Source organism: Bifidobacterium sp. 7101, from assembly GCF_000499285.1.
Classification (GTDB): Bacteria; Actinomycetota; Actinomycetes; order Actinomycetales; family Bifidobacteriaceae; genus Bombiscardovia; species Bombiscardovia apis_A.
This window is the reverse complement of the sequence record NZ_AWUN01000001.1, coordinates 115,344-173,014: the sequence shown is the minus strand read 5'-3', so window position 1 is coordinate 173,014 and position 57,671 is coordinate 115,344. Positions and strand designations below refer to the sequence as shown.

Annotated in this window: 39 protein-coding genes (2 of these 39 cut by a window edge); 30 read left to right on the top strand and 9 right to left on the bottom strand. The window is 57.4% G+C overall.

What is annotated here, in order from left to right:
* The 5 genes from P272_RS0100635 to P272_RS0100610 form a co-directional block, all read left to right on the top strand.
* Positions 1–27, top strand: partial view of a tyrosine-type recombinase/integrase gene (locus P272_RS0100635; RefSeq protein WP_172636678.1) — the end only. 1,428 nt of this gene lie to the left of the window's left edge; 27 of the gene's 1,455 nt are visible here — the last part of the coding sequence; the start codon falls outside the window, past its left edge; it ends in the stop codon at positions 25–27.
* Between the two features lie 2 nt (positions 28–29).
* Complete coding sequence (locus P272_RS0100630; RefSeq protein WP_044097618.1) at positions 30–539, top strand: hypothetical protein; 510 nt, start codon at positions 30–32, stop codon at positions 537–539.
* Positions 540–848: 309 nt separating this feature from the next.
* Positions 849–1,064, top strand: a complete 216-nt coding sequence (locus P272_RS0100625) for an excisionase family DNA-binding protein (RefSeq protein WP_029677641.1) — start codon at positions 849–851, stop codon at positions 1,062–1,064.
* A 569-nt stretch (positions 1,065–1,633) separates the two neighbouring features.
* Positions 1,634–3,175 carry an AAA family ATPase gene (locus P272_RS0100615; RefSeq protein WP_172636677.1) on the top strand — a complete coding sequence of 514 codons (1,542 nt, stop codon included), beginning with the start codon at positions 1,634–1,636 and terminating at the stop codon, positions 3,173–3,175.
* A 686-nt stretch (positions 3,176–3,861) separates the two neighbouring features.
* Positions 3,862–4,632 carry a hypothetical protein gene (locus tag P272_RS0100610; protein ID WP_029677638.1) on the top strand — a complete coding sequence of 257 codons (771 nt, stop codon included), beginning with the start codon at positions 3,862–3,864 and terminating at the stop codon, positions 4,630–4,632.
* A gap of 875 nt (positions 4,633–5,507) precedes the next feature.
* Here P272_RS0100610 and P272_RS0100605 read toward each other — a convergent pair.
* Both P272_RS0100605 and P272_RS0100600 read right to left on the bottom strand, forming a co-directional pair.
* Positions 5,508–6,404 carry a hypothetical protein gene (locus tag P272_RS0100605; protein ID WP_029677637.1) on the bottom strand — a complete coding sequence of 299 codons (897 nt, stop codon included), beginning with the start codon at positions 6,402–6,404 and terminating at the stop codon, positions 5,508–5,510.
* Between the two features lie 723 nt (positions 6,405–7,127).
* Entirely contained in the window at positions 7,128–9,554 is a 2,427-nt protein-coding gene (locus P272_RS0100600) for a hypothetical protein (RefSeq protein WP_044097617.1), read from the bottom strand.
* A gap of 185 nt (positions 9,555–9,739) precedes the next feature.
* Between P272_RS0100600 and P272_RS09200 the strand changes: the two genes are divergently transcribed.
* From P272_RS09200 to P272_RS0100585, 4 genes are all read left to right on the top strand, one after another.
* Positions 9,740–10,243: a hypothetical protein gene (locus P272_RS09200; protein WP_172636676.1), complete on the top strand. Its 504-nt coding sequence runs from the start codon at positions 9,740–9,742 to the stop codon at positions 10,241–10,243.
* A gap of 28 nt (positions 10,244–10,271) precedes the next feature.
* Entirely contained in the window at positions 10,272–10,586 is a 315-nt protein-coding gene (locus tag P272_RS0100595) for an HNH endonuclease (protein WP_029677635.1), read from the top strand.
* A 403-nt stretch (positions 10,587–10,989) separates the two neighbouring features.
* Positions 10,990–11,385: a MarR family winged helix-turn-helix transcriptional regulator gene (locus P272_RS0100590; RefSeq protein WP_029677634.1), complete on the top strand. Its 396-nt coding sequence runs from the start codon at positions 10,990–10,992 to the stop codon at positions 11,383–11,385.
* Positions 11,385–13,658 carry an ATP-binding cassette domain-containing protein gene (locus P272_RS0100585; RefSeq protein WP_029677633.1) on the top strand — a complete coding sequence of 758 codons (2,274 nt, stop codon included), beginning with the start codon at positions 11,385–11,387 and terminating at the stop codon, positions 13,656–13,658. The genes P272_RS0100590 and P272_RS0100585 overlap by 1 nt, the downstream gene beginning before the upstream one ends.
* Positions 13,659–13,684: 26 nt before the next feature.
* On the opposite strand, the gene P272_RS0100580 is transcribed toward P272_RS0100585, so the two are convergent.
* The gene (locus tag P272_RS0100580) at positions 13,685–14,455 is read right to left on the bottom strand and encodes a GNAT family N-acetyltransferase (protein WP_029677632.1); all 771 of its coding nucleotides are present in this window, start codon (positions 14,453–14,455) and stop codon (positions 13,685–13,687) included.
* A gap of 353 nt (positions 14,456–14,808) precedes the next feature.
* Here P272_RS0100580 and P272_RS0100575 point away from each other — a divergent pair, with 353 nt between their 5' ends.
* Complete coding sequence (locus tag P272_RS0100575) at positions 14,809–15,429, top strand: isochorismatase family protein (RefSeq protein WP_029677631.1); 621 nt, start codon at positions 14,809–14,811, stop codon at positions 15,427–15,429.
* Between the two features lie 18 nt (positions 15,430–15,447).
* On the opposite strand, the gene P272_RS0100570 is transcribed toward P272_RS0100575, so the two are convergent.
* Positions 15,448–16,194, bottom strand: a complete 747-nt coding sequence (locus P272_RS0100570; RefSeq protein WP_029677630.1) for an SDR family oxidoreductase — start codon at positions 16,192–16,194, stop codon at positions 15,448–15,450.
* 219 nt (positions 16,195–16,413) lie between these two features.
* Between P272_RS0100570 and P272_RS0100565 the strand changes: the two genes are divergently transcribed.
* A complete protein-coding gene (locus tag P272_RS0100565) occupies positions 16,414–17,337 on the top strand; it encodes a glycosyltransferase (protein ID WP_029677629.1) in 924 nt (307 codons plus the stop codon).
* Between the two features lie 3 nt (positions 17,338–17,340).
* The gene (locus P272_RS0100560; protein WP_029677628.1) at positions 17,341–19,401 is read left to right on the top strand and encodes a DUF6541 family protein; all 2,061 of its coding nucleotides are present in this window, start codon (positions 17,341–17,343) and stop codon (positions 19,399–19,401) included.
* Here the strand turns inward: P272_RS0100560 and P272_RS0100555 are convergent.
* Positions 19,374–20,360, bottom strand: a complete 987-nt coding sequence (locus tag P272_RS0100555; RefSeq protein ID WP_044097615.1) for a glycosyltransferase — start codon at positions 20,358–20,360, stop codon at positions 19,374–19,376. The genes P272_RS0100560 and P272_RS0100555 overlap by 28 nt on opposite strands.
* 162 nt (positions 20,361–20,522) lie before the next feature.
* Here P272_RS0100555 and P272_RS0100550 point away from each other — a divergent pair, with 162 nt between their 5' ends.
* The 10 genes from P272_RS0100550 (at position 20,523) to P272_RS0100505 (ending at position 37,632) form a co-directional block, all read left to right on the top strand.
* Positions 20,523–21,848 carry an MFS transporter gene (locus P272_RS0100550; protein WP_029677626.1) on the top strand — a complete coding sequence of 442 codons (1,326 nt, stop codon included), beginning with the start codon at positions 20,523–20,525 and terminating at the stop codon, positions 21,846–21,848.
* 563 nt (positions 21,849–22,411) lie between these two features.
* Positions 22,412–27,898, top strand: coding sequence for an endo-alpha-N-acetylgalactosaminidase family protein (locus P272_RS0100545; protein ID WP_052323060.1), 5,487 nt, complete (start codon positions 22,412–22,414; stop codon positions 27,896–27,898).
* A gap of 294 nt (positions 27,899–28,192) precedes the next feature.
* Positions 28,193–29,518 carry an ABC transporter substrate-binding protein gene (locus tag P272_RS0100540; protein ID WP_029677623.1) on the top strand — a complete coding sequence of 442 codons (1,326 nt, stop codon included), beginning with the start codon at positions 28,193–28,195 and terminating at the stop codon, positions 29,516–29,518.
* Positions 29,519–29,649: 131 nt separating this feature from the next.
* Positions 29,650–30,606 carry a carbohydrate ABC transporter permease gene (locus tag P272_RS0100535; RefSeq protein ID WP_029677622.1) on the top strand — a complete coding sequence of 319 codons (957 nt, stop codon included), beginning with the start codon at positions 29,650–29,652 and terminating at the stop codon, positions 30,604–30,606.
* Positions 30,606–31,511 (top strand): carbohydrate ABC transporter permease, encoded by a 906-nt coding sequence (locus P272_RS0100530; RefSeq protein ID WP_029677621.1) that lies wholly within the window; start codon positions 30,606–30,608, stop codon positions 31,509–31,511. Before P272_RS0100535 ends, P272_RS0100530 begins: the two co-directional genes overlap by 1 nt.
* Before the next feature lie 49 nt (positions 31,512–31,560).
* Positions 31,561–33,753, top strand: a complete 2,193-nt coding sequence (gnpA, locus tag P272_RS0100525) for a 1,3-beta-galactosyl-N-acetylhexosamine phosphorylase (RefSeq protein WP_029677620.1) — start codon at positions 31,561–31,563, stop codon at positions 33,751–33,753.
* A complete protein-coding gene (locus P272_RS0100520) occupies positions 33,743–34,822 on the top strand; it encodes a phosphotransferase enzyme family protein (RefSeq protein ID WP_029677619.1) in 1,080 nt (359 codons plus the stop codon). Before gnpA ends, P272_RS0100520 begins: the two co-directional genes overlap by 11 nt.
* Entirely contained in the window at positions 34,819–36,351 is a 1,533-nt protein-coding gene (locus P272_RS0100515) for a galactose-1-phosphate uridylyltransferase (RefSeq protein WP_029677618.1), read from the top strand. The genes P272_RS0100520 and P272_RS0100515 overlap by 4 nt, the downstream gene beginning before the upstream one ends.
* A 59-nt stretch (positions 36,352–36,410) precedes the next feature.
* A complete protein-coding gene (locus P272_RS0100510; RefSeq protein WP_029677617.1) occupies positions 36,411–37,151 on the top strand; it encodes an SDR family oxidoreductase in 741 nt (246 codons plus the stop codon).
* Positions 37,152–37,266: 115 nt separating this feature from the next.
* Positions 37,267–37,632, top strand: coding sequence for a TIGR02328 family protein (locus P272_RS0100505; RefSeq protein ID WP_029677616.1), 366 nt, complete (start codon positions 37,267–37,269; stop codon positions 37,630–37,632).
* 157 nt (positions 37,633–37,789) lie between these two features.
* On the opposite strand, the gene P272_RS0100500 is transcribed toward P272_RS0100505, so the two are convergent.
* On the bottom strand, positions 37,790–39,040 hold the full coding sequence (locus P272_RS0100500; RefSeq protein ID WP_081708965.1) for an MFS transporter: 1,251 nt from the start codon (positions 39,038–39,040) through the stop codon (positions 37,790–37,792).
* A gap of 204 nt (positions 39,041–39,244) precedes the next feature.
* Here P272_RS0100500 and P272_RS0100495 point away from each other — a divergent pair, with 204 nt between their 5' ends.
* Together P272_RS0100495 and P272_RS0100490 are read left to right on the top strand one after the other, a co-directional pair.
* Positions 39,245–44,623, top strand: coding sequence for a Spy0128 family protein (locus tag P272_RS0100495; protein ID WP_155804879.1), 5,379 nt, complete (start codon positions 39,245–39,247; stop codon positions 44,621–44,623).
* Between the two features lie 238 nt (positions 44,624–44,861).
* Positions 44,862–45,278, top strand: coding sequence for a hypothetical protein (locus P272_RS0100490; RefSeq protein WP_015021278.1), 417 nt, complete (start codon positions 44,862–44,864; stop codon positions 45,276–45,278).
* A gap of 82 nt (positions 45,279–45,360) precedes the next feature.
* Here P272_RS0100490 and P272_RS0100485 read toward each other — a convergent pair whose 3' ends face one another.
* Positions 45,361–46,131: an MIP/aquaporin family protein gene (locus P272_RS0100485; RefSeq protein ID WP_029677613.1), complete on the bottom strand. Its 771-nt coding sequence runs from the start codon at positions 46,129–46,131 to the stop codon at positions 45,361–45,363.
* Between the two features lie 252 nt (positions 46,132–46,383).
* A complete protein-coding gene (locus P272_RS0100480; RefSeq protein WP_029677612.1) occupies positions 46,384–49,878 on the bottom strand; it encodes a DEAD/DEAH box helicase in 3,495 nt (1,164 codons plus the stop codon).
* A 160-nt stretch (positions 49,879–50,038) separates the two neighbouring features.
* Here P272_RS0100480 and P272_RS0100475 point away from each other — a divergent pair, with 160 nt between their 5' ends.
* From P272_RS0100475 to P272_RS0100460, 4 genes are all read left to right on the top strand, one after another.
* Positions 50,039–51,511 (top strand): DHA2 family efflux MFS transporter permease subunit, encoded by a 1,473-nt coding sequence (locus P272_RS0100475; RefSeq protein WP_029677611.1) that lies wholly within the window; start codon positions 50,039–50,041, stop codon positions 51,509–51,511.
* A gap of 101 nt (positions 51,512–51,612) precedes the next feature.
* Positions 51,613–52,848, top strand: a complete 1,236-nt coding sequence (locus P272_RS0100470) for an FtsX-like permease family protein (RefSeq protein WP_029677610.1) — start codon at positions 51,613–51,615, stop codon at positions 52,846–52,848.
* Entirely contained in the window at positions 52,845–53,840 is a 996-nt protein-coding gene (locus tag P272_RS08765; RefSeq protein ID WP_052323057.1) for an ATP-binding cassette domain-containing protein, read from the top strand. The genes P272_RS0100470 and P272_RS08765 overlap by 4 nt, the downstream gene beginning before the upstream one ends.
* 82 nt (positions 53,841–53,922) lie before the next feature.
* Positions 53,923–54,804 carry a hypothetical protein gene (locus P272_RS0100460; protein ID WP_029677608.1) on the top strand — a complete coding sequence of 294 codons (882 nt, stop codon included), beginning with the start codon at positions 53,923–53,925 and terminating at the stop codon, positions 54,802–54,804.
* On the opposite strand, the gene P272_RS0100455 is transcribed toward P272_RS0100460, so the two are convergent.
* Positions 54,783–55,448: an HD domain-containing protein gene (locus P272_RS0100455; protein ID WP_029677607.1), complete on the bottom strand. Its 666-nt coding sequence runs from the start codon at positions 55,446–55,448 to the stop codon at positions 54,783–54,785. The genes P272_RS0100460 and P272_RS0100455 overlap by 22 nt on opposite strands.
* Positions 55,449–55,681: 233 nt before the next feature.
* Between P272_RS0100455 and zwf the strand changes: the two genes are divergently transcribed.
* Both zwf and P272_RS0100445 read left to right on the top strand, forming a co-directional pair.
* Positions 55,682–57,163: a glucose-6-phosphate dehydrogenase gene (gene zwf / locus P272_RS0100450; RefSeq protein ID WP_253269647.1), complete on the top strand. Its 1,482-nt coding sequence runs from the start codon at positions 55,682–55,684 to the stop codon at positions 57,161–57,163.
* Positions 57,160–57,671, top strand: the 5' portion of a protein-coding gene (locus P272_RS0100445; protein WP_029677605.1) for a glucose-6-phosphate dehydrogenase assembly protein OpcA. It continues 496 nt past the right edge of the window; the window shows 512 of its 1,008 coding nt (coding positions 1–512); it begins with the start codon at positions 57,160–57,162; the stop codon falls past the right edge of the window. Before zwf ends, P272_RS0100445 begins: the two co-directional genes overlap by 4 nt.

Genomic DNA, 57,671 nt, shown 5'->3' with positions numbered 1-57,671 from the left:
ATGCAGGAACTATTGAAAGGAATATGATTATGCGATTGGACACACGAACGTTGAATACATTGCGGAAAGCGGTTCCGGCAATGTTTCAGGAGGATTATTCAAAAGAGGATGCCAGAAAAGCTTTTAAGTCCATGATGGAGTATTCGTATGAGGAAGGTGTTTTGCGTCTCTTCCCTGAGGAGTTGAAATCCGAGCCAGACGCCCATGTGGATCAGATGGCCACGGCTCTTCTGAAGTATGCGGCCAGTGATGCAATAACATTGCCGCAATATGCTGATGAATTAACGGATTTGGGCGACTTGGTTCCTGTGGCATGGGGTGTCTTTTGCGTAAAAAAGCAGACGCGGATTCTTACACGTCTACATAGGCCATTGAATCATCCTGAAGGCATATATTACCGGGGGCGAGATGTTGTGATTAGGGCTTGTGGCGAGGAGAGTTGTTTTAGTGGTGAGGGTAACTTCAGACAATTCCAATTGATTGCTAAAGCCTTCAAAGGATATGCGCCATGTTCACTGACCGAATTCGATATTGTATGACGTTGAAGCCCTCCATACTCCGTGTTAAGGTGTGAATTACTGGTTTCGAGTAATCGGAGCTAAGTGGGGGTGCCTTCCCCTTCATCCAAGGCCCGTGGAATTACTCTCCACGTAATATTCGGGTCAGTGGCAACGCACTTAAAAACAGGGCAAAGCGTCACCAGCGCTTAACAAACAGGTCAGCGTCGCGCAGCTTTATGTGTCAGCAGATTTAATCGAAGTCTGCCCGCGCCCCTGCTTGGGGTTCAGGCAACGCCCTGTTTTTAGGAAGTGTACATGCCACAGGAAGCACTATCAGCAATTCCGTCCATGAAGGACACCCGGAACCGCTCATACCATCATCAGGACGGCAGCGGCAACCTGACCCCATTATCCGTCTCCGTGTCCGAGGCCACGCGCCTGCTTGGTTTCAAGGACACGAAAAGCACGTACCGGCTCATTCATCAGGGGGAGGTCAAGGCCCGCAAGTCGGGTCGTATTTTCCTGGTCAGCTATGCCAGTCTCAAAGCCTATATCGAGGACTAGCAGAACATGACAGGAGTAAATGTGGACCCCAGTGCCGACGGCACAGGGGTTACTGGAACGTACTTCTCTAGTATATCCGTCGAAGATGACGAAGCCAATCAGGTCAGTTACGTACTTGAGACTGTGAGCGACTACCTGCTGGAAACAGCGTACGGCTTCTACTCGCGCAGCATCAGCCTCCATACCGACCGGGCGGCGAGATGCCTCGCCTTGCTGGTTTTGGCTTCAAATATCCGCCCCATGCCAGTGGCTGTAACCGCTCGCGTTTCTGACCAAGGAGCAAGCGTCATGGTGCAGGCAGCCAGCCTGCTGAGTCCTGACGGATGTCTAGCTTTCACGCCCAGCCTAAGCCAGGCGTACCGCAGAATACTGCTCGTGAGTGTTCCCACAGACCAAGCTACCAGTACTTTACTCAACTCGGGCTTAGTACCTTCCCGCGCTCGCAGAGATGCCGCTTACATGCATGCTCGCCTCGCCACCTGTGCCGGCATACACCAAAAGGAAGTGCTGGAACATGGGAGCAAACCATCCCAAATACTCAAGACTCTGGCGACACTCGCAGGAGACCCATGGCCTCGTATAGCGGCAGATCTCCTAGAGAAGGAGGTGAGGGACGAGTGAACGAGAGGTATAAGGATCTGTCATATGACAGGATTGCGCGGCCTAGGTTCCTGTATGACCAGATACTTGTTGAAGGTGTACTAAACATCGTCGCCGGTGAGAGCGGCATAGGCAAAAGCACCCTGGTGTTAGACTGGGCGGCCAAAGCTACTCAGGGGGCATTACCTGGAGACCACCAAGGACAGCCTATGAACGTATGCATCTATTCTCCGGAAGACAGCCGTTCAATGCTCAAAGCCCGCCTGTTGGCCGCTGGAGCCGACGTGAGCCGTGCAGTGCCTATAGGCGAGCGCTACAACGAACAGGGAGAAGAAGTCCTTTGTGACTACCTGCTACCTGACAATATCGACGCGTTGGAGGAAGCTCTGGAAACAAATAGCAGCCCCTTCCTGATTGTTGACCCCCTGTCCAACCTGGTGGGAGGCGACGGAAACAAGAGGGATGATGTGCGCAAAGCACTTAACCCTTTGGCTGCACTCGCCCGGAGGCTGGACGTGACGATAGTGGGGTTGTTGCACTTTGGTAAGGGCAGCGGTAGGAACGCCAGGCATATGGTCAGCGGATCCCATGCCTACATTGACATTTGCCGTTCCCTGCTGACCATGGCTCAGGATCCTGAGACTGGGGAAGTGACAGTCTCCCAGGACAAGGCCAACTACAGCAACCTGCCCGCCTCCGAGCATAACTGGAGCTTCCGCCTAGAATCCGTGAACATGAAGGACGACAACGGAGAACCCATGAGCGTGGGCCATGTGACCGGTTGGGCCCACTCCGACCGTAGCGTTACCGAGGTAGTCAACACGTCCATCGACCTGGGCGACGATGAGCCCAACGACTGTCAGCAGTTCATCATCGACTACTACCAGCAGAACAAACGAAGCACACCCGACATGCTAGGTTGTGGGTTTCCTGCCAATGAAGTCATTGCCGCAGGCAGCGGCGAATACACGAAACAGCAACTCAAGGACGCTCGCAGAAGATGCAAGGGATACCGGTTCGAGTCCAAAAGGTTCGGCGGTGAGTGGTGGTGGTTCACTACAGGTTCGCGCCACCTTGCCACCTTGCCACCTTCCAATGATTCCAACGGTTCCCGTGGGGGCACAAGGTGGCAAGGTGGCGTACCAGAAGTGCTCGTGCCACCTTCCCCTCAGCCCAACGATTCCAATGCCTCCCAGCCCTTTATACAGTCAAGGTGGCAAGGTGGCACGCATAATGAGGCGAAGACTCCAAACGCGCAAGGCCAGCGGAAGGATAATGACCAACGCGGCTCATCCAAGGAAGAGCCTAACCCTGACATAACCTCTTGGCTGACTACACTCCCCCAGTTCGTGGGTAGCGTCGATTGGGCCACACTTACCAAGCGGCAGCTCATAGCAATAAGGAATCAAAAGCCAGGGCTGTGGATAAACAAGGCCAACGAGGAACTGTATAGGCGAGACCGGAGACAGCAGGACACGACCATGAAACAGGAATGCCAAAAGATCGCTTGACCCTGAAGACATGATAGAAGAGGCAAGAGTGGGACGACCATCTATCCAGAGGAAAGCCGTTCCACTCCTGCATGCCTATCTAGATCCGCATATGCAGGCTTGCGAGAGGATTCCAACGCTCGCGAGTGCCTTCTGGTCTTCCTCGGTGAGCAGACCCATGATGACCAAGGGCTCCGGGGGGGGGGGGCACTCCCGCCAGCCCTAGGCGAAGACCGCCGGATAGCACCACCGGACATGCATGCGCCGTGAGAGTCGTTTTTTATTTGGACCCAGCCAGATGGAGCCATGAGTAATCCAAGACGCTCAGACCCTTCACCATGAGGCCACCAGGACCATCCAACCAAGGACATAGGCGCTCGCCAACCAACCTCATCTATCTTATTTTACCTTCGTCACGATAATGGAGAGAAGCCAATCGATACAGCAGAATAACGACCTTAAATAGCGTTGTCACAATAACTGTGGGTAGCGGTTGGATTCCATACGGAGTAGGGGGGGGGGGGGCGAGAGTAAGGCAATTAACCAACCCGTCCCCGCGCCGCCGAAACTCCTTTTCGTGCGTCTCAAGTTTCCCATTCCGTTTTCTTCCTGTTTTAGCCCGGCACAAGGCTAAGGAACAGTAAAGAGGTGTCAGCAACACCGTTGCTAGACTCACAACAGGCTTTACAAGGCGCTAGCGTAGGAGCATGAACGAAACAAAATCAAACAATGAGAAGAATTGGTGGTACCAGCTGCCGCCAAATAAACCAAAATTTGTCATTGCTATTGCGATTTTTATTATGTTGCCAATACTTTGGCAATGGTTCAAGCATGACTGGAACTTAAACGAGACATTGGTAGATGTCTTTGCCGGAGATATTGACTGGTCTGCATGGTGGGGGTTCGGTACTTTTCTCGTGGCTGTTGGAGCGGCACTTATCGCATTCTATGAACTGTATTCGCAACAGAGTGAATGGAATAAGCAGCGTCAGGAACGTCGCAATGAGCATTGGGATAAAACCAGAGCTCATATCCAGGTTAATCATTTTGTGAAAGGAGGGACGGTATTCGTGAATGTCAGCAATGTCGGGAGTACTTCTGCCACCAACGTGCGAATAAGGCTTAAGGGATACGACGAAACGATGAAACAAACACTGATCTCATTATTAGACGGTGGTGTGGGAACAGACGAAGTGATGACTGGAGGTTTTCGCAAAGATGTGTTGGAAAGAACAATTTTGGCAATTCCCCCGAACTCTACCATGACTTATCTGCTTGGTTTCTACGCTAATATAGATAAATTGAAAGATTATTCTTATGCCCTAGAGGGCACTGTAGAATACAGTGATCTCAATCGGCAAAAATGTCCAAAGGACAATTTTGTTCTGGATTTTGAGTACGGTCGAGGTATGGTTCGACCCAGCAGCGACTTAGAAAAGGTTATAAAATCGCTCCAGGATATAGCTAAAAAATTGTAACTCCAGTAAAGATTAACCATTCGCAAGCACCTAGGGGGGGGGGGCTTACCGGTGGTGACAAGACCGCCGGTGAGCTGGCTTGCAAGTGCGGAGAGTTCAAAATTTTCCAGCCGGATCACAGACTCGATAATGTGGCTCTATCGCTGATCCCAACCCAGAGTTAGGACATAAGTCTGATTTAGACCGCGGAAGATTCCTCTGTCTGCTAGTGTCTTGAAAGGGTCGGTTGGATGGAGCTCAGTACTAGTGAACCCACCTGAATCATGTACGCCACTGAGCTCAACATGGGCATTCGGGAACCATCAGTTACTGACACCAGTGACAGAGAGATCAGTTGTGTCCATCACGGACGCAACCATCCATAGCATTTTATATGACCCCACCCAAGGAACCGCTGGTTCCGGCTTGGACAGCCGTGGATGTGATACCCACAGTTGGAATAGACGGAACCTCAGCCATGTAACTCCGGCCATGTGGCAACTACGTGTGTCATACACGCAACTAGGGTGGCATAAGTCGGACCCATCCCACACGACTAAGCCTCGGACATGGGGGTGGCGAACCACTACCCCCATACAATAGGTATTCAGCTGCGCTTGCCATGAGGTACGGCTCAGCCTCCAAAGCCCCTAGATTCAATCTAGGGCGTCGCTAAGTGCGTCAGCCAGGTTTACCCACATACAGCCTTGCTGATGCTGTACAGCTGAGGCCTTATACAATGGTGTCACCTACCGGATGGTTAGCGAGTTTGATGTGACCACGCAAGCGCTCGGGATTACCGCGCAATACTTGATTGGCTACGCTACACCAAGCCGCACAGGAGCCAACATGACACGGCTGTCAAAGATCCTTTGACAACTAAACGTTAGGTCATCTTAGAAGAGTGCTCCTTGCTCCTCCATGTGCTTGTGGTCGATGACTTTCTCTATAGCGATATACCTAGTCGACAGCTGGTTCTTGGAGTCGAACTTCTTCTCCACCTTCATGATGACCTTATAGGTGTCGTTGGCTCTGAGAGACTCGATGGAATCGAGCACACGCTTTTTGAAAGCGGCATCGTCGATAGACACGTACTGCTTCTTGATGCCATCGGTGATGCGCCATTTCCCGTCTTCCTGGAATGATGGCTGCAATGCCTGAACCACCATCTCCATCTCCGAGACGGTGGTGTCGCTATCGGACACATCGTAGCTATCGATGGCCTCGGCATCCTCCTGAGTGACGGTTTCAGACACATCCGATAGATGAAACTCTATGCGGTCTATGCCGTCGCACAGCGCCGGAGCGGTGGCATCCTTCACCCCTTTGACGAAACCTGGATCGCCTATCATCTCCAAGGATTCCGGGTATGTGCGTTCGATGGTGCCATCTGGGTATTTGACATCAATCTTCGAATCGTCACCTTTGGTATCCTCCACCTTCTTGGGCTTGCCATGATGGAGAATAGCGTTGGATGTCAGTCTGATCCCACCGAAGACGAACGCGCCTATCTCAATCGCGTTCGCAGCTGCACTGGCCTCGTCGCTGGAAAGGAAGGGAACAACATCGTTCGTGATACGTAGGATAAGGTCTATGACGACCGACCCCTCGCTTGTGGCTTTTGCATTGAGTTTGATGCGATAACCAGGATCCACGAGCGCCTGTGCCCTCTCGAAAGACAGTGACAGCCCCACCAAGGCAGGCCCCAACTGCCTCACATCAATCTCGTGATTCCGCAGAGCGTCGCCTTGATAGTGTGCGGTCATCCTGGCGACTGAAACCGGTTCTGACATTGTTTGCACCATATATCCATAATCACATAACATGCGAACAAACTTGCTTTGGTTCCTCAACTAAGAGACCGGTTTTGCAAAGGTTTAAGCGTCACCATTTTTCTTGCTGATGCAACATCGTAACTGTTTAAGATATGTAATCATGCCCTATTCTAGCGAGGCTATCTATATCCGGAGTTGTGTGATTTGGATAGCGGAAGTTGCGTCACAAATGACACGATGCAGTAATTTTCGAATATCCACAGAACAGATTGTTACGAAGGAACATAGTTTCTTATTGTTTCCGAATGCATCCCAATAATCGAGACAGAAGTGACCCAACTGATTCACAACCGTGGCGCTCGCGAGCGCTTCCCTGCCCCCCGTTCGGATGCATAGCCTTCCTGTGGGGTATCATGGTAGTGTCTTTCAAGGCCGTTGGGGTACTCACAATACCTTGACTTAGGTGGTGAATTAGGTGGTTTGCCGGTTTCCTGATTCTCTGTAATCCCGTTAGGCAGCAGTGTTTAGTGGTTGTTTAGGTTGGTATCTCGTATCCTCCGCCAGCAGGGGGTTTTGGGGTTCCAAAACCCCTTTTTGCTACTCACCTCCACGACCTCACTGTGATCGACAATGGTCAAGCTAGCAAAAATTGACGTCGCATCCTCGTTTCCCAAGACAGCAATCCGCGGAATCCGATGCTTGCACATCTCGGCATGATTCCCACCCCAGCGCCGTCATTGATCAGGCCGACCCAACATCACCTTTCGTAACTCTCGCAGTCTCCTTTGAGCGACTTTTCTGATTAATAAGCTTCGCCAATTCCTTTTCGCAGTTACGCATGTATTCCAAGCTCTTCTTAAGACCGGAGAGCTCTTTCTTGGTATCCTTCTTCTCAGCCTTGTCTAGGTCCTTATCTTCAGAACGCATAGAGAGAACCTCCTGCTGAATTTCCGTTCGTTCAATCTGATCGAGCAAGCCTTGTCGGATCCGTTCAATCGTCTCTGGCTTCATATCGGCTTGAGCGAAGTCGGATTGGCACAATGTTAGGAGCTTCGAACATTCGTCGAGGGCAAACGCTCCCTTGGAATCAGTGAGAAGCGAAGCAACAGCAGTTACCCCACTACCACCGACCAAACCCAAGACTGCACCACCACCAGCGATTATGGCTGTGCCGCCTGCCATACCGAAGCCTCCAGCAGCCAATGCACCACCGCCAACCGCTGCAAGGCTCGCACTGGTAAGAGCAGCACCAGATAGGCCGGCAACAGCCGATCCGGCAAACAACGGAGCTATGACTGGCGCTATGACCGGCGCTAATGTAAACGCTGCCCCTCCCGTAGCAACCGCAATCGCGGCAGTCCCCGCAGCACCGACAATTTTTTTGGTTCGGCTACCATTCAATACGCCGGCATTCTTATTCAGCGCCTTGGCGGTCTGCTGCACAGGAGATTTATCCGAATCGCCGCTTACGTCACGCCATAATTCTTCGAGAATTTTTGAATCAAATTTTGGGCGTTTAGTTCTCTTGATCGAGGAGTCCGGCCCTCCCTCAGGATTCTCTGACTCCGTTTCAAAACGATATAGGTCATACGGAGCGAACCGCGCAAGTTCAATCAGAACCAAGGCTTTCCATGTGTCCCCGTCCCGCGCAACAAGTTCTTCAATTCTCCGTTTCACTTGCCCGCGATTAAGGAGATCATAGTCATCAGGCAGGTTTCCAGACCACCTGTCAAACCATTTTTCCTTTTCTCTCCGATCCACTGCTCTACTTCGATCTATATCCTCACAAAGCGCCAACCGCTCTATCGAGAACAATACAGATAGATGCTCCGGCTTCAACGAGAGCATTTCCATTGTCATCCGATCGGCCGAATCGTCGTTTTGCCGCCGCTGCCTGTGGCTTGCTCTTCGTTCCCATACCGTTTTGACATCCACACCTATTGCGAAAACCAGACGAGTCACACCTACATAGTTGATTTTCAGCAGGAAGAGCTTGCCATCGAATCCCCCTACTAGAATCCCGACCAAGGCGGCCCGAATAGCGGCATCCGCTAGATCCACTGCAGTAAAGGTAGCCGAAGCAATGGATACCATGCGGACTACTCTGGAATTATTGAATGGAAGGACCACATCCATATCCAGCTGTGACAGGTCGTCCAAAGAGTCGACTTCATTGTTTTTCATCTCCAGATAAAGATGATGAAGAAAATAGCAGCCCCGTGTCAGGCACTCATTCAGCAACACTGGAAGCGCCTGACGCCCCAGTACATGCACAATTCCGATTTCGGTTCGCAGGTTAAACCTACGAAGGACTTTACGACCTTCATCATCAACTTGAGCGAATAAGGTCCCATTGAACATCTTGGAAAGAAGTTTCCGTAACCCCATGCCGGAATCCATGGCATTTTTAAACACGGGCAAGGCGGACAATTCCTTAATAATAGAAAGAAAAGGCCCAGGTACCCCCGTGCCCTGACCGGGATTCGAACTTGACCCCGGCGCGTCTGACGCCATGTGAAAGAACCATCGCACCGTGCCTAGGAACAGCTTTTCGCAGACGGTATCGCCGATCAAACCTTCCTTAAACCATCGTTCTTCCACCGGGACTGCAATGAAATCTCCGTTTTGATTGGTGCCGTATACCTTTCCTGTAAATTGAGTGAGTATCGAGAACACCAATCCTTCAAGGGAGAAGTGGTGAGAAAAATCTCTGAGATGATGTTGCAAACCGCCGCCGAATTCGGCCGTGTACTTATCGCCAACAAAAGGATATTGATTTTCTAGGAATTGAATGGCATCACGCAGGGACTCTCCTTTAAAACCAGAATGCTGCTTTGCCACCCAAACCACGAATTCATTGACTTTCTCCGAACCCCACTCGTTCGCCTTGTCCAGAGAGAACTTGCCAACAAAAATCGAATCACATAAACCCGCGACCACTCCACAAGCCGCAGCGATCTTGTAATCAAGCTGCGCGTCATCTTGCACATGGCCACTTGCAGGGTCTTCTTCAATGGATTCCACATAGATTCCATCACCAAAATCTTCGGTTGTTTTATCAGCGTGGAATCCAGCCTCTATTCCTTTGTCATCAGCAAGCTCCAGCGAATACTCAACAGAGACCAAATCACCACCGTGCCGTGGCGAAAGCTCCAACTCCCTTGCCATCCGTCCCTCTCCCTCCACAGTGCGCATAGAAACAAAGCAATATAGCCAGAATAAAGCAGCAATTGGAACGTCTGCAAACAGTCAACCAGCACTTCCCTCGCTCGTAATTCTCATTTACCCTTGCAGACTTCAAAATTACGTCAGATACACATCCCAGAAGCTTCATAGCCGCTTATCCTGGGAGTATGGCAATGAACGTCAATGTCGCATCACGCCGTCGCAACTGGTCGCGTGAAGAAACGATGATGGCCTTTGCCCTGTACATCGTGCTTGAGCCCAGAGAGTGTGACGACAATGGACTAGACGTACAGCGTCTGGCGTCATTCCTGCATCGCACTCCCGACTCTGTTGCCTTGAAAAGCTGGAACATCGCAGCCCATGACGTCAATCGGAAGGCCCAAGGCAAAGCGGGCATGAAGCATGGCACAAGCTGGATTCCCAAGTCTGGCAATGGTACGCAGAAAATCCTGATGCCTTCATGGCGGAGTGCCTCGATTTGCTCCAACGTGCACTCCTGCAAGCGAACAAACAACATTTCCACCCAGCACCGTTGGCCTCCGACCGATATTCCCCGCTCGAAACCGCAACAAAGCTCCTGCTTCACAAGCCCAATCCCGAAGGCGGCGAGCGCGAAGCGACCACGATTCAGCGGATCAACCAGTCGTACTTCCGCAATTCACTGCTCTTGAACTACCGGTACACATGCTGCATCACCGCATGCAGATACCTTCGATGCTGATTGCCAGCCATATCAAACCATGGAAAGCATCAACCCCGACCGAAAAAACCGCCGCATCGAACGGCCTGTTGCTCAATGCATTCCACGACCAAGCCTTTGACCAAGGGCTTATCTCCATCGACGACGATTACCGCATCATGGTCAACCACGACAAGGTAAGGCACTCACCGATCAACGATCAATGGCTCTATGCCTTCGAAGACCAGAGAATCACGTTGCCATCGATCAGCCGACCCTCGCATGAATTTATCGAGTATCATCACAAACACATCTTCCTTACCGATGCGGCATAGCCACAGGGACAATCCCCTCCCTTACACGCTTGGCGCTACCCGGAAATATTGGGCAAACCGTTCCCCGCCTTTTTCTTCCAAGGCATTGATTATGTCCACAGGTTGCTCTGCCAGCCTGAAATCCATAATGACCTGTTTCACCGCATCACAACACGCTGTATGAGCGGAGGATTAAGCAGCCAAGTACTTAAGCGATCCATGAAGCGCCCTGTCATATTTCAACGAAACAAGGCCAAATATGAAGCAATGACATCCTCCAGCATGCCTAACTTCATCATCTCAATGCAGCCAGACAAGGCAGAAGCTAGAGCGCGTCAAAGCCTCTCGGGAGATTTATAGTTTCCAATATGATATAGTTTCTATTATGAAATCAAATAAATCCTCTTCTCTTTATAACGCTCTCATGTATCTGCAGTGCGAATTCGTGGCAGAGCGCAACAGAGTCAACCCAGGAAACATCACCTGGCAGCAATTCGACATCCTGACTGTTCTACGCACCGGAGCCTTCATGCCCTCACAGATTGGTCAGCGACTCGGTATAACCCGATCCAAGGTCTCCAAGAACCTGAGCACGCTGCGCGATCTCGGATACATCAAACAGACACACGATACCCGTGACCGGCGAGAGCTGGAGACCAGCCTGACACAGGACGGTCGGGACATGCTCGACATCATCGATCAACAGCATAAGACCCTTGAGGAGGATGCCAGACAGGTCTGGTCCGAGGACGAGCAGGAAGAGTTCACTGCTCTTGCCAACAGGCTCATCGCCAAGCTGCGCCAGGAGCGGATCGCCTGATGAGGACAGAATCCATCCTTATTGATAGGGCCTCCACGCACAATCTCAAGCAAGTCTCGCTGGCCATACCCAAACGGGCCATCACCGTGGTCACCGGCATGTCAGGTTCAGGAAAGTCATCTCTGGTATTTTCCACGCTAGCAGCCGAGTCACAGCGCATGATCAACCGCAGCTATAGCTCCTACATCCAGCAGCTCCTGCCCAAGTATGAGCCCGCGGAAGTCGCCCGCATCGATAACCTGCCCTTCTCCATAGTCGTAACCCAGAAGCAGCTCTCGGGAAATGCCCGCTCGACCGTGGGTACCTACACCGATATCTACACCGCCCTACGCCTGCTGTTCTCCCGTATGGCCCAGCCCTTCATCGGGTACTCCATGACATATTCCTTCAACAATCCTGCGGGGATGTGCCCGACCTGCCAGGGACTGGGAACTGTGCGCACTCTGGTGCTTGATCGCCTGCTCAACATGAATCTCTCGCTGAACCAGGGAGCCATCAACTTTCCCACCTTCCAGCCGGGCGGCTGGAGACTGACCAGGTATACGGATTCAGGCTATTTTGACAACGACCTGCCCCTACAGGAGTGGGACAGAGATGACCTCGACTTCCTGCTCTACGGCAAGAGGCAAAAACCGGCACACCCTGGCCCCAACTGGCACAAGACAGCCATGTATGAGGGATTGGTGCCCAGGATCACCAAGACCTTCATCAACCAGAGCAACGACAAGTACCAGCATGAGCTGGAGGAGGTTACGCGGATCACCCAGTGCCCCGACTGCCAGGGGGCCAGAGTCAACGCCAAGGTGCGCTCAGCCAGGATCGGCGGACTGAACATAGCTGACTGCTCCGCCATGAGCGTGGCAGACCTCCAGGAATGGCTCGAGAAGATTCATGACGATCAAGCTGAGACTATTCTGCAGGACCTAATGCGCAAGATGGCCAACCTGATAACGGTTGGTCTGGGCTACTTGAGTTTGGAACGCGGCACCTCCACACTTTCCGGAGGAGAGGGACAGCGTCTGAAAATTGCCAACTGCCTGAACAGCCCCTTGAATGACGTCCTCTACATCTTCGACGAGCCAAGCGTTGGCTTGCACCCCCATGACCTGACTGGTATCAAGAAAATCTTTGAAGGCTTGCGAGACAAGGGCAATACGGTAGTGATCGTGGATCATGACCCCGAGCTCATCGCCATTGCGGACCATATCGTCGACATGGGGCCAGGGGCAGGCAATGAAGGCGGTCGGATCGTCTTTGAAGGGAACTATCAGTCTCTGCTGAGAAGCGGCACAGCAACCGGCAGATCCCTGGCAGATCCAGGCATGGTAAATGAACCATCGGCGCCTTCGCATAGCTTCTATACAATAGACAAGGTCACGGCCCACAACGTCAGAGAAGCCCACGCCAAGGTACCCCGGCAAATGCTGACTGCGGTGACCGGGGTGGCCGGCTCAGGTAAGAGCACCCTTATTAAGGAAGGCTTCATGGCTCAACACGAGGCCTTACTCCTGGATCAGAAACCAATCAAGACCAGCGGACGCTCCAACCTGTTGACCTACTTGGGTGTCTTCGACCCGCTGCGCAAGGCCTTTGCCGAGGCCACAGGCGAGTCCCCCTCGCTCTTCTCATTCAACGCTGCCGGAGCCTGTCCGGTCTGCAAGGGCAAGGGGGTCGTCACCCTGGATATTGCCTACATGGGCGACACCAGCACTATCTGTGAAAGCTGCCATGGAACCAGATATTCAACGCAAGCCTTGTCTGTCAGATACCGTGGTCTCAGCATCGCCCAGGTGCTAAAACTGACTGCCAGCGAGGCCATGCACCAATATCGTGAAGTGCTGGGGCCAGCTATGAAGGCCCTGGAGGATGTGGGTCTGTCTTACCTATCCATTGGGCAGGCTCTTGATACGCTCTCCGGCGGTGAGCTGCAACGCCTCAAGCTGGCCAGGCTACTCAAGGATGGGATTCGCGAGACCCTGATTTTGGATGAGCCCACCAGCGGCCTGCATGAATCCAATATCCTGGAGCAGATTGTGCTCCTACGCAAACTCATCACCAACAAAGGACTCACTATTATCGCCATAGAACATAACCTGCGCTTCATCGGCCAGGCCGACTGGGTGATCGATATGGGCCCGGGAGCCGGAAGCGCAGGCGGAAAGGTGCTGTTTGAAGGAACTCCGCCTGCGCTGATGCGCCGCAATGACACTCCTACAGCCCGAGCCATGAATGCCTATTTCGGTCTCATCAAGGATGCCGCGGCGCAACCATAAGCGGCTACATTCAGATCAACAATCGTTCAGCAATCTTGCAGACGGCGCTTCTGCCTGCCCTGCTGATCGAAATTGTCATCATCCAGCCAGGTCTCCAACCGCTCTTTTACTCTCGGCCATTCACTGTCCAATATGGAAAACCAATCCGTATCCCGAGTACGGCCCTTGTAGACCATATCGTTCCTGAACCGGCCTTCAGCCTTGAATCCCAGCCTCAGCGCTGCCGCCCGTGAGGGCGCGTTGAGGCTGTCGCACTTCCACTCGTATCGTCGATAGCCCAAGTCCTCGAAGACATGCCTAGCCATCAGATACTGGGCCTCGGTAGCCTGCCTGCTTCTTTGCAACTCATGGGTATAGATAACGTGCCCCATCTCGACGCTTCCCATGTCCGCCCGAATCCGCATCAAGGCATACATACCCAACAGGTCCGACGAATGATCAAGGTCCACCGGCTCACGCAAATCCGAATTCTCTCCGCCCGCAAGCTGGCCAACACCGAGATCAGATGCGGACGGCTTACGCAGAATAGCAAAGAAGAGAGGATCCCGGCTTGCCGTCATGGACGCAAAACCTGAGTCGAACGAGGCCCTATCAAGATAGAGGTCATGGCTGCTGTAGGTCATGATGGACTCGTCGCAATCCGGACCAAAAATCCGCTCGTAGAAGGCATCGCCTTGGTTCGCATCCAAGGGCGCCACCAGAACCGTCCTGCCTGTCAACTCGGCAGGTTCCGGCATCATAGCCCCTGCGAACGAGACCGCATCACCGATGGGCTGTCCGAACTCATTGATCCTCATATCCGCATCTTCTCCTTTGGGATGATGCTTGGCTCCGTCTTCGTAATGAAGAGACGGCGCAAAAGAAGCACCCGTCATAACTGCACATAATCCTGGCACTCAGGATACCAAGCAAACACCCTGGAAATCCGCATGGTTACAACCGCGAACGGCCACATTCAATCCCCTTTGTTACCTTGCTGGTCATTTCGTGCACACGATGCAAATTCTCAGACATAGTTGCCCACATGAGCAGAAGCCGAAGAACTGACGGCTCTGTGAGAATTAAACTGATACGTAAGAGGAAATGATCAAGGAGCTTCAACCGGTATTTCCTCTACCTACCGTCAGCATCGACCAAGGGAGTGATCACCATGTCCAAGGCTTTAATCGTCGTGGATGTTCAACCGACCTTCTGCGAAGGAGGTGAACTCGGAGTCGAGGGAGGCAACGCCACGGCCGGCAAAATCGCCGACTATGTCCACAATCATGCCCAGGACTACGCCTACATGGCCACCACCCAGGATTGGCACATCGAACCCGGGTCTCATTGGTCCGACCACCCGGATTTCGTGGACACCTGGCCCAAGCACGGCGTGGCCGGATCACCTGGGGCGGAGCTTCATTCCAAAATCCGGGAGTTGGGCATCACCCATCACTTCAAAAAGGGCCAGTATTCAGCCGCCTACTCCGGATTCGAAGGCATCGAAGACAACACCGATAAAATCCAGAGCAGGGAGGAATTCGCTGCAGCCAAATCATCTGGAGTCACCTTGGCCGATGCCCTGGCACAAGCTGGCGTCGACCAAGTGGACGTAGTAGGCATCGCCGAATCCCACTGCGTCAAGGAGACAGCCCTTGATGCCGCGAAACTGGGCTACCGGGTCACAGTCTTCGAGGATCTGACCGTACCGGTCAGCGAGGATCAGGGCGTTGAGGCTCGAAAGGCCATGGCCCAAGCAGGCATTCGTCTTCTTTCCTCCAACGGCGACTAAGAGCAGCGACAGAGGAATTTACCAGGGCTGGATGGTAGGGCCTACAGTAAACTCCGATACATTGGTATCCTCAGGCTGATCGATAGCGAAGGCCACCACCTGGGCCACCCGTTCTGGATCAATCTGGTAGCTGTCGTAGGTCTTGTTCATATCGGCCAGGGTCTGCTTGTCCGTGATGGTATCCAGCAACTCGGTTCGAATGGCCGCCGGGTAAATGGTAGAGGTGCGGATATGAGTCCCTTCCTGGGCGGACTCCATCCTGAGTACCTCCATCAGATCACGCAGACCCCACTTGGTTGCCCCATAGACCGCTCCTTCCGGGTAGGCCTTGAGCCCAGCCACCGAAGAGGTAGCGATGAACTGCCCGTGACGCTGCCCGATGAACTCAGGCAGGGCCGCAGCAATGCCGTACAGTGCACCTTTGAGGTTGACGTCAATGGTCCGATCCCACTCGTCCACATGTAGGGCCGACAGGGGCGAGTTAGGCATGAGCCCGGCGTTGAGGAAGACCACGTCCACCCCGCCGAACTGCTTCTTAGCGAAAGCCACGAAGTCCTCATTGGCCTGGCGCTCGGTCACATCCAGAGCCATGGAGGCCGCCTGACCACCCGCCTGAACGATGTCGTCGACAATTTTATCCAGCCGATCCTTGCGGCGAGCGCCCAGCACCACCTTGGCCCCTCGCTGTGCCAACAGCCTCGCCGTGGCCTCCCCTATGCCGGACGAGGCTCCGGTGATCAACACCGTCTTATCAGCAACAGTCATAACAGTCCTACCTTTCTTTAATCTTTAATCGGCCTGATGGTACAACCTCGAGTCGCTGGAAGTGCAAGTCTTGCTACATCCAAGTCCAAACCGATAATCGTGACCAAATGCGTGGCATGGGGCTGAATCTACTGAGAAGGACGGGTCAGTCAGAACTGCTCTGGCTGGGCACATGTAGAATCGACGCAGTAATCCACGAAGAAAGGCGGCTGTACTGCCATGAGCGCAAGGAATCAGAGTCACACTCCGTTTTCCCTCCTGATGGCGGTTTATGCTGGAGACACACCCTCCTTTGTTGTCCGCGCATTGGAATCCGACACCATCGAACAAACCCTCATGCCCGATCAGGTCGTCATTGTGCGCGATGGTCCATTGGGCAAAGAACTGGGCCAACTGGTTGATCGGTATCCGGCTGAGTTGAAGAGACAGTTGCTTCAGGCCGATAGGGCCAAGGAAATGCCCGAGTTTACAATCGTGCGTCTGCCAACCAACAGAGGCCTTGCCCACGCACTGAATTTCGGGTTGAAGTCCTGCAAGTACGAGCTGGTGGCCAGGGCGGACAGCGACGACATCTCCCGGCCATCAAGATTCAGAGTTCTCATCCCCCTACTGGCCTCCTCGGGTTTAGATGCCCTAGGCAGCGCCATCCAGGAGTTTTCGGATGACGAACACACTCCCGGTCGGATCCGCTATCTGCCAAGCGGAGGATCCGAACTTCGGGCATATGCCACTCTGCATTCCCCCCTGCATCACCCCAGTGTGGCCTTTCGCAAGACCAGCGTATGCAAGGTGGGCGGTTATCCGGAAGAATCAGGGCGCTTTGAAGATTACCGTCTTTGGGAAACCATGCTGGTCGCCGGCGAGCATATCGGCAATATCAAAGAACCCCTGGTCCTCTATCGATCCAATACGGCTATGTATCACCGCAGAGGCGGCATGCGCATGTTTCGGGACGAGCTGCGACTGCAAAACGATTTTCTGCATGACCGATTCATCGGCCCCATACAATATGTCAGAAACATCCTCATCCGTGCCTGCTACCGTCTGCTGCCCGACCAAGTACGCAGCTGTTTGTATGCCATCATGACCACCCTGCTCAACCGGTTCCATGGGAAGTCGGTGAATGACAGCCGAAAGAAGTGATTCATGCAATCAACCCTGATGACCTGGCAACAATCCTGGCCACTGCTGCTCTTCATCATCGCAGCCCTGTATCTGCCTGGCTGCCTACTGGTGACAGCACTGGGCAACCGTAAACCCGTCTTCGTGACGGCACTCGGCCCTGTGGCCTCCATCGCGCTGGCCGGCATCGATGGCGTACTCTTCCAGCCGCTCGGCATATCCTGGAACTGGCGTTCCTACGGGCTTTCAGCCATAATACTCATTGCCATCATTCTTCTGGCACGCCAACTTTTCAATCATTTTCGTAATTCAGATGGAGTCGGCCGAGAATCCTGGGCACTGACTACCAATGTCGGAAAAACCAAACCTCGATTGAGGCACTTCCTTCCGGCACTTCCGGCAATCATCGGCACAGCACTGGCTGCTTGCAACATCGGCATCAGACTGATGCACGCCGCGCCTTCGCCTGATCAGGTCACACAAAATTACGACTCGGTCTTCCACTACAACGTAGTGGCACGAATTGTGCTCACCGGTCAGGCTTCATCTCTGCATGCTCTTCCACCCATCAGGGAAATTTACCCCATAGCATTTCAGGAGTTCGCTGCCATGGGAGCGATGGCCTACAGACCTGCCACGGCAGTCAGCGCAGTCACCTGCACCTGGCTGGTCTTTGCAGCTCTTATATGGCCGATCTCCATGCTTTTTCTAATCAGAACCCTGCTAGGCAGACATGCCTGGAGCGATCTGCTCGCACCGGTACTCGCCTCATGCTGCGCTGGATTCCCCTTCCTCTTGCTGGATTGGGGCACCTTGTATTCCATGTTCGCCGGTCAGGTCATACTGCCCGTCTTCGTCGCGCTTATCTGGTCCTGGTGTACAGACGGCTGGCAGAAAGGCCGCAGATCCATAGCCGGCCTCGCCTGGATTCTCCTCAGCGTCGTCGCCGTATCCTTCTGCCATTTCAGGGTCATGATGACCGGCGCTCTTCTTGTGCTGCCGGTGGTCCTGTCTTGGCTGATCAGGGCAGGAAGGCAGCTGGCCCAAACCAACAAGCATCGTTTCCACATAGCCGCTGGGGTGTTGACCACGGGATTCCTGATCCTGCTGGCTATAGGCCTAAAGATCTTCCACAATCTGTACCTGCGTGGTCCTGCTAGGAAAATATCTGATCACCTCAACGGCGGACCGGCACAACCCACGGAAGACCTGCCATCCGCCATAGTTCGCTTCCTGCTGGGACAACCCATCGATTCAGGCAACCGTCGGTTGCCGGTCTACTGGCCCCTGGCGCTGGCCCTGATCCTGGCCCTAATCATGCTCTGTCTGCACCACAGCAGAAAGGACATGCTCCTAGTGTCCTCCTTCCTGCTGCTGGGCCTGGTCTTCGTGGCCTGCGCTGGCACCCATGCTGATTGGGCCAAGATCCTTACAGCCCTGTGGTACAAGGATCAACGCCGTCTGTTCTCCGCTTGGCCTGTAGTAGCCATACCCATCATGGACGTAGCCTTGGAGCATGGCATCGCAGCCTTGAAAAGGTATACACCGCAGGCCGAGAAGATGATATCGATGCCAATTATGATGTTGGCAGCCACGGTAGCCGTGCTGATATGCGCCGTGAACCCTCAGTTGGACTCCATGGAGAAGACTTTGGGCTCAACATATGCCTTCGCAGCCAACAACGCCGATGCCCCGATGCTGTCAACTGACGAATTCCTGCTGATGAAGAGAATGGGCCGCCATGTTTCGTCCAGCGAGCAAGTCCTGGCCGATCCATGGAATGGCAGCGGATACATGCTTGCTGTCGGTGGCGCCACTCCCTTCTATGCCCATCTGAACATGAATTGGGACCATGACCATGCCTACGTGGCCACAAACTTCGAACACATAGACTCAGACCCCCAGGTATGCAAGATCCTGACCGAGCATCACATTGACTGGTACGCGGATCTAGGAGGACCATACGTTGCCAACGATCCCCAGCATCAGATCTTCAATGGGCTCCACCCCGTTCCGCAAGCCCTTCAACTGGTCGACAGCCAAGGCCGGGCGAAGCTCTACCGAATCACCGCCTGCCGTCCCTGATCGGCACGGTCGATCAGTGCCTGGACCTCGGGTTCCTGGGCAAACAAATCATGGTTGCTGCCAGGGCGTGTAGCCATGCCGGCTTTTAATCCTCGAGACAAGCAATGCAAGATCAGACGACGATCGTGCGCCCTGATGAAGGTAAGGAGCCACCGTCTGCCAGTAGCAAGGAGCAGTGCCAGAAATTCAATCGTTGTGAAATTGTCCCTGCTGAATCGGAACATCCATATCTTGTTACGCACCTCGTAAAAGAAGCGAGAACCCGGGTCGGCATCGCTGGAGCCGAAGACCTTGGTCTTATGCCATACCCGACTGGCAGGAACGTAATAGCCGATACCCGTTTTCAGCAGTCTGGAAGTGAATTCGAAGTCGTCATTCCAAAGAAAGAAGGCAGCCCGTGGCAGGGTACCTGCAGCTTGGATGGCCTTGACGTTCACCAGGCAAGAGACGAAGGACAGAGAGCGGACCTGGTAGGCATGGGCGCTGGCCTGCAACTGCGGTCTGCCTCTTCTAATCGACAGACGTCGACGGGGCTTGTTCATCCCATGCACCCTGCCGTCGACCCACACAGCCTCAGAGCCCAAAACGGCCGGCCAGGATCCGTTATCGGCGTAAGCCTCGGAGGCAGCATTAAGCAAACCGGACAGCGCATTAGGCTGCGGCACCACATCGTCATCCATCAACCACAGGTAGGCCTCACGCTGAGGAGGAATCTTCGCCAGGGCCGCCGCCATACCAGCCACAAATCCTCCTGCACCGCCCATATTGTGATGCAAACGAATCAAGTCAGGCTTCAAGGGGTGCGACAGGACCACGTCCACCGGTCCGTCCTCGCTGGCATTGTCTACGACAAGGACTTGATCGGGCTTGCGGGACTGGCCACTTATGCCATCCAGGCACTCCTGAAGGAGTTTGGGGCGGTTGTAGGAGACAACAACAGCGACGACGAAAAACCTCATAGTCTGCATTGTAACGATAGGTGGGGGTCGAATATTGAACTACAATTAGTCCTTAAATTCCCCATAGTGGACATTCATAGTAGACGAGCCACAGATCAATGGGAGCATACAAACCAAGCAGCAGTTGGCCAGTCCCGATTCCACAAGAGGAAGGTCGCAGTCATGTCGACGACACCGACACAGCCCTCATCGCGAAAACAGGCAGTTTATCCCTACCTGATCGTGCTGTCGGGCATCGTCTTCACGGCCATCCCGGTATCGCTGGTCTGCAGTTGTGCAGGCATCTTCTTCACTCCTGTCAGCAGCTACTTCCATGTTCCCAAGGCCACATTCACCGCGTATTTCAGCATATTCAGCATCACCATGGTCATCTTCCTGCCAGTGGCCGGATGGCTGATGCACCGCTACGATCTGCGCGTCGTCCTGACGGCAAGCACTATCCTGGCCGGACTGGGCTGCCTGGGCATGTCCCGATCATCCGCCATGTGGCAGTTCTATCTATGCGGAGTTGTTCTGGGAATCGGCATGCCGGCCATCCTCTATCTGTCAGTGCCGACGCTCATCAACGCCTGGTTCCGCAAACGGGTTGGATTCTTCATCGGTCTGTGCATGGCCTTCACCGGCATAGGCGGGGTGATCTTCAACCAGATAGGCACCATGATCATCAGATCCGCCCCTGATGGATGGCGGCGGGGGTACTTGGTCTTTGCCATTCTCATTCTGGTGGTCACCCTGCCCTTCACCATTTTCGTCATTCGCGGCACGCCCGAACAAATGGGCCTGCATCCCTATGGCGCCACCGAGAATGAGTCTGCTGCAGCTGAGGCGGCCACCAATAGCGCAGGCTTCGGGGGTGAAGACAAAAGGAGACCAGATCCTGCAGCGTCGACCGTGGGTATGACTGCTTCCCAGGCCTTGCGCTCCCCCGCCTTCTGGGCGTTGGCGCTTTTCTGTGGTCTGATCACCATGAATCAGACCATCTACCAGTTCCTGCCCTCCTATGCGGCATCCCTGCCATCCATGGCGGCCTACACGGGACTGATCGCCTCGTCCTGCATGGCCGGCCAGGCTATCGGTAAGATCATCCTGGGCATGGTCAACGACGGCAGCATCGTGGGCGGTCTCTGTCTGGGCGTCAGCGGTGGCATTCTCGGCGTCTGTCTCATGGTCGCCTTCCCTGGATTGCCTGTGCTCCTCCTGCTGGGAGCCTTTGCCTTCGGCTTGGTCTACGCCTGCACTACCGTGCAGACACCCATCCTGGTTACAGCGGTCTTTGGCTCGTATGACTACACCAACATCTATGCACGCATCCAGATGGTGGGGTCCCTGGCCTCGGCTTTCGCCGCTCTCTTCTGGGGCGCCATCGCTGACCAGCCCCACGGCTACATCATCATGTTCGGCCTGAGCATCCTGATCATGGTAGCGGCCTTGTTCCTGGGCATCATTCCTCTGAAGGGTACACGAAAGGCGGCCACTCAAACCGCCTGACCGAGTCCTGCGACTGGCGAACTCCGCAACATTCCGCTTTGCATCATGCGCCGACAGGAGGCAGCAGACCGTCGCTACTACTATCTTGGTCACGTTACCGTTATAGGGCCGTCGCAGGCCGCAGAGGAACCAAGGGAGGACGGCGAGGGCCAGGCGCCTGTCACGATAACCGACCTCAATCTTGACCGACCTGTGGATCATGAACTCTTGAACTCTACCGCCATCTGCTCGACGTCTAAGCGCGTCCGCGGCAATAAATCCATAAGAGAAGAATCGTTCATTCACCTGATCTTCAGCCATATGCATCGACGACCGAAAATCTGCAAATGCAGCTTCGAAGAACCTTTCGGTCACAATATGACAATTACATATACAAATAATCAAGCCTCATTTTTGAACCCATCTCTACTTGTGCAATAACATTATCTTTACTACACTTACATTTGACATTGACGTGACGTTCTGACCAAAACAATGACGTGGTAGATTCCGGGCGGCCTCTTCCTCTGTTCATGGTTCAGTCGTCCGTCATCACATAGACGGCAAGGAGGCTTGTCTAAAATATGAAACGCATCATATCCATGACCCTGGCGACAGTATTCGCCTTGGCCACCGCAGGGGCCGCGGATCCGGCCTTCGCTGCCACGGGGAGTCAGCCCTACCAGGCCAATGCCCCGTCAATCCTGACTACAGGATCGAAAGCAAAAGCCAGAGCTGCTGGTATCAATCCACGGGTCACTCCCGTCAATCCTGCAGACCACGATTGGACCCTGGATTCCGCTACCACCAAAGGCGGCGAGGTGTTGGAAAAGTCCAATGGCTGGCTGCGCTTCAAGGCCTCAGCCGCCAACGGCAATTCCACGACGGTCAGCGAACAATACCCGGCCATCGCTTTGGACGCTACCACTTACGACTTCACCAGCCCAGGAGCTCTGACCTTGACCATGAGCTCGCCCCAGCCTGGCACTGAGAACAGGTTCGGGTTCTACCTCGGGTATGGCAATCCCAACTCCGGACTCTTCATCGGTTATGACTCGGGCGGCTGGTTCTGGCAGCGCTACGGCGGGGACGGCCAGTGGTACACGGGAACCAGACTTCCGGCACCAGCCCAGGATACCCCGACCACGATAGGAATCACTTGGACTGGTCAGCGCGCCGGACTCACCGTGGACGGGCGCGCTGCCTTTGAGGATGTCGACTACGGTCCAATAGCTGGCGCGCTAACCGGAAGATTGGCCATGAAGGCTGGCGTCTACCAGAACCAGATCACTGAAGTCAAGCTCAAGCTCAAGGAAGACCCGGCTGATCTGCACTCGGTCGCCGGACGAATCGTCGATACAGACGGCGGAGCCATCGCCGGGGCCAAGGTCCATATGACGGGAGCCTCGACATTGACAGACGCCGAAGGCGCCTTCACCCTGCAACAGATCAAATCAGGCAAATACACCCTACAGATCGGCAAACAGGGCTACGAGGACATCACTAAGGACATACAGGTGGACCGTGCCGACCTGGACCTGGGATCCTTGCAACTGAACAAAGCCACCCCAGAGGCCAAGGTCACCCTGAGTACCCCCGAGATGAGCGTGCAGGTCCGAAAGCACTTCCCATCTGTGGTTCAATACACCATGACCAAACTGGACAACAGGGTCATGTACGGCCGACATGAGGATCTGCGTCGTCTGAACATCAACGGCACAGACATGGATCTGACTGATTCGGACGTGACTTTCACCCAGCAAGGAACAGACAAGGCCACCTACCAGCTTCGCGCCCAAAAACCCGACCGGAACATCGATGCCACCGTAACAGCAGTCCTCTGGCTCAAGGCCAACACCCTACACCTGGACATTACCAAGATCGAAAACGCTGCCGGAGAAGACCATCCCATCCAGACCATAGCCCTGCCCGGACAGGATTTGGTATCCGTCAGCAGCGACCAGGACGGAGCTCAATTCACTGGTGCACGCATGTCCTCGAATACCCAGGTACCCGGCGACACAACCTTCCCTGTCACTGACGACACCACAGTTGATCCCAACAGGTCTGATTACGCCTATGGATTCGTCTCGGGAGGATCACTGAGCGCAGGACTATGGAGCAACAGCGAACATGACGGCACTACGGCGGGCAGCTCAATGTCCGGAGGCGCTCGGAACACTCGCGTGCTCACAGACGTCAGCAGCGTTCATGGATCGACATCCCTCGGACTGTCCAGCCCTGCCTGGTACTACCATCGTCAGGTTCGGGACTCCAAGAACCGCGCGTTCACTGTTGAGCAGACCGAAATGCCCAAGATGGCCGTGGCCATCACAGGCGACGAAAATCAGGACGGCAGGGTCGACTGGCAGGACGGGGCCATCGCCTACCGAGCCATCATGAACAACCCTTATGGGGCTCAGGAGGTGCCTGATCTGGTTTCCTGGCGTATTGCCATGAACTTCGGAAGCCAGGCCCAGAATCCTTTCCTTAGTACTTTGGACAATGTGAAGAAGGTGGACCTCAACACCGATGGGCTGGGTCAGTCCGTCCTGCTCAAGGGCTACGCCAACGAGGGACATGATTCAGGCCATCCAGACTACGGAGACATCGGCACCCGGATGGGCGGCGCCAAAGACATGAACACCCTGATGAAGGAGGGAGCCAAGTACGGTGCCCGCTTCGGTGTGCATGTCAACGCCGACGAGATGTACCCGGAGGCCAAGGCCTTCAACGAGGATCTGGTTCGCCGCCGGTCTGACGGCAGCCTGCAATACGGCTGGAACTGGCTTGACCAAGCTGTCGGCATCGACGGCATCCATGACCTGGCCTCAGGTTCCCGCCAAAACAGGTTCGGAGAACTTAAGAAAAAGGTGGGCGACAATCTGGACTTCGTCTACGTGGACGTCTGGGGCAACCAGACCTCCGGCAACGAAGACTCCTGGGAAACCCGCAAACTCTCGAAGATGATTACCGACAACGGCTGGCGAGTGGCCACCGAATTCGGCGCAGCCAACGAATATGACGCCTCCTTCCAGCACTGGGCGGCTGATCTGACCTACGGAGGCTACACCAGCAAGGGACAGAACTCCCAAGTCATGCGTTTCCTTCGCAACCACCAAAAGGACAGCTGGGACGGCGACTACCCCTCTTACGGCGGCGCAGCCAATGCTCCTCTCCTAGGCGGCTACAGCATGAAGGACTTCGAAGGCTGGCAGGGCCGCAACGATTACGATGCCTACATAGCCAACCTTTACACCCATGATCTGTCCACCAAGTTCATCCAGCACTTCAAAGTGACTCGCTGGGTCAACAATCCCTTGGATCAGCAGTCTCCTAAGGATCCTTCAGCCAACAACGGCCAGGAGCGGATAATCCTGAAGGACGACCTGGGCCATCAAGTGATCATCGACCGTGGATCCAATGACCAGTCATCGTCCGCCTACCGCGAGCGCACCATTACCTTGGACGGTAGAACCATCCTGCAGGGAGCGGTCTCGCCCGGAGACGGCAGTGGCCAAGGCACTGAGTCCTACCTGCTGCCATGGCTCTGGGATGCCAAGACAGGCAAGCCCCTGTCTACGAACGACCAGAAGCTCTATCACTGGAACACCCGCGGCGGCACGACCACCTGGACGCTGCCCGACTCCTGGAACAATCTGTCTACAGTCAAGGTTTACCGACTGAGCGACCAGGGCAAGACCGACCCATTGGATATACCTGTAGTCAACGGACAGATCACTCTGAACGCCAAAGCGGGAACCCCCTATGTGGTTCATCGCGGGACCTCAGCCAATCCGGACATCGCCTGGAGCACAGGTTCCCATTTGGTCGACACAGGCTTCAACGGCGGCAAGAAAAGCCTTGAGGATAACTGGCAGACCAAGGGCTCCGGGAGCGCCACCATCGTCAAAAGCGCTTCCAGCAATCCTATGCTCAAGCTGGATGGCCGAGTCGAATCGTCACAGACCATAAAGGATCTGGAGCCTGGTGCACGTTATGCCCTCTATGTGGGCGTGGATAACCGCAGTGACGGCCAGGCACGCCTGGAGGTCCGCAACGGTGACCAGGTACTGGCTGCCAACTCCACTGGACGCAGCCTGGCCAGGAACTTCGTGCAGGCCGATCCCCACAACACCAACTGCGCCACTGTAGACGGCAGCAGCTTCTTCCAGAACATGTATGTCTTCTTCACAGCGCCGGATCAGGGCAATCCGGTTCTGGCACTGTCCCACCAAGGTGACGGATCTGCCTACTTCGACAATCTGCGCCTTGTGAAGAACGAATACAATGGTCTGGAAACCGACGCAGATGGTGGCGTGAAGACCTTGACCAATGACTTCGAGCACAACGCCCAAGGCATATGGCCCTTTGTGGTTTCGGGCGCAGAGGGCGTGGAAGACAACCGCGTCCATTTGTCCGAGCTTCACGCCCCTTACACTCAGGCGGGCTGGGACGTCAAGAAGATGGACGATGTGCTGCAAGGAGATTGGTCGGTCAAGATCAACGGACTTACTGAACGCAACACCTTGGTCTACCAGACCATTCCGCAGAATGCCCGGTTCCTGACCGGAGCCACCTACCGAATCTCCTTTGACTACCAGGCCGGTTCCACCGGATCCTACGCTCTGGCCATAGGGCAGGGCGAGTTCGACCCGGCCCGCACCCAGCTGAAACCCTTGGAGAAGGCCCTGGGCACCACGGCCCATTACCAATTCGATCTGACTGGCGGACCTCGGGATGCCTCCTGGTTCGGCATCTACTCGACCGACAAGGCACCCGACCGCCAGGGAACATCTGGCGATGCGGCCAACTTCGGAGGGTACCAGGACTTTGTCCTGGATAACCTGCGCATCGAGCGGCTTCCAGACACGTCCAAGACCCAGGAAGAGGCTCGAGCCAAGCTCAAGCAGGTGCGGGACCGCTTCGACGACAGCCGTGCAAAGTACAGTGACCAGGCTTGGCTGACCTACCTGCATACGGTGGATCAGGCCCGCCTATTGATTGAAAAGGACGGCTCGGGACCGCAGGACTGGTCACATGCCTACGGAATCCTGACGGCTCTTGAGGACTACATGGCCACAGCGCCTGGGTCGCAAGCAAGCGATGCCTGCGACATAGCCAAGGATAAGTATGCAGTCAGCGCGGGCAGCGAACAGCCCGATGCCGGCGGCGTCGAGGGACCCAAGGAGTACGCCCAGGACGGCAAGCCCTCAACCTACTGGCACACCAAGTGGGGTGCAAACGCCCTTGAGGACGGCTCTGCCTGGTATCAATTCGACCTGCAAGAGCCCACCACTGTCAATGGACTGCGTTACCTCCCCCGGCCGGGCGGCGATTCGGTCAATGGCAAGATCAAAGGCTACAAGATCACTCTGACCCGTAGCGGGCAGTCGGAGCCGGTAGAGATAACCGGCACCTTCGACACGCAGACTACCTGGCAGAAGATCTCCTTCACCCCGGTATCCAATGTGATCAGAGTCAGACTGACCGCAATTGAGACCACAGGCCAAAGCAGCTCGGAAACCAACCATTATGTATCAGCAGCTGAGCTCCGTCTGACCACCGATTGCACCCTGCCGACCTTGGCGGAACCTGTAGACAAGGACGAGCTGAAGGATTTGGTGAATCAGGCTGCCGGACTCAAGGAGGCCGACTACACTCCGGACAGCTGGAAGACCTTGCAGGATAAGCTGGCCGCAGCCAAGCAGGTGCTGGCCGACGAGCAGGCCACGGCCTATCAGGTTGCCTTGGCGGCTGCCAATCTGCAGACGGCCATCAGCAAGCTTCAGCCTGCAATGCCCGGAACCGGCACAGGAGGCACAGGCATAGGTGGTATCGGCACCGGATCAGATACCGGAAAGAATCCGATCACCGGCACAGGCAATGGTTCTGGCCTCGGCGGCGGCAAGGGGAATATACAGCAGAAGCCAACCTATCCCAATGCTCACGGGCAGGACGGATGGCTATCGGCGACAGGCGTCGCGGTGACCTCCCTGCTGGTCGTAGTTATGCTCGGACTGACAACTGGTCTCCTCCTGACCAGGCGCAGTCAGGGGAAACGAAGTTAACTAATAACAGCAACTCGGACTGAAAGGGACGGCGAGGTCTTATACCCCGCCGCCCCTTTTCGCATCTCTAACATGCAATTACAGCTGATACAGATTTATCAACAAGTAAACACTGACAGCCATGACCGACATTAAGGCAGCAAAACCAAGACCATGACGGCGAATTGATTTGGTGCCCAGGCAGGGAAGACCGATCCATGAATTGTAAATAGTGTTGACAATTAGACCTAATGTGTTAATCTGAAACTGGTCGTCTGGTGACGACGACGGCCATTTACCGTAAAGGAGCGGGAAATGATATCTGAAGGGAAACGACTACTCGCTGCGGTGACGTCGCTGGCGGCCCTGAGCATCGCCCTGTCGGGCTGCGGTTCATCGGGGGCGTCAAAGTCCTCATCTGAAAGCGAGTCTTCCAAGTCGGACGAAAAAGTGCAGATCACCTACCTGCATCGGCTACCGGACAAACCGAACATGACCCCCGTCAATGACATCGTCGCGCGGTGGAACAAGTCCCACCCCAACATTCAGGTCAAGGCAACCAAGTTCAACGGCAAGTCAGCCGAGATGATCAAGAAGCTGGAGACCGATGTCAAGGCCGGCAACGCACCGGATCTGGCCCAAGTGGGCTATGCCGAGCTGCCGGAGGTCTATACCAAGAGCATGCTGGAGGACGTGAGTGCCGAAGCTTCCAAGTACAAGGACAATTTCTCCCCCGGTGCATACAAGCTTATGGGCATTGATGGCAAGATGTTCGGCCTGCCGCAGGACACTGGCCCGCTGGTCTACTTCTACAACAAGGCCGAATTTGACAAGCTGGGCATTTCAGTGCCCACTTCCAAGGACGAACTGATCGAAACCGCCAAGAAGGCGGCTGCACAGGGCAAGTACATCATGTCCTACCAGCCCGACGAGGCCGGCAACATGATGCCAGGCCTGGCCGGTGCCACCAAGCCCTGGTACACCGTGAAGAACGATGCCTGGGTGGTGGACACCCAGACCGACGGCTCCAAGCAGGTGGCCGACGTTTATCAGCAGCTGCTGGATGCCAAGGCTGCTCCAACCAATCCACGCTGGGACCCCTCTTTCGATGCCTCGCTCAAGAACGGCCAGCTGATCGGTACTGTGGGCTCCGCCTGGGAGGCACCTCTCATCGTTGACACCATGGGCGATACCGGCAAGGGTGAATGGCGCGTAGCCCAGCTGGGCGACTGGTTCGGTAATTCAGGCAAATCCAGCCCCGACGGCGGATCCGGCGTCGCTGTGCTCAAAGGCAGCAAGCATCCTGAACAGGCCATGGAGTTCCTCAACTGGTTCAACACACAGGTCAAGGACCTGACCTCCCAAGGTCTGGTACTGGCCGCCACAACCGAGGAAGCGAAGACCCCCGAGAGCTGGTCATCCTTCTTCGGCGATCAGGACCTCATGAAGGAATTCGCCACCGCCAACAAAAACATGGGCGACTTCACCTACATGCCTGGCTTCTCCTCGGTAGCTGCGGCCATGACAGAAACTGCCGCCAAGGCTGCCACCGGGCAGGCCAAGGTTGCTGACATCTTCTCGCAGGCACAGACCACCTCTGTAGCCACCCTCAAGGACTACGGCCTGGCCGTCGCCAAGTAATCGACGCCATCAGGGCCGAGCGGGACCATTCCCGAGGTTTGGGACCCGAAGCCGGTGAACGTGTTTCGGGTCCCAAGCATGCTCGGCCATAATCTCATTTTCTCTTTAAGACAAGGACAGGTGTACCCAGAATGAGTGCTACACGGCGGTCGTCAGCTGCCCGACCAGGCAGGGCGGGACGCTCGGATGCGGTGAAACGTGCCGAACGCACGGGTTGGGCTTTCATGGCCCCCTTCGGCATCCTGTTCATCGTGGTCTTCATCATCCCTATCATCTATGCCATTTATTCCAGCTTCTTCCAGGACGTCGCCTCGGGTGGCGGCGCCTACGGGGGCGGAACCATGGTCAATAAATTCGTGGGTCTGGCCAACTTCAGGTATGTGGTAACCTCGGCCGCCTTCTGGTCGGGAATCGGCCGTGTGCTGATCTATACCCTGATCCAGGTGCCCATCATGATCATCGCCGCCCTGGCCCTGGCCATGGTGCTGGATTCCTACATGGTCAAGCACGTGACCCCATTCCGTCTAGGCTACTTCCTGCCCTATGCCATCCCCGGAGTTGTCGCATCCATCATCTGGGTCTTCCTCTACAACCCGCAGATCTCACCCATCGTCAAGGGCCTATCCTCCATAGGCATCACCGTAGACTTCTTCGCCGGCAAGGTCGTCCTGGCATCCATGGCCAACATCACCACTTGGACCTTCACCGGATACAACATGCTCATCTTCTTAGCAGCCCTGCAGGCCATTCCCCACGATCTGTACGAAGCGGCCCGCATAGACGGGGCCACCGGTCTGCAGATCGCCTTGCACATCAAGCTGCCCAATGTGCGCGGCGCCGCCCTGCTGGCCATGCTGCTCTCCATCATCGGCACCATCCAACTCTTCAACGAGCCCCAGGTCATGCAGACAGCCGATCCAGGCATCTCCAACTCCTTCACGCCCATGATGATGGCCATGAACACCTCCCGTGGGACCTTAACCCCCAAGGGCAACGGACCAGCCTCGGCCATTGCCATCGTCATGGCCCTGATTGCCGGCGTTCTGGCCTTCCTCTACGCATGGATTGAAAGGAAGGTGAACGAATAATGAGCATCTTTCACTCAAAAGCCGGATCCACCCAGGAACTGCCACGTTCCATGCGCCCTTCCCACCTGGCCAAAATCATTACCGTGGCCGTCCTGATCATCACCTTGATCTACTTCCTCTTCCCTATCTATTGGGCTGTCATCGCCTCTACCAAGTCGCCTTCCCAGCTGATCGGCAGCAATGGCATCTGGTTCGCATCGAGCCTCAAGGACCTACCCGACGCCATTGCCACCAACTACAGCAAGCTGCTGGGCTGGACACATGCCAGATTCTGGCAGTGGGTTGCCAATTCGTTGATCTATTCGGGCGTATCCGCAGTGATCGGAACCATTGTCTCGGTCATGGCCGGCTATGGAACAGCCAAGTTCAACTTCCGCGGGAAGGGCATAGCGATGGCCGTTGTCATGGCCTCCCTGCTCATGCCTGCCGCGCTGATGACCATTCCTCAGTACTCCATCTTCCAGGCCCTGCATTTGGACAACACCATGCTGTCCATCATCATCCCCTGCTCGGTCTCGCCCTTCGGATTCTTCCTGGGAAGGGTGTATGCGCAGAGCTCAGTGCCCACTGAACTGCTGGAAGCAGCCAGAATCGACGGAGCCGGGGAAGCGCGCATCTTCTTCACCATTGTCCTCAGACTGCTGGCACCGGCCATGGTGACCATCTTCCTCTTCCTGTTCGTGGCGACTTGGAACAACTTCCTGCTGCCACTGATGATGCTCTCCAGCGAGGGACTCTACCCAGTGACCCTGGGTCTGTACGGCATGGTTTCCCTGCCTACCTTCAACGACCGAGGCGCTCTGATGATGGGGGCCCTGCTGGGGGTGCTGCCGGTCATCATTCTCTTCCTGTGCCTGCAGCGGTTCTGGCAGGCCGGTCTTGCCGCCGGCGCTGTCAAGGGCTGAGGCTCATCCACCAACCAATTCATCCATCCGCGAAGGAGCATGTTGATATATGAGCACCACAGGCCGATTCACCTTGCCTGGCGAGGAGCACTTTGTCAAACAAACCGAGGAGCTTTGCCGAAGGTGGGGGGCGGATGCCATCCGCAACTCCGACGGCACCAGTCTAGACAAGGAACTGCTTGGACTGGGGAAAAAAGTCTATAGCGCCTATTTCCCAGCCAGGGGCTACAACGAGTGGATCCGCGAGCATATGGACGAGACGCCTCAGGTCTTTCTGCTGACGGATCGGGTCCTGGCTCAGAATGGACGGGTCGACATCGATCTGATGGCCGGCTTCTTCGACCAGCAATTCACCCCCAACCGCGACGACGACCCCCACCGATATTGGGAGGTGATCGACCGGACCACCGGTGCGGTGTTGCCCGACGAATCCTGGAATCTTGACCCTGACTTGGACCGCGTCCACATCGAGGGCGCCATGCCCATGCATGAATATACGGTCACTTTCCTGGCTCGCATCATCTGGGATCCTGTGGAGATGTACAACCACCTGACCAACAACTGGGGCGATCGGGAGCACCAGATTCCCCTGGACATCTACCACCCCGCCACCCGCGACTTCGCCATGAAGGCCTTCGCCCGATGGCTGAGGGACAACCCTTCCACCGACGTGGTTCGATTCACCACCTTCTTCTACCAATTCACGCTGCTCTACGACCAGCATCAGCAGGAAAAGATCGTCGACTGGCTGGGATACGCCTGTACGGTCAGCCCTAGAGCCCTCGAGGATTTCTCACAAGAATATGGATACCGTCCACGGGCCGAGGACTTCGTTAGGGACGGCTCCTACAATTCCTCCTTCCTGGTCCCCACGCAAACACAGCGCGACTGGATGGATTTCATCAGCCGTTTTGTAAGGGCCAATGTGGCCACCATGGTCGACATGACCCACGCCGCGGGCAAGGAAGCCATGATGTTCCTAGGCGACCAGTGGATCGGTACCGAACCCTATCGGCCCGGGTTCTCCGACCTTAAACTGGATGCAGTGGTCGGTTCGGTCGGCGACGGAACCACCCTGCGCATGATTGCCGACATACCTGGGGTTCGGTACACCGAGGGACGCTTCCTTCCATATTTCTTCCCAGACACCTTCCATGAGGGCAACGACCCCAGCATCGAGGGCCTGGACAACTGGAGGAAAGCCCGTCGGGCCATTCTGCGCAGCCCCATATCGCGCATGGGCTACGGCGGCTATCCTTCGTTGGCTATAAAGTTCCCCAAGTTTGTGGACACCGTTGCAGCTATTGCGGAGGAGTTCCGTGACTTGCACCGGCACACAGGCAGCCGCCCTGCCGCCACCCAGCTGACCGTGGCGGTGCTCAACTCCTGGGGAGCCATGCGCTCCTGGATGGCCTACACCGTGGCCCACGCCCTGCCCAACCAACAGACTGCCTCCTATTACGGCATCCTGGAAGCCCTTTCCGGCATGCGGGTCTCTGTCCGCTTCATCAGCTTTGACGATCTGCTGAGTCAGGGCGTTGATCCAGACATCGACGTCATCATCTGCGGCGGGCCGGAAGGCACCGCTTTCAGCGGCGGAACAGTATGGAAGAACCCCGAGCTGGTCCGGATCCTGCGCACATGGACGGGAAACGGTGGCGGTCTGATCGGAGTCGGGCAACCTACGGCTCTGGATTGGCAGGGACGCTTCTTCCAGCTGGCTGACATCTTCGGCGTGGATCAGGAGCGCTATCGGACGCTTTCCGTGGACAAACACTTCTCCGCACCCATCCAAGACCACTTCATCACCCATGACCTTCCAGGGAATGCCCCTGCTGACTTCGGTCACCCGATTCTCGACACCTACCCCATCGATGGACAAACAGGCCTGCTCAGGGCTGATGACGGTCAGGTCCAGTTGGCGGTGCGTGACTACGGCAGCGGACGCGGAGTTTATCTGTCTGGACTGCCCTATTCGGCAGTCAACGCCCGCCTGCTGGAACGAGCCCTGTTCTGGGCGGCCCACAAGGAGAAGCAGTACCGTGAGTGGAGCAGCGACAATCCTGAATGCGAGGTGGCCGTCTTTCCTCAGGCTGGAACCTTCTGCGTGATCAACAACAGCGAAATGGAGCAGAGGACTGAGATCCGTCTTCCCGGTGGAACAAGCCGAGACCTTAACCTGGGCCCCTCGGCCATAGTCTGGCAACCGCTGCCTTCGGAAAAGAGGGACCATGAAGATTAATGAGAGCGCGCTGCGTCAGGTGGCAGAACACTTCGCTATGGAGGGCAGCCTGGAGGACGTCACGCCCTACGGCAACGGACATATCAATGTCACCTACCTGGCCAGAACCGACCGGCACCGGTACATCCTGCAAAAGATGAACACAACCGTTTTCCCCGACACTGCTGCCCTGATGCACAACATTGAGCTGGTCACCGACTTCCTACGCTCGCAGGGGCAGGAGACCTTGGACATCGTACCCACCAAACAGGGCGCCTCATGGTACCAAGACGACCAAGGGGCCTGGCGGGTCTACAAATTCATCGAGCACACCCGATCCTACGAGATGGTGCCCAACCCCCAGGTCTTCCGCAACGCCGGAGACGCTTTCGGGCGGTTCCAGAATTATCTGGCCGATTTCGATGCCTCCCAGTTGAACGTGACCATCCCCCATTTCCATGACACGCCCAAACGCTTCCGTGATCTGATGACCGCCATCGAGGATGACCGCAGAGGCCGGGCCAAGGAATGCCAGGAGGAGATTGATTTCTTCCGACAGCGCGCAGACCGTTACGACACCGTGATGGAGGGACTGGCAGATAGGACCATCCCCCTGCGGGTGACCCACAACGATACCAAGCTCAACAACATCCTCATGGACGAGACCACCGGCCGAGCCCGAGCGATCATCGATCTGGACACAATCATGCCCGGCTCCATGCTTTTCGACTTCGGTGATGCCATCCGCTTCGGGGCCTCCACTGCGCTGGAGGACGAGCAGGACTTGGAAAAGGTTCACTTTGACACCACTCTTTTCCAGGCCTACGCCCAAGGGTTCATCGGGGCCGTCCGATCAAGCATCACCGATCGGGAGGCCAGTCTGCTTCCCCTGAGCGCCTTGCTGATGACCGAGGAATGCGGCATGCGATTCCTGACCGATTACCTGCAGGGGGATACCTACTTCGCCGTCGCCTATCCTGAGCACAATCTGGTGCGCTGCCGCACCCAGGTGACCCTGGCCCGTCAGATGGAAAAATCCACAGATCAGACTGCCAGCATGGTCGGGCAAATCATGGAGGCCACCAGATGAGCTCTCGGATCGACCCTCGGGCAGCTGAAAAACAACCTGCCCTGGATGCAGACTTGGATGCCCTTCTGGACTTTGCCCGCCGGCATCTGGAATTGGATGAACGCGACACGGACTGGACGCGCAACCGTCTGCTGGCACTGTTGGATTTGGACTCCTATACTCCTAGCGACCGAGCTTCCACGCAACAATCGACCAGCCAAGGCTCCACAGCCGAAGAGATCACCGACCTGCTGACGACTTTTTGCAGGGATGCCCACGAGGCAGGTGTATTCACAGCTGATCAGGATGCAGCCGTCACTGATCGCCTCATGGGCCAGATCACCCGTTCCCCATCCCAGGTGGCCGACAGATTCGCCGCTGTCGAGGCAGAAGAGGGATCCATGGCCGCCATGCGCTGGCTCTATGATTACGGAATCGCATCGACCTACATCAAAAAAGCCAGCCTGGATCGCAACCCCAGGTTCGAATCCCAAGGCCTTATTATCACCATCAACCAGGCCAAACCCGAGTTCCGCACCATGGCCAAGGCCGCAGCCGGCAATCGGGTGGGCAGCGGCTACCCGGCATGCACCATATGCAGAGCCAACGAGGGTTTCGCAGGACGGGGCAGGAGCACCCTACGCACTTTAGGCGTAACCCTTGGCGGTCATCCCTGGTTCTGGCAGTTCTCTCCTTACGGCTACTTTGACCAGCATGGCATCTGCGTCAATGCAGAGCATAGGCCCATGCGTGTGGACCGAGAGACTTTCGGCAACCTTCTGGACTTCGTGGATCGATTCCCAGACTACTTCCTTGGATGCAATGCCGCTCTGCCGGGAATCGGCGGATCGGTGCTGGCCCACGACCACTACCAGGGCGGAGGAGAGATTCTGCCCTTACATAAGGCTCCAGCCAGGATGGCCATGTCCTTGCCTGGCATGTCTGGCATTCTGATCGAAATTCCGGACTGGCCAGGCACGGCCATCCGCCTGATAGGTCGTGATCGGGAGGACATCATCGAGATAAGCGACCTGATCCGGCGTGGCTGGATCGATTACTCCGACGAAGCTCTGAACATCCGCCCACAGGGCCCCCATCGCCGTCAATCAGCGCTCTCGCCTAGCGTACTCATCACTGACCGTGGATACGAGATGAACCTGATTCTGCGCAACAACGGAGTCAGCGAGCAGTATCCGGACGGCATCTTCCACGTCCATCCTGAGTTCTATGCCATCAAGCAGGAGCCCATAGGATTAATAGAAGCCCAGGGTCTCTTCGTTCTGCCAGGCCGCTTGGTGCCCCAGCTGACAAGACTCGCCCGGGCCCTGGAAGATGGCGAGGATCTTCCTGAGTCCTTGAAGGCGTTTCGCAATCAGTGGGATGAGCTGACGGTCATGCTGGGGGGGTCGCGCGATCCAGACCGGATTCGTTCGGCCATACGTCGGGAAATGGGCGATGTCTGCAAGCGGATCCTAGGCAACACCGCAGTATTCAAGGATCCCATGCAGACCCGGGCCTTCCTGCTTGGACTGGGATTCATTGACCGGTAGCGTGGGCATGCCATCCCATAGGATGGAATACGACAGCACATCTCTATAAAGGAGTGGATATGACTGATCGTCTACAAGGTAAGGTAGCCATCATCACCGGAGGAACCGGCGGCATGGGCGTGGGCATCGCCGAATGCTTCGTCCGTGAGGGAGCCAAGGTGGCCCTTACCGACATCAAGGAGAGCGATGCCTCCCGCAGCCTCATGCAGGAGCACCCCGGGCAGGTCGTCTTCCACACCCTGGACGTGACCGATGAGGACCAGTGGGTCTCCACCATCGACACCGTTGAAAAGGAGCTGGGCCAGCTGACCACTGTGGTCAACAATGCAGGCATCGGCGACAAGGGCGTCACCATGGACGAGGAAAACTACGATGACTGGAAGAAGATCATCGCCATCAACCTGAACGGAACCTTCCTGGGCACCAAGCATGGTATGAGGGTCATGAAGGGCCGCGGCGGATCCATCATCAACATCTCCTCCATCGAGGGCTTCGTGGGCCTGAGCCGTGCCGGTGCCTACAACGCCAGCAAGGGCGGCACCAGACTGCTGACCAAGTCCGCAGCCCTGGATTCCGCCAACAACGGCTATGGCGTTCGCGTTAACTCGGTCCATCCTGGATTCATCAAGACCCCTCTGATCAGCCAGAGCCTTGAAGACAGGATGAGCAAGCTGACGCCCCTAGGCCATATCGGCGAACCCCAGGACATCGGCGAGATATGCGTCTATCTGGCAAGCGACGAATCCAAGTTCGCGCTGGGTGCTGAATTCGTTGTGGATGGCGGATTCATCGCCCAGTAAGGAATTGCAGCAAGAGATTACCGGGACCCCTCCTTCTGCTAGTCCGCTTCACAGTGATGCAAGCAGCTAGTCTGAAGGAGGGGTTATCTATGACCCCAAGGGGGGGGGGTCGGTCATGCGATTGTGGCATCAGGATCTGATTCCGTTGCTTCCCAGACAGCAGCTGCTGGGCCAGCATCGGGAGATCACCGCACTGCGGGGCCTGGGTTGGGGTCGACGGCATGCAACCGTTGACTATGTCTTCCACCACTGTCCATACAAGCTCTTTCAATTTCATCTGCTGGTCATGACAACGATGCGCGAGCGCGGCTACCATCCCGATCCTGCCTGGTATGACCCGCTCTACCGCGGTAGGCACTGCCCTCCCTACGAGAATCTGGCTGAAATTCCATTGACGGACCCCATCTATCCCGAGCACGATGCAGCCTATCTGAAGGAGTGCTTGGAGAACCTGGCAGGGAAAGGCATCCATCTGACCTAAGGCGATTCTCAGGGCCGGTGCCGACTGGCTGCTGTGGCCATAAAATTCACTGACTTGTACGGCAATATTTGGGAACGACTGTTTGCATCCGAGTATCTGCCCAAAGACTGCACTTCGTCCGACAACCGGTTGGCGGATTTTTGCCAACCGAAGAGCATCATTCCCGAGTGAGTCTGGACACCGTGGGCACCAAGAGGGTAACCGCCGCCAGCAAGAACGCCAAAGGTAGCAGCGCCGGCCGGACACCGGTATGGTCGGCCAGAAATCCGATAGCCGGGGGAATGATCCAAGAGACCCCGTAGTAGGCAGTCGAGATGACCGAAGCACGCTGGGCCGCCACAGCTGGATCCTTGGTTGCCAGAGTAGTGACGATTGGCACGCCCAGGGCAGCTCCGACACCCCAGATTCCAGTGCCCACAAGGCTAAAGACAAAAGAGGGCGAAAGGGCGTAGACCAGGATGCCCAGAGCCGAGACCAGGAGGGTCAGGACCAACGAGCGCATGTTTCCCAGTCGCTCGATCAGATGCGTCCCCAGCAACCTTGAGACAATCATGGCTGCAGCGAAGATCGTGGGAGCAAGACCGGCTTGAGACTCAGGAACACCAAAAGCATCAACCAGGCCAATCCCGCTCCAGTCGTTGACGGCACCCTCGCTGGCCTCCAGGGCCACGTTGATCAGAGCAAGCATGAGAACCAGTGCATCGCCCCAGGCCGCCAACTGCTTGCCAAAGGCGGACGATTGCGCCGACCTCGCCTGCCGATCCGAGCGTTCGTCGTCAGTGACGCCCTTGTAATCCCCTAGAGGCTGAGGCGGGCAGAGCAGGACGCAGACGACCACCAGAGCCAGGCTAATCAACGCATTGACCGCCAGATGCACACCTATGGCCACACCCAGATGAGACAGGAGCGAGCCCAGTCCCAAGGCAAGAAACATGCCCAGGCTATATGAGGCGTGGAAGCGCGGCATTATGGACCGAGAGGAGAAGCGCTCCACTGCGCCGGCCTCGACGGTGTTGACCGTTCCCCAGAGGCTGATCCCCGCCGAATTAAAGAGCAGCCCTAGAACCACCCCAGGCACTGAGCGCAGAGTGACGGCCAATGCCGCGATTATCATGCCCAGACACCAGGTGGAGGCTGCCAGCAGCATGGCCCGACGCACACCCAGCCGATCGGTCAGAACCCCTGAGACCAGCATACCGACCAGAGCGCCGCAGCCGCCAAGGATGGTCATCAGAGCCAGGCCCGAAGGCTGCAGACCAAGGCTGGCCTTGACTGTTGGCAGTCGAGAAATCCATGCCGAAGTGCCGATGCCCATGATGATGAAGAACCCGTAGACAGCCAACCGCTCGCGCATTCCGTGACCCGGAAAATCAGCAACCAAAACCTCATTATGATTCCGTTCACTCATGCAGACCTCCCTGTTCTGTCCATAGTTGGCCCTTTTCTCCGGAGGCGCATATCAATAGCGGAATTATAGCCAATGACTTTGTATACTGTTCTGTAAAACTAGCATCGAATGACTCGAGAACCATCGTAGACAGTCGACCGGATGACCTGAAGGGGATGCCCGGCCCGACGACCCAGACGGTCGTCGGCGCTCAAAAGGAGAAACGTGGCAAAGGGTAATTTGAGCAGAAAAGTCCTGGCCGGCCTGTTGGCTATGGCCACGTTAATACCCACTATGGCTATAGCCGACAGTGGACAGACAGCTGATGCCCAGACCATCGCCTCCACATCGACTCAAACCTCGACTCCACAGTTAGACACTGCCGCGTCCGGGGCAACCCAAACCACTCAGAAGTCGAAGTCAACCCCCCAGAACCAGGCCGCGCCCATACAACCCAGCAGAAGGCCGACCTCCAAATCGGCAATCAAGGAGATGCTGGACACCGACGACGCCGTGGTCACTACACTTTCCCAGGCCTCCCGCTCCACCGGCACGGCTCCTTTCGACAACGACAACAGCCCCGGCAACGACCACGATGCAGACAATGACATCGTGCGCACTTTCGATAAGATGTCCTACACCTACTCTTTCGCCGTAAATACCCGCAGCGAAACAACCAGTTATCGCCGAGGCCGAATAGGCTTCCAATTCAGACTGAACCAACCTGAGGATCAGGTCACCTTTGATGTGGATTCCATGGGCTGGGTGGACACTACGCAGGGATACCGGCCAAAGCAAACTACAGAGACCATCGACGGTCATCCGACACAGGTGCTAACCGTTTACAGGCTACTCACCTCCACAGAGAATTTGTCCACCGTTATTCCGGGATCCTCCAGCGTCACTTTGGTCCTCCGGGTCCGAAGCATGCCCAATGGCAGCAAATTCGCCCCCGAGATCCAGGCCTGGGGCGCTCCGGATACCACCACCAAGACCGATCCTGCTTCGGCCACGTCCGAGCCGGTCACCGTATCGGCCAAGCTTAATCTGAACCTGCGAATCACTGGCGGAACCAATGAAGGCTCCGGCAACCAAACCTTCGACTTCAACACCCCAGCCGCCAGCAATTACCCCAACCATGAGTTGGGTAAGCGCAAGGGGATCATCAGCAAGTTCAACTGGGCCGTTGACATGCGTTGGCCCGATCGAACCAAGGGTCTCAAGGGTCTGGAAGTTCCCATTGGCCCCATTACCTTTTCCCTGTCACTGAGCAATTTGTGGCAAACCGCTGGCGGAGATGCCTACCCGAAGATAGAGGATCTGCAACCCTACTTCTGGGACATCGGCACCATCGACGGCGACTTCAACAACAGCGGGCGCAACACCGGCGATCAGGGCTGGAGACCTACTCTTAGCAACTATGGCTATGCCCGATCCACGGGTGGCACGGCTGGGAAGGACCAAGTCCAAGGCAATGGTCAATACACCGTGGCTGAACAGCGCAACAGCCAGGGACTCAGGCTGGACCTGACTTTGAAGGACTATAAAACCAACGACCCCTTCCCCTACCTGGGACACACCTATGCACTAGATGCCAAGTGCACGCCTGCCCTGGCCTCGACTGACTGCACGCGACAGGAAGTGGCCGAAATCTCCACTGGTTACCTATATGTCTTCAACCCCTCCACTGTCGGCGGCAAGGACGTGGCCAACTACTATGGACAGACCGGTCTCAGCTTGCAGAGCAAGGTCGACGACGGCAACCTGAGTGCGAAATCGCTATCAAACCAGTCTTTACCCTCTGCCACCGGCCCCACGGACACGTCAAACCAACCCGACCAGTCCGATGACATGTGGCACAACGTCATCTTCACGCTAGGCTCCAGCACAATAAAGGCAGGCATCAGCAACATCATTCAGTACAGTTGCATGACGGCTCCTAACTTTTTTGATGACGGCGTGGACTGCGGGTGGTGGACTGCTCCTGACAATCTACGGGGGACCGACTCAGCAGTCGCAGGGACCAAAGTGCGGGTAACGGCCGGTTTTAACTTCAAAACCAGCAAGGCTGATCTACCTCTGCTGGGAATGTCCTTGGTCAAGATCGACCCAAAGGTCGTTAGACTGCCGGACCCCGCAGGTCTGGATATTCCCTGGGTCAATGGCATCTGGCAGAACGGAAAATACGCTCAATACGAGTCAACGAGCGATCAAAACCCGTCACAGGAACTGGTCATGTACGCCACCAAACTCGACGGCAAGGACTGGAAAAACGACACTGAGCAAGCCAATGCCGACATAGAGGATCTGAACTTTTATAGCACACAGGAGGAAGCAAAGAAGCATGGCACGGTTGTAGGCATGCTGCTGGGCGGGCACACCGCCGCGCCATCCACGTTTGCCGAAGATAATTCCCGATTCGGCTTCGGCGGATTTGTGATCAACGTCCTCCCCGACGCCAAAGTAGGTTCGGTAGCCCAGCTGACATCAGTTTCGCGCACTTTCACCCGCAGCCAATTAGCAGCTATGGCCGGGCTAAGCCCCGAGAACTCCAGCGATCAGGAATGGGAGGAATGGGCCAAGAAACAGAACCCCTACGAGCTGGCTAAAATCGAATCTCCCGTCTTAGCCACATCCGCCGGAGGCTATACCAAGGCCAGCTATGACCAAATAAACGGTTACCTGGGCGGAGACACCGGCGGCAATGAACATGGGGACAGCCTCTATGTAGCCGGCGAAACCAACACCATCTCCAACGCCGTAGCACAAACAAGCACCAATTCCAAACCCAAAGAATACTTTGACTTAGACAGCGATCAACGGTTCGTTGATTGGCGGCTAACCATCAACACCGGCACTTCAGCTTCCCAAGCCAACAAGGGCGCCCAAACCGAACTCTACATCACCGACAAACTACCGGCAAAGCTCCACTACATCCCCGGCAGCGCCCGATTGGGCGGCACATATACGGAAGCCACGCCTGAGATGGGCCACATAGAGGGCGGAACCGCCTGTGAGCCATCAGTGAGCACGGACCCCGTAACCGGAATCACCACTCTGTCCTGGACACTGACCAACATCCCTGTGGACGGCAACAACCGCGTCATCCACTTCTCCACCTCCCTGGGTGACCTGACTGACCCCAGCAAAGACATCGGCTCCAACGAAGACCTGACGACCTCTGCCACAGTTCAGTCAAAACAGAATATGTCCCAGCCCAACACATACTTGAAGACTGCCGATTCCTTCACCATCCACGCTTGGCGGACCAACACAACCAGCCTTTCCACTTCGGCTGTGCAGGACACTAATGAAGCCGGTGTACCAATCGGCTTCACCAACATGCTGAGCAGCACCTCGGGCAGTGGCAAGCAGCATCACTATGCCATCGACATCATGCCGTACAAACAGACAAGCGGCAAACCCGACTTCCACGGGGAACCTACTTTTGCTGATATGAACGTAAAAGCTTCGGCGGGGGCTAGTCTGAGCGGAATCACCATCCGTTACACCACAGATTCTCGATGGCGGGTGAATGACACGAGTTCCATACAATCCCAGGATTACCTTTCTTGGAACGAGGCTAACTTCAACACAACAAGTGGCGAAGTGAAAATGCCTGAAAACGTGGTCGCCTGGGCCTTCATCATCGATGGGCAGCCCAACCAATTCCGCTATGACATTACTTTCCATATAAATCCCGGAAACAACTCCTCCGGCGACCTCTATCGGAATCGCTGGGGCAATGCACTGAACCAAATGCCTGCCCAGGCCATGGTTGTTCAACGTTCCATCAGTGGCATCGTATGGTACGACCGCGATGGGGACGGCGCCCGCTCTTCGGACGATATTCTGCTTAAAGATGTCAAAGTGACCCTGCTCAACGATACTGACGACAAGCCCGCCAAGTCGGTCGTCACCCCACATGATGATCTGAGCACAAAATCTGATTCCCAAGGCAAGTACGAACTGACCAATATACCGGCAGGGAAATTCCACCTGCGCTTCGACCCCGCTCCGAACACGAACTGGACCCACCTGACTACAACAATCCAAAAGGCCAGCGGAGCCAGCCCGAGCGAAAACTCCTCAGCCAGCGACATATTGGAGGGCGGAACCATGAAAGGCGCCGTCATCAACGATATTGAGTTCCAGAAGGCCGAGGATATGGTGGACACAGCCAGCCAATCCTTGGATTTCAATAACTGCGGCCTGACAGGAACAATGGACACCAATGAAGTGTCTGCCGGAGTCAAAGTACAGATCCAAGGCAGGAACTGGCTCGGTACAGACTCCTTCACACTGGCTGTCGAACCCATGCGTGGCGCACCGTCCGCAGCGTTGCCCAGCCAAATCACCATAGACGCCGACAACCAAAATACCCAGGTGCCTGTCAACGTGTCTGCTCTGCCCGACGATGGCAGCTACGAGTATCGTATACACCAGGAAACCGGCTCCATTCCTGGTCTGACGTATGATCAGAGCACTGCAACCCTGACCCTCACTTTGACAACCGATGCAGCTCAGTTGCACCGTACCGCCACTGCGCAGTGGACTGACAGCGAGGGCAGCAAGATAGACACGGCGGCCTTCACCAACACCTACCAGGCCAAGCCCGCCACGGTCAGGCTCACCGCCGTCAAGCACCTGGACGGCCGGGGCCTGAAGGCCGGGGAGTTCGACTTCCTCCTGCAGAACACGAAGGGCGGCAAGCCGGCCCAGGCATCCAACAAGGCCGACGGGACCGTCGCATTCCCCGACCAGACCCTGTCCGAGGCCGGCGACTACACGTACTCCGTGAGCGAGGCCCGGGGCAGCCTGCCCGGCATCACCTACGACCAGGACACGCACCGGATCACCGTCCACGTCACCGACGACCAGCAAGGCCAGCTCCAGGCCACCGTCACCGGCAACAACCCCACCTTCACCAACCATTACCAGGCCAAGCCGGCCAAGCCCGTCATCACCGCCGTCAAGCACCTGCAGGGCCGGGACCTGAAGGCCAACGAGTTCACCTTCCACCTGTACGACGGGAAGAACGCTGAAGCAGGCTCGGCATCCAACGACGCCCAGGGCAGGATCGCCTTCACCAACCTGGCCCTGGACCAGCCCGGCGACTACCACTACACCATCCGCGAGGACCAGGGCAGCCTGCCCGGCATCACCTACGACCGGCACGAGGCCACGGTCGACGTCCACGTCACCGACGACCTCAACGGCCAGCTCCAGGCCACCGTCGACGGCAAGGACACCACCTTCACCAACACCTACCAGGCCAAGCCCGATAAGCCGGATAACCCCGACGACCCTGACAACTCCGGAGAACATGACAAGCCGAATCAACCGGTAGAACCGAGCAAGCCGAGCGAATCTAATAATGCACCCAACAAAACAGATCAAACTAGTTCCAATAGCCAAAAACCGGCACCAGGAAACCAATCTTCTAGTGACCAAGCGAAGTCTTCTACGAATTCTCAGGCCCTAGCCGCCTCCGGCGCAGACATAGTCATCCCTGTAGCACTGACTGTCGGCACTGCTGTACTAGGCCTGGCACTGATGTGCCTGTTTCGGCATCGCAGGGATCGGGATGCCGGCCTGGACTGATTGTTCCCTGCATGAGAGAACACCGCTAGGCCCCTTCTTCACTAGTGACAGCCACCTATGGCGAACCTCACGGTTCTCTGCCCCTATCTGCAGATGAAATTTGGTATCCTTGCAAGTGGAAGGAATCTCGCATCCAGGGGTCACCGTCGATGATGGACGGTCACTCAAATGATCATGGCTCTGCACGGTCATGATGTCGATTGTCACACGTGCAGACCGTCACACAGAAAGGTCAGTCATGGTAGACGATACAGTCATTGTTGTTGATACTTCCATGTTCGGAAAAGATGCCGCCGCAAAGACCGCCAAGGCCAACGAGGTCGCCCGCAAATACGGCATCAGCGACGAAGCCCTCAAGAAGGTCGAGGATTACAAGAATCAGTTGAGCTACCACCAGGCATGGGACCTGCCTTTCCTGGGCTACGTGGACGAGGACGGCTATGGATATGCCTATGTACCCAACAAGGCAGTCGCAGCCGATGGCTGGGATGCCCATAAGGCTTTCCTGGACCTGCCCGATGATGCCCAGACGGCATTCGCCATCCGCATGCTCTTCACCCATCGCGACGTCGACCGCCATGGCGCAGAGATGTTCCTTCACCACGGCCGCGGGCTGACAGTCCGCTTCCAGGAGCCCACCTCAGCCAGTTACTGAGCTCGAGCTAGCTGACTAACTCGACCCCCGGTCCTGTCGTAATAACCCCCTGACAGGGCCAGGGGCTTTTCCATGCCGACGATCAAGGCAGAAGCCCCATCCAGGCAGGCGCTAACACTCCGATACAAGCTCCGATGATCGGCCCGACAAAAGGTATCCAGGCGTAGCGCCAGTCAGCATCCTTCTTGCCGGACATGGGCAGAAGGCAGTAAGCCAATCGAGCGGAAAAGTCACGTGCAGGATTCATGGCGGCACCAGAAACCCCACCCAGTGCCATTACCAGAACCGTGATGACCAGGGCCACGCCCAGAGGCCCGACTTGCGTAGGCGTTCCCCCATTGAGGAAAACCCAGGTAACCAGGATGGCCGTGCCGATGGCCTCCGATGCCAGATTCCAGAAATTCGAACGTATGGCCGGCTTGGTGCAGAAAATCATGAGTTTGGTATCCGTGTCGGTCGGAAGTTCGAAATGCTTGCGAGTGCCCAGGTAACCCAGGCAGGTGCCAAAGAAAGCCCCCAGGAACTGGGCGGAAATGAAGATGGCCACATTGGCGAAGGTGACCGGAATGCCACCTTTGCCCATGGCAAGGCCGTTCAAGGTCGCCTGTGGATCAATCCAGTGACCGACCACCCTGGCCAACGTTACCGCCGGATTCAGATGGCCGCCCGTTCTCCACCCCGCATATACGCCCACATAGACAGCAAGGCCCCAGCCCAGCGAAGCATTGATCCAGTCGGCTCGATAGGCGCCCGTCTTGGGGAGCGACCTGCTGGCGGCGACCATGAAAGCGATGGCCATCATAAGTGCTGTGCCCAAAAACTCTGACCAGAACATCTGCACGCCGCTGATCATGCTCTCTCCCTCGGCTTCCCGTAATCAAAGGAGCTGAAGATGGCCAGGCTCCCATAACCCGGTAATCGACCGCCGCCAAACCGCCAAGTCCGCAGTGAAGCAACCGTCAATCCGCTTATACACATAGTCTTTCGATTTGACTACCGAATCAAGAATAACCGGAACCGTGACCCAAGGTCCTTGCCAGCGATGATGCCTCCGCTTTCAAAACCACTGACTAATAGATTCGAGTAGATCCACATCCAGAGGCGATCAACTCAGCAGGGCCAGGAGGTCTTTTCTGCTCAGTCTGGCAACGCCGGCGGCACCAGTGGAGGCGGCCGAATCGACAAAGCGCGAGGCCAGGTCGCTCTTGCTATGCTGCAGGTTGAGGATACGCTCCTCGATAGTGTCCTTGGCTACGATCTGGTAGACGTTGACATCCTGGGTCTGGCCGATCCGGTGGGCGCGGTCGTTGGCCTGCTCCTGGGCAGCGGCGTTCCACCAGGGGTCCGCATGGACCACCACACAGGCTCCGGTCAGGTTGAGCCCGGTGTTGCCGGCCTTCAGGGAGATCAGAAAAACCGGCGTGGCATCCCTATTGAACTGTTCCACCAGCTCCAGCCGCCTCTTCTTGGATGTAGCGCCGGTGATCAGGTCGTAGGGCACATCCAGCCGACGGAGCCGTTGAGCTATCAGGTCCAGGTAGGAGGTGAACTGGGAGAAGATCAGCATCTTCCGTCCGGCATCCTGGCAGGAGACCACCAGATCCTCGATGGCATCCAGTTTGGCTGAATCGCCGCGCCGGTCCCGGCCTTGGTCCTGATAAACCAGACGCGGATCGCAGCAGACCTCCCGCAATCTGGTCAGCTGGGCCAGGACCTGGATTTTGCCGACCTCGTACTCCTGATCCCTTTCCTTGTTGAGCGTGGCCCTCAGCTCCTGCTCAAGGGCTGCATAGAGCTTGCGCTGCCGACCCTGCAGGGGCACGCTGATCACGTTTTCGATCTTCTCAGGCAAATCCGTCAGCACCTGGGACTTGAGCCGGCGCAGAATGAAGGGTCCCACCAGGGCCTGGAGCCGGGACTGGGCATCCTGGTCGCCACTGAGTATGGGCATTTCGAAGCGATCCCGGAACCGGGAGTAAGGGCCCAGCATACCCGGCATCAGGAAGTCGAAGATGCTCCAAAGCTCGGACAGCCGGTTCTCTATGGGCGTGCCCGTCAGGGCAAACCGGTGCAAACTATCCAGAGCGCGTACGGCCCGAGCTGCTTTGGTGGCATGGTTCTTGATGTACTGGGCCTCATCCAGAACCAAGGCATACCAGGGTAGACTCCGATACCGGTCCAGGTCCCGCCTGAGCAGATCATACGAGGTAATCAGCAGATCGTAGGACCTGGCCTGATCCAGCAGATCCTGACGCTGGCTGCGCCCCCCGGCCAGGACCGCCACCCGCAGATCCGGCGTAAAGCGGCGGCATTCAGCCTCCCAGTTGTAGACCAAGGAGGCCGGACAGACAATCAGTGAAGGCCCCCGATCCCTGGCCTGATCCCGACGGGAAAGCAGGTAGGCCAGCATCTGTATGGTCTTGCCCAGACCCATCTCGTCAGCCAGGATGCCGCCGAATCCGCGGTCGCTCAGGGTGCATAACCAACGCAGCCCTTCGACCTGGTAGGGTCTGAGCTGCCCGCGCAGCCCGTCGGGGACCCTGAACCCCTGAGGGTCAGGCCTGCGCTCCTTCAGGTAGTCGCGGAAGCTGGAATCGCGATCCTGTTCAGGCACCAGCGCATCCAGGTAGCCGAGCTGGAAGTCAGGCACCCGGACCGGCCCCTTGGCCAGATCAGCCGGGTCGATGCCTAGGTCTTCGGCCAGGGTGTCCACAGCATCCGTATTCAGATCAGCCAATTCGACGAAGGCACCATTACGCAGGCGATGGAAGCGGCGACGACGGCGATGGTCAGCCAGGATGGCAGCAGCCTCATCGGGCCGTACCTCATCGGCGATGGGCGAGATCTCGACCAGACCGGAGCGCACACGCACACCCACGCGGATCTGCGGATGAGAGACGACGCTCAGCCCGTCAAAGGCCGGGGTGGAGAAGACCCGTCCCAGACCCTTGAGCACTGGCAGGCCCTGGGTCAGCAGGGTGTGGATAGCCTCCTCATTCTCCTCGGGGATGCGCGCCAGCCCATCCTCCATCAAGGGGAAATAGCGGCGGACCGTCTGCCGGGCCAAGGACTCATTCTCCCGGTCCCTGCCAGGTACATCCTCCGAAGTAGGGTCAGCACCGACGGACAGAAGACGATCCCCATAGCGGGCCTTGAGGTCACAGCTGACCCCCTGCCGATCCCTGTCCAGGTAAAGCTCGATCCTGCAGGGCGGCCGCCGCCGGGCATCCAGATCCTCGGGCAGACTGGCGGAGAGTCCGGATCCTTCCTGGGCACCCTGATTCAGGTCGGGCAGGACGGTCCGGGCGAACAGATCCAAGTCGTTGGCATCCAGATGAAGATCCCGATCATCGCCAGGGCGGCAGAGAGTCTCCAACAGGTCCCGATGCCGCATGAAATGCGCGCTGCAACGGTGGATGACCGGCCCCAGATCCATTCCTAAACCAGGCTGCGAGGGGCGCACGATAACGAAGGAAGATGCCTGGCCTACGATGAAACGTTCCACGGCCAGGGCATGAGTGATTCGGTAGCCGTCCGCCTCCTTGCTGACCGCGATGCCGGGGTCCGGGTCTCCGTCGACCACCGGGGCAGGCATGGCCTGCAGGAAGGAGTCCTCGGGAGGCGTGTAGTCCAGGGTGAGCCCGGAATCCACGAACAGGTCGAGGATCTGCGCCACCTCGTCGTCGCTGAGCCGGATCCCCGCCAACCCTACACGGGTAAGACGGCGACGCATGCCCCCCTCCTGTTCGGCCAGACTGCGACGGATGGCGCCTGCCCTTTCCAGAATGGTCAGCAGAGCCTGGGCCCGGTCGTCAAAGGTGTCACGAGAATGAATGAAGGCCAGCCGCCGTCCGTAAGACATGAATTCGCCCTGGTCCACGGCACGCAACAGGGCCGGCAGATCCTTAACCAGATAGGCGACTCCGTGGGAGGACAGGGTGATGTGTAGGCGGACCAGCCAGCCGCCGCGCTCACTGGTCAGATCGGGGATCAGCCCGACCGATCCGATAGGTAGGTGACGGCCGCCAACCGGCCCGTTCTCCTGCTTGAGCAGGCTCAGCTGACGGTCACGAAAGGCCTGTCGCCGCCGGCCCTCCTGCCGGTGCATGTAGGCTGCCAAGGGTCCCGAGGTCGACCGGGCGGACCGGGATCGGCCCTCGTCGCCGGCCCAGTCATCCGATCCCGCAAAGGCCTGGCTGGATTCGTTGTAGGCCATGATCAGGGCGACCACATGCTTGCAGGCAGGACCCTGGCGCCCAAAGGCCCGGCAGGTGCAGGAGGAGTCAATGACCCGATGGGCCTGCTCATCCAGCCGAGCCTGGACCATGCAGTCACCGTCCGGCCGATAGGTGGCGGGTACACGCCCTTTGAGAACGGTCAGCGCCCCCAGATGCCGTAGGCGCAGGTCCGTGAAGCGGCGGTCATCCAGCAGTTGATGGGCACGGAAGTAGGCCTTGCCGCCCAATCGACGCAGAGCGGCGTCAGAGATGGTGTCCGGGTCGCCGAAGGTCCGCCCCTCCTCGTCGTCGCCCGGATCATAGAAACCATGGTCTCCTGAACCAACGGCTCTTGACCCGTAGACCGTTGCATGCCAATCCACACGCACCCTCCTTATGGTCTCTGACGACCATTCCCGAGCATAACCTTTTCCGGCCCGATGCGGCACGCCTTCGGCGAAGCGAGTAGACATGCCAACTTACGAAAAAATGACCGCCTCCCTAAGATGGCGTGCTGTTTGTCTGAAGAAGGAGATCATTATCGTGCAAAACACGTCCACCTCTGCCTCCGTTCACCGGTCACGCCCGGCCGTCCCCCATCCCTGGCCGGCCATCGCCGCGCTGATGATCGGGGCCTTCGTGGGCATGCTGAGCGAAACCTCGCTCAATATCGCCCTGCCCAACCTGATGGAGAGCTTCCAGATTCCCGCTGCCACCGTGCAGTGGCTGGTCACGGGGTACATGCTGGTCATCGGCATCGTCCTGCCCTTCTCCAGTCTGATCTCCAAGTGGTTCACCACCAGGCAGACCGTGATCTTCGGCCTGGTCGCCTTCCTGGCGGGCTCGGTGGTCTCAGCCATGGCCCCCACCTTCCCTGTCCTTCTGACAGGACGGCTGATCCAGGGCATCGGCACCGGCCTCATCCTGCCGCTCATGTTCACCGTGGCTATGCTGATCTTCCCGCCGGCGCGACTGGGCACGGTCATGGGCATGTGCGCCTTGGTCATCATGTTCGCCCCCGCCATCGGCCCGACCCTGACCGGAATCATCCTGGGCAAGCTGACCTGGCACTGGATCTTCTGGTTCTTCACCCCCTTCCTGGTTGTGGCCCTGATCTTCGCCGTCTGCTTCCTGAAGAACGTGGGAACCATCACCCACCAGCGGCCCGACCTGGCCTCGATTCTGGAGTCCATTGTCGGCTTCGGCGGACTGGTGGCAGGAGTCAGCCTGGCCAGCAGGTACGGATGGCTCTCCCCGGTCACCCTGATAATCCTGGTCGTGGCCCTAGTAGCCCTGGTCCTCTATATTCGTCGTCAGCTGGGCCTGGAACACCCGGTGCTCAACCTGCGCATCTTCTCCATCCCGGCCTTCCGCTACGGTGCCACCCTGGTCATGCTTGACTTCGCAGTCATCCTCTCCTCCATGTATCTGCTGCCCCAGTTCCTGCAGCGGGGGCTGCTCCTGCCCGTGGCCATGACCGGCATTCTTATGCTGCCCGGCGGCGCCATCAACGCCCTGGTCTCGGCCTTCGCCGGACGGCTCTATGACGGCTTCGGGGCCCGAATTCCCGTCCGTTGCGGATTCCTTGTCGCACTGGTGGGTACGGTCATCCTCCTGTTCACAGGCCCGCACACCCCTGTGGCCCTGGTGGTGGCAGCCCACATCATCCTCATGATCGGCTGCCCCCTGGCCATGTCACCGGCCCAGACCTACGCGCTCAACTCTCTGAGCGGCCCGCAGTCCGGCGACGGAAGCACCATCATCAACACCATGCAGCAGATCGTGGGAGCCGTGGCCACGGCCATCACCACCTCCCTGCTGGCCATGGGCGAAGGTCAGGCAGCCGGAGTAGATAAAGCCCAGGCCTTCACCAGGGGCACCCACTATGGACTGGTCTTCACCCTGGTGCTGATTCTGGCCGCTCTGGCCGTCTCCCTGAAGGTGCGCAACTTCTCCCACGCCGACCTGGCAAAGGTCGAGCAGGACATTCAGCAAGCTCCAAGTTCGCACCGCTAGCTTGGGAGCGTCCTTGGCTAGACTGGAGGACGGCGACCGGACTTAAGGCCCGCCATCGCGGGCCGCCCGGTCATCCCTGGAACGCTATCAGGAAGGGTGTCATGTTCGTTCTCAAGAACGCCTGGTTCACCATCAGGCGGCATGCGGCGCGGAGCCTGGTCATGGCTCTGGCCTGCCTGGTTGTGACGGCGCTGGCTACGACGGCGGCCACCGTGCTCCAGGCTGACACCAAGGCACGTACCACCGACTACGAATCCCAAGAGGTGGATGCCGTCATCAGCCCGCGCAAGGGAACCAAGGCCTCCCCCCTGGGCTGGAACGAGTATTCCAAGTACGCCCAGCGCCTGCAGATGGATGGCATGCAGTACAAGGCCTACTTCCATGAGACCGCGAACATCAGCCCGGAGGGGCTGCCTCAGTCAGGCACATACTCCCTGGTGGGCGTCTCCGACAAGGCAGCTGAACCCACCCTGCCTCACGGCCCCTTCATGCTGGACCAGGGAAAAGGACTGGACTACGCCTCGCAGAATACCTCCGGTACCCAAACCGTGGTGATCTCCAAGCAGATGGCACAGGCCAACAAGCTCAAGGTGGGCGATACCCTGACCATCAAGGATCCCCGCCAGCAGGATCAACAGGTCAAGCTGACCATCTCTGGCATCTATCACTACCGCAAGGCCGCCGACCAGGCAGCCAACCGGGCCGTTTACACGGCCTATCCCACCTTTGCCATGCTGGGGCTGGATACGGCCAGCAAGCCAGGAGATCCTGGCCACGAACTGCTCGTGGCCTTCGTCCTGGATTCACCGAGCACCTACCAAAAGTTCATCAAGGAGCTGCGCAAGGACGGACTCAAGGCCTCGCAGTACGACATCGACTCTCCCAGCCTGAAGGACTACCAGCGGCGGATGGAGCCGGTCCACCAGGCCGCCGGCCAGGCGCGAACCACCATTATCATGGTCTGCCTGCTGGGCGGGCTGATTCTGCTGGGTTGCCTGATCCTCATGCTGCGCGGCCGTGGCAACGAAATCGGCATGGCCATCACCATCGGGGTCCACAAGGCCCGGCTGGGCTGGCAGTTCGCCCTGGAGACCCTTTTGCTCACCCTGCCCGGACTTGCCCTGGGCCTGGCTCTGGGTGCCGCAATCAGTCGACCGCTGGGCCGGTCGCTCTTCCGGCTGGGAAGTCTGGCCAGCATGCCTAATCCTGGTCTAATCTGGAAGATGATTCTGATTGGCCTGGCCGTCTGCCTGGTCCTCGCTCTGGCAGCGGCCGCCAGGGTAGCGGCCTTCAGAACCGCCCAGCTATACACCAATGACCTGGAGGACGAGGCATGAGCGAAAAGACATCGGACCAGCAGCCAGACGAAGAGTCCCAGGCAAAGACCGATCAGAAACAGGCTAATCAGAAGCAAGCCGATCAAACAAAGGTCGACACTGAACAAAAAGCCGACAAGAACACCAACACCGAACCGCTGCCCGAATCCAAGGAAGAGGCAGCCACTCAGACGGGCGAAAAGTCCGAGGAGGATGATTCTTCGGAAGAAGGTGTCTCGCTGGCTGCCTTCAAAGTGGTTATCGAGCACGAAGATACCGAAGATATCGATGACGACCAGGAGGAGGATCCGCTGCTGGAGACCGATGACCAGCGAGTACTGGTTCCTGGCGGATACCCGGTGCTTTCCCTGAAGCACGTGGATTACACGCGCAAGGTCCAGGGTCGCCCCGAACAGATCCTGGACGATGTCGACCTGGAATTCCAGCGCCGCCGCATCTACTCGGTGGAGACCACCTCGCCTTCCGGACGAGCCGCTCTGATGGCCCTGATGACCGGTCTGCGCGCCCCTACCCAGGGCAGTGTGCTCTTCCGGGGCACGGACCTGCGCCAGTTGCTGGCCTCCGATTATCGCGGCCACCAGATCGGAGCCATCTTTGGCACCGATGCTCTGAGGCGCGACCTGACCGCCGTGCAGAACCTTGTTTACACCATGGATGCCAGTGGGCGCACCTTCCTAGGCCCCAAGGACAATCTGGCCCGTCAACTGCTGGATGAGGTGGGCTTCCCGGAGCGTCTGCAGGACAAACTGACGACAGATCTGAACCACCTGGACTTCCGCCTGGCCTCCGTGGCCCGAGCCCTGTGTTGCGAGTGTGACGTGCTCGTCGCCGACGAACCCACCGAGGGGCTGGAGCCGAGCGACTGGGACACCCTGCTGGCCACACTGAAACGGGTCTCCCGCCGTCATGACTGCGCCGTAATCATCCTGACCTCGGGCGGTTCGGACACTGTAGACGAGGGCACCTACGACGACCGGTTCATCGTCGATTGAGTCCCACCCTTCCGGACCGGGAACGGACGACGCTGCACTGATCTGTTCGGTCATCACCCATGAGGAGTGGATACCCCGGGTCATGGCCGAACAGATCGCTTTGTACAACACGGACCCACGTCGGCAGCAGGCGGTCATCCTGCACCATCACCATGGATTCGGACCCGTTCGGGAGGTCGGCGCCAAGGAAGCCATATGGATTACTCCAGGACTGCTGATCGCCCAGAACGCCTGGCTGGCATCCCATGGCCGTCCCTCCTGGGCCCTGTCATCCCCACCGACCATGTGGCTGGATAGGCTGGACCAGTCCCTGACCGGACGCAGGATTCTTACCGTGACGGCCGAAACCGTCCTGACCTGGCACCGACTGCCATCTGGCTTGGGACAGCGCCCCTGGTCACAGCTAGCCGCCGGTCGGGTATCGGGCCTGCCTGCAGCCCGACGAACCCTTGAAGACCTGCAGAGCAATCTACGGACAGCACCTCCGCAATCGCTGATCCGCATCCAGACACACTTGCCCGATATCCATGAGGAATGGCGGGTCATCATCGACAGGGGCCGGATTGCAGCCTCCAGCGGATACTGCCTGCATGAGGGCGAGGACTCCAGAGTCATTACCACGGTCTTCGACGGCGCCGTTTTCGATTCCCGACATCGAACGATCGCCGAAGACTGTGCCCTCCAGGCAGCCAAGGGTCGATCACCTGCCCCAATCAGCGTGGATCTGGCCTTCCTCCGTGGATCGGATCAGCCTCTCGTTCTGGAGGGAAACCCGGTCTGGTGCGCAGCTCCTTACGCTTACGGGCCGCAGGGCATGGCCTCTTTCCTGAAAGCCGTTGCAGCCTGCCGGACCGATCCAGTCGAACCATATCAACCAGACCCGTGGATGCTGCGCGAATTCGGCGGCCGCTTCCGCAGTTCCTGGGGTCCGGTCCGGCAGGATCAGACGATGGTCATGCCGTAGTACTTAGCCAGGGGCTGCAGGTCCGGCACCCCGTACCGGGCCACCAATTGCTTCCATCGGGCCAGGTTGTCGGGACCATACTTTGCCGTGCGCTTGGCGGCGGTGGGCTCGGAGACGAAGATAGGCGGCTGGTGCTTGCTGTGGAACTTGTCCGCATACATGACCACCTCCTGCTCAGGGTTGACCGGCAGGTAGTCGTCCGGCGGCAGGTTCAGGTGCTCCTCCTCCACCTGACGGCGGGTCAGCCCCACCCCGGTATGGTTGCGGGCGAACTGGGCCACCGATTCGTCCACCCCAGCGTCCAGCAGCAGGCGGTAGCCCTCCAGCCCGTGCTCGATGTATCGCTCGCCCTGGAAGGTCAGGGGCCGGCCCTGTGAACCGTCATCCTTGAGGATCCGGTAGGTGCCGATGTCATGCAGCAGGGCACCCGTGCGGACCAGATCACGGTTCAGAGGCCGCTCGGGCAGGATCCCGTCAGGGTCATCACCACGCAACAGGCGTTCGTTGACCTGGTCGGCCATACGTACCGCGAGCGCGGCAATAATCTGGCAGTGGGTGTGTATCAGTTCATAGGCGGCTTGGGAGGGCGCATACTGACGATGCAGGGCCTCAGCCATGGGAACGTTGGGAATCATACCGACCATTCTAAGGATCCTTGCCACAAATGTGACCTTTGCGACGCTTATGCACACTTCAGCGGATAATCAGCCCTGCCCTTCTACTGCCGACAGTACACTGGGAGCCACGGTATTTCACGAGGAGCACTATGGACACTTCACCACTTGCGCGCTCCGCCGACCAGCCCACTCCCCCCGACGAGGACGGCGGCCGACAGGCGCCTTGGCACAACCCCCTGCTGGACCCGCGCGATCTGCGCATGCCGCGCATCGCAGGACCCAGCTCATTGGTCATCTTCGGCGTCACCGGAGATCTGGCCAAGAAAAAGCTCTTGCCGGCCGTCTATGACCTGGCCAACCGGGGGCTGCTGCCAGCCAGCTTCGGACTGATCGGCTTCGGGCGGCGCGACTGGAGCGACCAGCAGTTCGTCGCCTTTGCGGAGGAGAACGTCCGCGCCCACTGCCGCACCCCCTTCAACGAGTCCACCTGGCGGCATTTGAGCCAGGGTATGCGCTTCGTCAAGGGCAGCTTCGACGATGCCGAGGCCTTCCGCCGCCTGTCGGCCACCGTCTCGGAGCTGGACCGGGTCCGGGGCACCCGTGGCAACCATGCCTTCTACATGTCGGTACCGCCCAAGGCCTTCCCCCAGGTGGCCCGCCAGCTGGCCGAGTCGGGACTCTCCCACTCCAAGGAAGGGGCCTGGCGCCGCGTCATCATCGAGAAGCCCTTCGGTCACGACCTGGCTTCGGCCAAGGAGCTTGACCGGGTGGTCTCCGAGGTCTTCGAACCGGATTCGGTCTTCCGAATCGACCACTACCTGGGCAAGGAGACCGTGCAGAACATCCTGGCCCTGCGCTTTGCCAACATGATGTTCGAGCCGGTCTGGAACTCCAATTACGTCTCCCACGTGCAGATCACCATGGCCGAGGACATGGGCATCGGCGGCAGGGCCGGCTACTACGACGGAATCGGAGCAGCCCGGGATGTCATCCAGAACCACCTCCTGCAGCTGATGGCCCTGACGGCCATGGAGGAGCCGGTCTCCTTCTCAGCGTCGGATCTGACGGCCGAGAAGACCAAGATCCTTTCCGCTGTCCGTCTTCCCAAGGATCTGGCGGCCCACACCGCCCGAGGCCAGTACACGGCTGGCTGGCAGGGATCCCAGCATGTGGTCGGCTACCTGGATGAGGACGGGATTGACCCCTCCTCCACCACCGAGACCTATGCGGCTATCAGACTGGATGTGGACACCCGCCGCTGGGCCGGCGTCCCCTTCTACCTGCGCACAGGCAAGCGCCTGGGCAAGCGGGTCAGCGAGATCGCCATCGTCTTCAAGCGTGCCCCCCACCTGCCCTTCGAGGCCACGGCCACCCGCGAGTTGGGCGCCAACGCGGTGGTCATTCGCGTACAGCCCGACGAGGGTGTGACCCTGCGCTTCGGGGCCAAGACCCCTGGATCTGCCATGGAGGTGCGTGACGTCAATATGGACTTCTCCTACGGGCGTTCCTTCACCGAGGCCTCACCGGAGGCCTATGAGCGGCTAATCCTGGACGTACTCCTGGGAGACCCGCCCCTCTTCCCCACCACCGAGGAGGTCAATCTCTCCTGGAAGATCCTGGACCCGATCGAGGAGTTCTGGGCCGGACAGGGCCAGCCCCAGCCCTACCGTGCCGGCACCTGGGGTCCGCGGGAGGCTGATCTGATGCTGGCCCGCGACGGATACCACTGGAGGATGCCATGATCGTCAGACTGAACAACACCACTACCTCCGCCATCGCTCGGGAGATCGACGAGCTCCACGTCGAACGCGGAGAGGCCGCCCAGGGAAGGGTACTGACCTTGGTCATCGTCACCGAGCAAGCCCATCTGGAGACGGCCTTGGAGACCGTAAACGCCGCAAGTCGCGAACACCCCTGCCGGGTGATCGCCATAGTGACCAATGCCGAAGACCGTCAGACCGAACAAGAAGCGGACCAGCCGACCACTGCGGCACAGTCCTCTGAAGACTGCGTCTCCTACAAGAACACCGACCATGACGGTGACCACACGCTGGATGCCGAAATCCGTTTCGGATCAGATGCCGGCGCCGGCGAGGTAGTGGTCCTGCGACCAGTGGCGGCTCTGCTTGACCATTCCGATGCTCTGGTCATCCCCCTCCTGGTGCCGGATGCCCCTCTGGTGGTCTGGTGGCCCACCAATCCGCCCACGGACCCCTCGCAGGATCCCATCGGGACCATGGCCGCCAGCAG

Bases quoted from the DNA above. Each gene is read 5' to 3' on its own strand.
- P272_RS0100615 (WP_172636677.1), top strand. From the start codon at position 1,634: ATGGCCTCGTATAGCGGCAGATCTCCTAGAGAAGGAGGTGAGGGACGA.
- P272_RS0100530 (WP_029677621.1), top strand. From the start codon at position 30,606: ATGAGCATCTTTCACTCAAAAGCCGGATCCACCCAGGAACTGCCACGT.
- P272_RS0100625 (WP_029677641.1), top strand. From the start codon at position 849: ATGAAGGACACCCGGAACCGCTCATACCATCATCAGGACGGCAGCGGC.
- gnpA (WP_029677620.1), top strand. From the start codon at position 31,561: ATGAGCACCACAGGCCGATTCACCTTGCCTGGCGAGGAGCACTTTGTC.
- P272_RS0100460 (WP_029677608.1), top strand. From the start codon at position 53,923: ATGGCCGAACAGATCGCTTTGTACAACACGGACCCACGTCGGCAGCAG.
- zwf (WP_253269647.1), top strand. From the start codon at position 55,682: ATGCCGCGCATCGCAGGACCCAGCTCATTGGTCATCTTCGGCGTCACC.
- P272_RS0100540 (WP_029677623.1), top strand. From the start codon at position 28,193: ATGATATCTGAAGGGAAACGACTACTCGCTGCGGTGACGTCGCTGGCG.
- P272_RS0100535 (WP_029677622.1), top strand. From the start codon at position 29,650: ATGAGTGCTACACGGCGGTCGTCAGCTGCCCGACCAGGCAGGGCGGGA.
- P272_RS0100600 (WP_044097617.1), bottom strand. From the start codon at position 9,554: ATGGCAAGGGAGTTGGAGCTTTCGCCACGGCACGGTGGTGATTTGGTC.
- P272_RS0100565 (WP_029677629.1), top strand. From the start codon at position 16,414: ATGAGCGCAAGGAATCAGAGTCACACTCCGTTTTCCCTCCTGATGGCG.
- P272_RS0100595 (WP_029677635.1), top strand. From the start codon at position 10,272: ATGCAGATACCTTCGATGCTGATTGCCAGCCATATCAAACCATGGAAA.
- P272_RS0100570 (WP_029677630.1), bottom strand. From the start codon at position 16,194: ATGACTGTTGCTGATAAGACGGTGTTGATCACCGGAGCCTCGTCCGGC.
- P272_RS0100510 (WP_029677617.1), top strand. From the start codon at position 36,411: ATGACTGATCGTCTACAAGGTAAGGTAGCCATCATCACCGGAGGAACC.
- P272_RS0100545 (WP_052323060.1), top strand. From the start codon at position 22,412: ATGAAACGCATCATATCCATGACCCTGGCGACAGTATTCGCCTTGGCC.
- P272_RS0100520 (WP_029677619.1), top strand. From the start codon at position 33,743: ATGAAGATTAATGAGAGCGCGCTGCGTCAGGTGGCAGAACACTTCGCT.
- P272_RS0100575 (WP_029677631.1), top strand. From the start codon at position 14,809: ATGTCCAAGGCTTTAATCGTCGTGGATGTTCAACCGACCTTCTGCGAA.
- P272_RS0100515 (WP_029677618.1), top strand. From the start codon at position 34,819: ATGAGCTCTCGGATCGACCCTCGGGCAGCTGAAAAACAACCTGCCCTG.
- P272_RS0100560 (WP_029677628.1), top strand. From the start codon at position 17,341: ATGCAATCAACCCTGATGACCTGGCAACAATCCTGGCCACTGCTGCTC.
- P272_RS0100505 (WP_029677616.1), top strand. From the start codon at position 37,267: ATGCGATTGTGGCATCAGGATCTGATTCCGTTGCTTCCCAGACAGCAG.
- P272_RS0100455 (WP_029677607.1), bottom strand. From the start codon at position 55,448: ATGGTCGGTATGATTCCCAACGTTCCCATGGCTGAGGCCCTGCATCGT.
- P272_RS0100555 (WP_044097615.1), bottom strand. From the start codon at position 20,360: ATGAGGTTTTTCGTCGTCGCTGTTGTTGTCTCCTACAACCGCCCCAAA.
- P272_RS0100500 (WP_081708965.1), bottom strand. From the start codon at position 39,040: ATGAGTGAACGGAATCATAATGAGGTTTTGGTTGCTGATTTTCCGGGT.
- P272_RS0100490 (WP_015021278.1), top strand. From the start codon at position 44,862: ATGGTAGACGATACAGTCATTGTTGTTGATACTTCCATGTTCGGAAAA.
- P272_RS0100605 (WP_029677637.1), bottom strand. From the start codon at position 6,404: ATGTCAGAACCGGTTTCAGTCGCCAGGATGACCGCACACTATCAAGGC.
- P272_RS0100630 (WP_044097618.1), top strand. From the start codon at position 30: ATGCGATTGGACACACGAACGTTGAATACATTGCGGAAAGCGGTTCCG.
- P272_RS0100585 (WP_029677633.1), top strand. From the start codon at position 11,385: ATGAGGACAGAATCCATCCTTATTGATAGGGCCTCCACGCACAATCTC.
- P272_RS0100550 (WP_029677626.1), top strand. From the start codon at position 20,523: ATGTCGACGACACCGACACAGCCCTCATCGCGAAAACAGGCAGTTTAT.
- P272_RS0100485 (WP_029677613.1), bottom strand. From the start codon at position 46,131: ATGATCAGCGGCGTGCAGATGTTCTGGTCAGAGTTTTTGGGCACAGCA.
- P272_RS0100470 (WP_029677610.1), top strand. From the start codon at position 51,613: ATGTTCGTTCTCAAGAACGCCTGGTTCACCATCAGGCGGCATGCGGCG.
- P272_RS09200 (WP_172636676.1), top strand. From the start codon at position 9,740: ATGGCAATGAACGTCAATGTCGCATCACGCCGTCGCAACTGGTCGCGT.
- P272_RS08765 (WP_052323057.1), top strand. From the start codon at position 52,845: ATGAGCGAAAAGACATCGGACCAGCAGCCAGACGAAGAGTCCCAGGCA.
- P272_RS0100580 (WP_029677632.1), bottom strand. From the start codon at position 14,455: ATGAGGATCAATGAGTTCGGACAGCCCATCGGTGATGCGGTCTCGTTC.
- P272_RS0100610 (WP_029677638.1), top strand. From the start codon at position 3,862: ATGAACGAAACAAAATCAAACAATGAGAAGAATTGGTGGTACCAGCTG.
- P272_RS0100590 (WP_029677634.1), top strand. From the start codon at position 10,990: ATGTATCTGCAGTGCGAATTCGTGGCAGAGCGCAACAGAGTCAACCCA.